The 55889-nt window shown below is 41.9% G+C and carries 52 protein-coding genes and 2 pseudogenes; 32 read left to right on the top strand and 22 right to left on the bottom strand.

Translation table 11 applies throughout. From position 1 onward, the window contains the following. The 13 genes and pseudogenes from V7L12_RS09225 to V7L12_RS09165 all read left to right on the top strand — a co-directional run. Positions 1-718 (top strand): annotated as a pseudogene (locus V7L12_RS09225) (hypothetical protein); the annotation flags it as partial. Between the two features lie 355 nt (positions 719-1073). Beyond that, positions 1074-1322 carry a type II toxin-antitoxin system Phd/YefM family antitoxin gene (locus V7L12_RS09220; protein WP_104905005.1) on the top strand — a complete coding sequence of 83 codons (249 nt, stop codon included), beginning with the start codon at positions 1074-1076 and terminating at the stop codon, positions 1320-1322. A 2-nt stretch (positions 1323-1324) separates the two neighbouring features. Beyond that, positions 1325-1711 (top strand): type II toxin-antitoxin system VapC family toxin, encoded by a 387-nt coding sequence (locus V7L12_RS09215; RefSeq protein WP_335084049.1) that lies wholly within the window; start codon positions 1325-1327, stop codon positions 1709-1711. 118 nt (positions 1712-1829) lie between these two features. Next, positions 1830-2135 carry a hypothetical protein gene (locus V7L12_RS09210; RefSeq protein ID WP_335084048.1) on the top strand — a complete coding sequence of 102 codons (306 nt, stop codon included), beginning with the start codon at positions 1830-1832 and terminating at the stop codon, positions 2133-2135. Between the two features lie 85 nt (positions 2136-2220). Next, the gene (locus V7L12_RS09205) at positions 2221-2616 is read left to right on the top strand and encodes a hypothetical protein (RefSeq protein ID WP_335084047.1); all 396 of its coding nucleotides are present in this window, start codon (positions 2221-2223) and stop codon (positions 2614-2616) included. Between the two features lie 131 nt (positions 2617-2747). Further along, positions 2748-3806, top strand: coding sequence for a BMP family protein (locus tag V7L12_RS09200; RefSeq protein WP_335084046.1), 1059 nt, complete (start codon positions 2748-2750; stop codon positions 3804-3806). A 168-nt stretch (positions 3807-3974) separates the two neighbouring features. Next, positions 3975-5447: an ABC transporter ATP-binding protein gene (locus tag V7L12_RS09195; RefSeq protein ID WP_335084045.1), complete on the top strand. Its 1473-nt coding sequence runs from the start codon at positions 3975-3977 to the stop codon at positions 5445-5447. A gap of 58 nt (positions 5448-5505) precedes the next feature. After that, complete coding sequence (locus tag V7L12_RS09190) at positions 5506-5688, top strand: hypothetical protein (RefSeq protein WP_335084043.1); 183 nt, start codon at positions 5506-5508, stop codon at positions 5686-5688. Positions 5689-5805: 117 nt separating this feature from the next. Next, positions 5806-6828, top strand: coding sequence for an ABC transporter permease (locus V7L12_RS09185; protein WP_335084041.1), 1023 nt, complete (start codon positions 5806-5808; stop codon positions 6826-6828). Between the two features lie 81 nt (positions 6829-6909). Continuing rightward, entirely contained in the window at positions 6910-7848 is a 939-nt protein-coding gene (locus tag V7L12_RS09180) for an ABC transporter permease (protein WP_335084039.1), read from the top strand. Positions 7849-8079: 231 nt separating this feature from the next. Next, on the top strand, positions 8080-8838 hold the full coding sequence (locus V7L12_RS09175; RefSeq protein WP_335084037.1) for an ATP-binding cassette domain-containing protein: 759 nt from the start codon (positions 8080-8082) through the stop codon (positions 8836-8838). After that, positions 8835-9467, top strand: coding sequence for an ABC transporter permease (locus V7L12_RS09170; RefSeq protein ID WP_335084035.1), 633 nt, complete (start codon positions 8835-8837; stop codon positions 9465-9467). Before V7L12_RS09175 ends, V7L12_RS09170 begins: the two co-directional genes overlap by 4 nt. Next, a complete protein-coding gene (locus V7L12_RS09165; protein ID WP_335084033.1) occupies positions 9467-10369 on the top strand; it encodes a glycine betaine ABC transporter substrate-binding protein in 903 nt (300 codons plus the stop codon). The genes V7L12_RS09170 and V7L12_RS09165 overlap by 1 nt, the downstream gene beginning before the upstream one ends. A 280-nt stretch (positions 10370-10649) precedes the next feature. On the opposite strand, the gene V7L12_RS09160 is transcribed toward V7L12_RS09165, so the two are convergent. Both V7L12_RS09160 and V7L12_RS09155 read right to left on the bottom strand, forming a co-directional pair. Further along, positions 10650-11279, bottom strand: coding sequence for a Uma2 family endonuclease (locus V7L12_RS09160; RefSeq protein ID WP_335084032.1), 630 nt, complete (start codon positions 11277-11279; stop codon positions 10650-10652). Positions 11280-11399: 120 nt separating this feature from the next. After that, complete coding sequence (locus tag V7L12_RS09155) at positions 11400-15722, bottom strand: beta strand repeat-containing protein (protein WP_335084030.1); 4323 nt, start codon at positions 15720-15722, stop codon at positions 11400-11402. A gap of 635 nt (positions 15723-16357) precedes the next feature. Here V7L12_RS09155 and ggt point away from each other — a divergent pair. Then, positions 16358-18145: a gamma-glutamyltransferase gene (ggt, locus tag V7L12_RS09150; protein ID WP_335084028.1), complete on the top strand. Its 1788-nt coding sequence runs from the start codon at positions 16358-16360 to the stop codon at positions 18143-18145. A gap of 40 nt (positions 18146-18185) precedes the next feature. Here ggt and V7L12_RS09145 read toward each other — a convergent pair whose 3' ends face one another. Both V7L12_RS09145 and V7L12_RS09140 read right to left on the bottom strand, forming a co-directional pair. Then, a complete protein-coding gene (locus V7L12_RS09145; RefSeq protein ID WP_334823320.1) occupies positions 18186-18449 on the bottom strand; it encodes a hypothetical protein in 264 nt (87 codons plus the stop codon). Positions 18450-18949: 500 nt separating this feature from the next. Continuing rightward, positions 18950-19543 (bottom strand): DUF1802 family protein, encoded by a 594-nt coding sequence (locus V7L12_RS09140; RefSeq protein ID WP_442947879.1) that lies wholly within the window; start codon positions 19541-19543, stop codon positions 18950-18952. An 85-nt stretch (positions 19544-19628) separates the two neighbouring features. On the opposite strand from V7L12_RS09140, the pseudogene V7L12_RS09135 reads away from it, so the two are divergent. From V7L12_RS09135 to V7L12_RS09125, 3 genes and pseudogenes are all read left to right on the top strand, one after another. Next, positions 19629-20636, top strand: a pseudogene (locus tag V7L12_RS09135) (aldo/keto reductase). 623 nt (positions 20637-21259) lie between these two features. After that, positions 21260-21472 (top strand): hypothetical protein, encoded by a 213-nt coding sequence (locus tag V7L12_RS09130; protein WP_335084026.1) that lies wholly within the window; start codon positions 21260-21262, stop codon positions 21470-21472. A gap of 143 nt (positions 21473-21615) precedes the next feature. After that, a complete protein-coding gene (locus tag V7L12_RS09125) occupies positions 21616-21978 on the top strand; it encodes a hypothetical protein (RefSeq protein ID WP_335084024.1) in 363 nt (120 codons plus the stop codon). A 60-nt stretch (positions 21979-22038) separates the two neighbouring features. On the opposite strand, the gene V7L12_RS09120 is transcribed toward V7L12_RS09125, so the two are convergent. Then, positions 22039-22971, bottom strand: coding sequence for an alpha/beta fold hydrolase (locus tag V7L12_RS09120; protein ID WP_335084022.1), 933 nt, complete (start codon positions 22969-22971; stop codon positions 22039-22041). A gap of 95 nt (positions 22972-23066) precedes the next feature. On the opposite strand from V7L12_RS09120, the gene V7L12_RS09115 reads away from it, so the two are divergent. Then, positions 23067-23948: a shikimate dehydrogenase gene (locus V7L12_RS09115; RefSeq protein WP_335084020.1), complete on the top strand. Its 882-nt coding sequence runs from the start codon at positions 23067-23069 to the stop codon at positions 23946-23948. Between the two features lie 151 nt (positions 23949-24099). Here the strand turns inward: V7L12_RS09115 and V7L12_RS09110 are convergent, their stop codons facing one another. Together V7L12_RS09110 and V7L12_RS09105 are read right to left on the bottom strand one after the other, a co-directional pair. Next, entirely contained in the window at positions 24100-25482 is a 1383-nt protein-coding gene (locus V7L12_RS09110) for an aminopeptidase P family protein (protein WP_335084018.1), read from the bottom strand. A gap of 47 nt (positions 25483-25529) precedes the next feature. Continuing rightward, entirely contained in the window at positions 25530-25781 is a 252-nt protein-coding gene (locus tag V7L12_RS09105; RefSeq protein WP_335084016.1) for a hypothetical protein, read from the bottom strand. Between the two features lie 341 nt (positions 25782-26122). Here V7L12_RS09105 and V7L12_RS09100 point away from each other — a divergent pair, with 341 nt between their 5' ends. Beyond that, positions 26123-26929: a PhzF family phenazine biosynthesis protein gene (locus V7L12_RS09100; RefSeq protein WP_335084014.1), complete on the top strand. Its 807-nt coding sequence runs from the start codon at positions 26123-26125 to the stop codon at positions 26927-26929. A gap of 2 nt (positions 26930-26931) precedes the next feature. On the opposite strand, the gene V7L12_RS09095 is transcribed toward V7L12_RS09100, so the two are convergent. Beyond that, positions 26932-27396, bottom strand: a complete 465-nt coding sequence (locus V7L12_RS09095; RefSeq protein WP_335084012.1) for a DUF29 domain-containing protein — start codon at positions 27394-27396, stop codon at positions 26932-26934. Between the two features lie 196 nt (positions 27397-27592). On the opposite strand from V7L12_RS09095, the gene V7L12_RS09090 reads away from it, so the two are divergent. The 3 genes from V7L12_RS09090 to V7L12_RS09080 all read left to right on the top strand — a co-directional run bounded on the left by V7L12_RS09090 (position 27593) and on the right by V7L12_RS09080 (position 29304). Next, positions 27593-28336: a class I SAM-dependent methyltransferase gene (locus tag V7L12_RS09090; RefSeq protein ID WP_335084010.1), complete on the top strand. Its 744-nt coding sequence runs from the start codon at positions 27593-27595 to the stop codon at positions 28334-28336. A gap of 187 nt (positions 28337-28523) precedes the next feature. Beyond that, on the top strand, positions 28524-28751 hold the full coding sequence (locus V7L12_RS09085; protein ID WP_335084009.1) for a hypothetical protein: 228 nt from the start codon (positions 28524-28526) through the stop codon (positions 28749-28751). A 103-nt stretch (positions 28752-28854) separates the two neighbouring features. Further along, on the top strand, positions 28855-29304 hold the full coding sequence (locus V7L12_RS09080; protein WP_335084052.1) for a DUF4332 domain-containing protein: 450 nt from the start codon (positions 28855-28857) through the stop codon (positions 29302-29304). 106 nt (positions 29305-29410) lie between these two features. Here V7L12_RS09080 and V7L12_RS09075 read toward each other — a convergent pair whose 3' ends face one another. Continuing rightward, on the bottom strand, positions 29411-30025 hold the full coding sequence (locus tag V7L12_RS09075) for a TetR/AcrR family transcriptional regulator (RefSeq protein WP_335084007.1): 615 nt from the start codon (positions 30023-30025) through the stop codon (positions 29411-29413). A gap of 151 nt (positions 30026-30176) precedes the next feature. Between V7L12_RS09075 and V7L12_RS09070 the strand changes: the two genes are divergently transcribed. The 4 genes from V7L12_RS09070 (at position 30177) to V7L12_RS09055 (ending at position 35985) form a co-directional block, all read left to right on the top strand. Then, positions 30177-31940: a M16 family metallopeptidase gene (locus V7L12_RS09070; protein ID WP_335084005.1), complete on the top strand. Its 1764-nt coding sequence runs from the start codon at positions 30177-30179 to the stop codon at positions 31938-31940. A 26-nt stretch (positions 31941-31966) separates the two neighbouring features. Further along, complete coding sequence (locus V7L12_RS09065) at positions 31967-33484, top strand: M16 family metallopeptidase (RefSeq protein WP_335084003.1); 1518 nt, start codon at positions 31967-31969, stop codon at positions 33482-33484. 385 nt (positions 33485-33869) lie between these two features. Further along, the gene (locus tag V7L12_RS09060; protein WP_335084051.1) at positions 33870-34517 is read left to right on the top strand and encodes a Uma2 family endonuclease; all 648 of its coding nucleotides are present in this window, start codon (positions 33870-33872) and stop codon (positions 34515-34517) included. Positions 34518-34782: 265 nt separating this feature from the next. Further along, a complete protein-coding gene (locus V7L12_RS09055; RefSeq protein ID WP_335084001.1) occupies positions 34783-35985 on the top strand; it encodes an alpha/beta hydrolase in 1203 nt (400 codons plus the stop codon). A 45-nt stretch (positions 35986-36030) separates the two neighbouring features. Here the strand turns inward: V7L12_RS09055 and V7L12_RS09050 are convergent, their stop codons facing one another. Next, complete coding sequence (locus V7L12_RS09050; protein ID WP_335083999.1) at positions 36031-36666, bottom strand: hypothetical protein; 636 nt, start codon at positions 36664-36666, stop codon at positions 36031-36033. Positions 36667-36807: 141 nt separating this feature from the next. On the opposite strand from V7L12_RS09050, the gene V7L12_RS09045 reads away from it, so the two are divergent. Further along, entirely contained in the window at positions 36808-37239 is a 432-nt protein-coding gene (locus V7L12_RS09045; protein WP_334823348.1) for a biotin carboxylase, read from the top strand. A 373-nt stretch (positions 37240-37612) separates the two neighbouring features. Here the strand turns inward: V7L12_RS09045 and V7L12_RS09040 are convergent, their stop codons facing one another. From V7L12_RS09040 to upp, 3 genes are all read right to left on the bottom strand, one after another. Beyond that, on the bottom strand, positions 37613-37864 hold the full coding sequence (locus V7L12_RS09040; RefSeq protein WP_334823350.1) for a YggT family protein: 252 nt from the start codon (positions 37862-37864) through the stop codon (positions 37613-37615). A 127-nt stretch (positions 37865-37991) separates the two neighbouring features. Then, entirely contained in the window at positions 37992-38345 is a 354-nt protein-coding gene (locus tag V7L12_RS09035) for a hypothetical protein (RefSeq protein WP_335083997.1), read from the bottom strand. Positions 38346-38419: 74 nt separating this feature from the next. After that, positions 38420-39070, bottom strand: coding sequence for a uracil phosphoribosyltransferase (upp, locus tag V7L12_RS09030; RefSeq protein ID WP_334925926.1), 651 nt, complete (start codon positions 39068-39070; stop codon positions 38420-38422). A 288-nt stretch (positions 39071-39358) separates the two neighbouring features. On the opposite strand from upp, the gene crtH reads away from it, so the two are divergent. Next, on the top strand, positions 39359-40861 hold the full coding sequence (crtH, locus tag V7L12_RS09025; protein ID WP_335083995.1) for a carotenoid isomerase: 1503 nt from the start codon (positions 39359-39361) through the stop codon (positions 40859-40861). Here crtH and V7L12_RS09020 read toward each other — a convergent pair whose 3' ends face one another. Together V7L12_RS09020 and V7L12_RS09015 are read right to left on the bottom strand one after the other, a co-directional pair. After that, positions 40862-41251 (bottom strand): hypothetical protein, encoded by a 390-nt coding sequence (locus V7L12_RS09020; RefSeq protein ID WP_335083993.1) that lies wholly within the window; start codon positions 41249-41251, stop codon positions 40862-40864. 64 nt (positions 41252-41315) lie between these two features. Beyond that, positions 41316-41558 (bottom strand): hypothetical protein, encoded by a 243-nt coding sequence (locus V7L12_RS09015; protein ID WP_335083991.1) that lies wholly within the window; start codon positions 41556-41558, stop codon positions 41316-41318. 288 nt (positions 41559-41846) lie between these two features. Between V7L12_RS09015 and V7L12_RS09010 the strand changes: the two genes are divergently transcribed. Further along, positions 41847-43229 (top strand): serine hydrolase, encoded by a 1383-nt coding sequence (locus tag V7L12_RS09010; protein WP_335083989.1) that lies wholly within the window; start codon positions 41847-41849, stop codon positions 43227-43229. A gap of 228 nt (positions 43230-43457) precedes the next feature. On the opposite strand, the gene purT is transcribed toward V7L12_RS09010, so the two are convergent. The 4 genes from purT to V7L12_RS08990 form a co-directional block, all read right to left on the bottom strand. Then, positions 43458-44621: a formate-dependent phosphoribosylglycinamide formyltransferase gene (gene purT / locus V7L12_RS09005; protein ID WP_335083987.1), complete on the bottom strand. Its 1164-nt coding sequence runs from the start codon at positions 44619-44621 to the stop codon at positions 43458-43460. 57 nt (positions 44622-44678) lie between these two features. Then, on the bottom strand, positions 44679-45161 hold the full coding sequence (locus tag V7L12_RS09000; protein ID WP_335083985.1) for a pentapeptide repeat-containing protein: 483 nt from the start codon (positions 45159-45161) through the stop codon (positions 44679-44681). A 152-nt stretch (positions 45162-45313) separates the two neighbouring features. Further along, on the bottom strand, positions 45314-47083 hold the full coding sequence (locus V7L12_RS08995; protein WP_335083983.1) for an ABC transporter permease subunit: 1770 nt from the start codon (positions 47081-47083) through the stop codon (positions 45314-45316). Between the two features lie 44 nt (positions 47084-47127). After that, on the bottom strand, positions 47128-48078 hold the full coding sequence (locus tag V7L12_RS08990) for an ABC transporter ATP-binding protein (protein ID WP_335084050.1): 951 nt from the start codon (positions 48076-48078) through the stop codon (positions 47128-47130). Between the two features lie 987 nt (positions 48079-49065). Between V7L12_RS08990 and V7L12_RS08985 the strand changes: the two genes are divergently transcribed. Together V7L12_RS08985 and V7L12_RS08980 are read left to right on the top strand one after the other, a co-directional pair. After that, the gene (locus V7L12_RS08985; RefSeq protein WP_335083981.1) at positions 49066-50271 is read left to right on the top strand and encodes a PEP-CTERM sorting domain-containing protein; all 1206 of its coding nucleotides are present in this window, start codon (positions 49066-49068) and stop codon (positions 50269-50271) included. Positions 50272-50844: 573 nt separating this feature from the next. Beyond that, positions 50845-52107 (top strand): APC family permease, encoded by a 1263-nt coding sequence (locus V7L12_RS08980; RefSeq protein ID WP_335083979.1) that lies wholly within the window; start codon positions 50845-50847, stop codon positions 52105-52107. A 166-nt stretch (positions 52108-52273) separates the two neighbouring features. On the opposite strand, the gene V7L12_RS08975 is transcribed toward V7L12_RS08980, so the two are convergent. After that, a complete protein-coding gene (locus tag V7L12_RS08975; RefSeq protein WP_335083977.1) occupies positions 52274-53554 on the bottom strand; it encodes a sensor histidine kinase in 1281 nt (426 codons plus the stop codon). A 152-nt stretch (positions 53555-53706) separates the two neighbouring features. After that, positions 53707-54387: a two-component system response regulator RppA gene (gene rppA / locus V7L12_RS08970; RefSeq protein WP_335083974.1), complete on the bottom strand. Its 681-nt coding sequence runs from the start codon at positions 54385-54387 to the stop codon at positions 53707-53709. A gap of 140 nt (positions 54388-54527) precedes the next feature. Between rppA and V7L12_RS08965 the strand changes: the two genes are divergently transcribed. Continuing rightward, the gene (locus V7L12_RS08965) at positions 54528-54914 is read left to right on the top strand and encodes a hypothetical protein (protein WP_335083972.1); all 387 of its coding nucleotides are present in this window, start codon (positions 54528-54530) and stop codon (positions 54912-54914) included. 294 nt (positions 54915-55208) lie between these two features. Here the strand turns inward: V7L12_RS08965 and V7L12_RS08960 are convergent, their stop codons facing one another. Beyond that, entirely contained in the window at positions 55209-55451 is a 243-nt protein-coding gene (locus V7L12_RS08960) for a hypothetical protein (protein WP_335083970.1), read from the bottom strand. Positions 55452-55889 lie beyond the last annotated feature (438 nt).

Here is a 55889-nt window from a genome sequence, read left to right as displayed (position 1 = left end):
CAGGGCGATTCAGGATGAGGATTCTCGTGCCAATGCCTTGAGTGCCTTAGCTGACAAACTGCCAGATATATTGCCAGAAGCCCTTGCTGCTGCCAGGGCGATTCAGTCTGAGTATTATCGTGCCAATACCTTGAGTGCCTTAGCTGACAAACTGCCACCAGAGTTGTTGCCAGAAGCCCTTGCTGCTGCCAGGGCGATTCAGGATGAGGATTCTCGTGCCAATGCCTTAAGTGCCTTAGCTGACAAACTGCCAGATATATTGCCAGAAGCCCTTGCTGCTGCCAGGGCGATTCAGGATGAGCGTTATCGTGCCAATGCCTTGAGTGCCTTAGCTGACAAACTGCCAGATATATTGCCAGAAGCCCTTGCTGCTGCCAGGGCGATTCAGTCTGAGTATTCTCGTGTCAATGCCTTGAGTACCTTAGCTGACAAACTGCCAGATATATTGCCAGAAGCCCTTGCTGCTGCCAGGGCGATTCAATCTGAGCGTTATCGTGTCAATGCCTTGAGTATCTTAGCTGACAAACTGCCACAAATGCCATCTACGGAACTTTTCCCCCTTTGGCAAGATACACTTCATGAGCTATCCCTTCGCACTCGCCGTGATTTGCTACAAAATATTGAAGCATTGTTTCCAGTTATCTTTGCATTAGGTGGGGAAGCAGCAACGGCAGAACTTGCCCTTGCAATTGTAGATGTGGCGCGATGGTGGAAATAATTTGTAATGGGCTTCGCCCCGCTACGCTAACGTAATTCGTAATTTGTAATTCGTAATTTAAGAGAGTTAGATTTAATTTGCATCTGTAGCGTGATTTTGGTCAATTGGTATAAAGGGATGCAGGATCTACAGTTTTAAACGAAGTGTGATCGCCTTTTACAGCTACTCAACCCAATTCTCTAACAACAGCGCTGAATGCCAGGTATCGAATTTACAAACTCTCTCTGGTGTCCATGAGTTGGCGATCGCAATTAGTCATAAAATCATCACCAGAAATTGTCTAGACTGTCGATGAGCGATCGCCCATGCATTCGGTGTTATCGTAAAGAATATTAGGAATTAATTACCAAGGCAGATGACTATTACTGTCAACGTTGCCCAAGCAACTGCCAAATTTAGTGAACTTCTGAGTCAGGTATTGCTTGGTGAAGAAGTCGTGATTGCTGAACAGGGGATTCCAGTTGCACGTCTAGTCGCCTTTACGAATATCAGTTCTCCTCGCATTCCAGGTTTAGATAAAGGTAAAGTGTTTATTGCACCAGATTTCAACGAGCCTTTACCAGAAGAAATCTTGAGTGATTTTGAAAGTTCTAACCTCGTTTAGTAATGAGAGCTTTACTGGATACCCATGCATTCATTTGGTGGGTAACAAATGACCCTCAGTTATCTGCTAATGCTCGTAATGTAATTGCTGATTCAGATAACATCCTATTTTTGAGCGTGGTAAGTGCATGGGAAATTGTCATCAAAAATAAATTAGGGAAACTGAATTTACCTGAACCTGTAGAAGAGTATATTCCAAGTCGTCTGGCGATCAATCGCTTTGAAAGTTTACCTATTCAAATGAGCCATGTTTTGCAAGTTGCTAGTTTACCAAGTATCCACCGAGATCCATTTGATCGGATTTTGATTGCCCAAAGCCAAGTAGAGAATTTGCCAATTGTGACAATTGATCAGAAAATTACACAATATCTTGTTCAAACGATATGGTGATCGCGATCGCCCTTCGACAACACGCTACTAACTATCTCTCATAAACTGCGTAGTTTACCGCCGTAGGCATCGCTTACAAAAGTTTTGCCTACGCACCAATATCCATCAACAAGCCGCTTTGCATCTACGCACTCCCCAACTTACGGGAGCAGCTACAGGACTTACGGGAGCAGCTACAGGACTTATGGGAGCAGTTACAGGACTTATGGGAGCAGCTACAGGACTTACGGGAGCAGCTACAGGACTTACGGGAGCAGCTACAGGACTTATGGGAGCAGCTACAGAACTTATGGGAGCAGCTACAGGACTTATGGGAGTAGCTACAGGACTTATGGGAGTAGCTACAGGACTTATAGGAGCTTATAAATACCAAAACCTAGTAATTAATTTACGAAAAATTACTGTTATCAATCAAAAATTTTAGTAAAAAAAATTGCGAATTTTACTGAACCGGAACGGAGTTTAATTGAGGCAAGCTAGCTCTAGCAGCATCTTAAAGGAGTAATTTTATGTCTCGTAAAAAACGCACATCTCGCATTTTAGAAAAAGCTCAGTTAAGATCCGCCGGACTCAAATCAATTGTTCCAAGCATCAAATTCGATGAAGATTATAGTCTAGAAAAATTAGTTGAGTCAATCGAGCAGTTACGTAATAAAATTGATGTTTATAATACTGCTCTGTCTGTAGTTGACTCTTCTAAAACTGAAATTGAAGAGATGGAAAAAAACTTGAGTCAGCTTTCTGAGAAAATGCTGATGGTGGTTGGTATCAAGTACGGCAAAGACAGCCGCGAATATGAGATGGCGGGTGGTGTTCGCTATAGCGATCGCATCCGCAAAATCAGGTCGAGTCGCTTGAAAAATGTTGCAGAACAAGCATCTGATGAAAATGCTAAAACTGCATAAAATGCAAGATAAGGTAAAAGACGGCGATTTATCGCGTCTTTGAGAAATCCGGGAGAAATTGTTTCCAAAATACCACCTACGACTTTAGAGTGTTGAAATAACTCAAATAGTTATCTATCTGAAGGCGAGGTATGACAACAAACTTTAGTCGGCGTGAATTTATCTTGCTTGGTTCAGCAGGGTTTGGTACTAGTTTACTGCTGCAAGCTTGCAGTCAGAAGCCGACGACACCAACAGCGACAACAACGGGTGGTACTCAAGGATTTAAAATAGCGATCGCTCTCCCTGGAATAATTACCGATAAAGGCTGGAATCAATCTGGTTATGAAGGCATCAATCTAGCAAAACAAAAGCTAGGTGCAGAAACCGCCTATGTAGAAAAAGTAGCACAAGCAGATCAAACAGAAGTATTAACAGATTTTGCTCGTAAAGGCTACAATCTCATCTTCGCGCATGGCGGACAATTTGATGCTGCAATAGAACAAGTTGCCTCACAGTTTCCCAATACATTTTTTGTGGGAGTAAATGGTAATCTCAAGGCTGAGAATATTGCTTCTTTACGAATAGATCACCTACAAGCTAGTTATTTGTGTGGCATTATCGCTGCTTATATCACTAAATCTAATAAATTAGCTTATATTGCTGGAGAGAAGTTTCCTGCAACCGAAGGAGAACTGCGGGGATTTGAATTAGGAGCAAAGTCTGTTAAACCAAATATCCAAATTACTTCTACTTTTACAGGTGATTGGAATGATGTTGCCAAAGCCAAGGAAGCGACTCTAGCATTAATTTCTTCTGGGGCTGATGTCATCTATCAATGGTTAGATAATGCCTCAGCCACAGTCTTACAAACAGCAAGTGAAAAAGGAGTATATGCTTTTGGCAACACTAAGGATCAATTAGATGTTGCACCAAAAGCTGTCTTAACCAGCGCTGTCAAACGCTTAGATTTAGCCATAGCTTACATAGCAGAATTAGCCAAACAAAAAGAAATCAAAGGACAAATATATACAATTGGGCTAGAAAGAACAGAGATATTATTTTTAGGTAAATTTGGGGCAATCATACCGGAAGCAGTTAAGCAAAAGGTATTGAATGCAAACCAAGCAATTGTTAGTAAAAAAATCGTTTTTGAAGACTGTAAAGAGGCTGGTAAGGATACGCGCTGCGTGAAGAAAGCAATAACATAGGTTTAACATACAAATATCTTAAAAACTTTCGTAGTCAAATTACCCCCCTTAATCCCCCCTTATAAAGGGGGGAAATAAGAAATCTTGTTCCCTCCCCTTTCTAAGGGGAGGGTTAGGGTGGGGTAAAACTGACGCGAATCTTCACTACGAGCTATCAGTTTAGTGAATATGAACTATTTGCGCTTAAACAATATTACCAAACGCTTTGGGTCTTTTATTGCTAACGACAATATCAATCTCTCTGTTGCATCTGGAACTATTCATGGAATACTAGGCGAAAATGGTGCAGGGAAGAGTACTTTAATGAATATTATTAGTGGACTCTATCAACCTGATGCTGGTAAGATTTATCTTCAAGAGCAACCAATAACAATTACCTCATCAAATGAGGCAATTAAATTAGGCATTGGCATGATTCACCAACACTTCATGCTTGTACCAAAATTGACTGTTACAGAAAATATAATCTTAGGGACGGAGAAAACTTTGCGGCTCAATCTAAAATATAAACAGCAAGAAATTGCTGCTTTATCCCAAGCTTATGGATTAGAAATTGACCCCACTGCCAAAGTTGAAAATTTATCTGTTGGGGCACAACAACGGGTAGAAATTCTCAAAGTTCTCTACCGTCGAGCAAAGTTGTTGATTCTTGATGAACCTACAGCAGTTTTGACACCGCCAGAAGTAGAATCATTAATTGCTATCTTGCGCCAATTGGCAGCCGCAGGCAACACAATCATTTTTATCAGTCATAAATTAGAAGAGGTAATGAATCTCTGTGATTCAGTAACAGTTTTGCGTCAGGGAAAGGTAGTAGCAACAACATCAACTTCAGCGGCGACACCTCAGCAGTTAGCAACATTGATGGTAGGGCGGGAAGTAACTTTACAGTTAAATAAAACTCCTACATTACCAGGAGAAATCATTCTGTCGGTGCAAAATTTACAAGTTGCTGATCAAAGAAATATTCTTGCTGTAAATAACGTATCTTTTGAACTGCGGGCGGGAGAAATTTTAGGAATTGCTGGTGTCGATGGCAATGGACAACGAGAATTAGCTGATGCCATCGCTCTTTTACGGACTATTAAGCAGGGTAAAATTGAGTTTACGCCCAAGCATTCCTCAGTGGGCTACATCCCAGAAGATAGGCAGACAATGGGATTGGTGTTGCAATTTAGCATCGCCCAAAACTTGATTTTAAAGGTTTTTAAATATCTGCCATTTTGTCGCCGTTTTTTGTTACAACAAGAAGCGATCGCTAATCGTGCCCAAGCTGCAATACAAGAGTTTGACATTCGGGCGAATGGGATTGATATCAAGGTAAGTCAGCTTTCGGGAGGAAATCAACAAAAAGTGGTGTTAGCGCGAGAATTAGCACAAGCACCAGCTTTAATTATCGCCATGCAACCCACAAGAGGGTTAGATGTAGGGGCGACAGTAGCCGTCCAGTCTCGAATATTAACAGAACGCGATCGCAGTGCCGGAATTTTGTATATTTCTACTGAGTTAGAAGAAGTGATGGCAATGAGCGATCGCATTGCCGTAATCTACAGAGGTGAGTTTGTGGCTATTTTAGATGCAGCCACGGCGAAGGTGGAAGATATTGGTTTGTTGATGGCTGGGGGAACACCCAGAGAGTAAAATGCCCCTTTATAAGGGGGGATAAATGGGGGTCTATTCGACTTATGCAAGAGGTCTAATGACTGAAAAAGAGATGAAAAAGTTACATTGTAAAATTGATGCTGGAGTCAAAGCAGCAATTGCAGCAGCAATAGAACGACATCGTCAGCTTGGTCAATCGATTAGTATTATGCGAGAAGGAAAGGTTGTAACTTTAACGCCTGATGAAATTACAGCGATTCAGAATCAGCAGAACAGTTAGAACAAAATTTAAAACTAAAAATGATGTTTATAAATTGTTCAATTTGATTCAGCTTTGAGGAGTTAATTAATTGCATCTGAAATCATATCTCCAAACCTAACGATCGCAACTAATCGCATGAAATTCCTGTTACCAATCCTATCACCGCTCATTGCGATCGCCTCCGCTCTCATCGTCGGTGCTATCCTCATGCTAATTGCTGGGGCAAATCCCATCACTGCATACAGCATTTTATTTCAAGAATCTCTCTCTACCTACTTTGGATTTGGTAACACCCTCACCAAAATGACACCGCTATTGTTCACTAGCTTAGGCGTGTTAGTAGCGTTGCGGGCTGGGCAATTTAATATCGGTGGGGAAGGACAAATTTATCTGGGTGCGTTGGGAAGTACTTTAATTGGGTTATACGTGCAAGGATTACCTGCGGTGATTCATATTTCCTTAGCACTTTTAGCAGGATTTTTCTTTGGTGCAGTTTGGGGTTGGATTCCTGGTTATCTCAAAGCAATACGCGGAGTAAATGAGGTAATTACTACATTGTTGCTCAACTATATCGCCGTGAATTTAGTTAGCTACCTCGTACAAAATCCATTAATGGCAACAGGTGCGCCTAGTCCTTATTCGCCATTGATTGCCAAAACATCCCACTTGCCGATTATATTACCACAAAGCCTCGCTCATGCTGGTATTTTATTCAGTTTAATTGCCGCAGGTATTTTATGGGTATTGTTAGTGCGATCGCCTCTAGGTTATCAAATTACGGCAGTGGGATTTAACCCGATTGCCGCCCGTTATGCCCACATATCTGTTGAACGTACCATTATGCTGGTAATGGCTGCTGCGGGTGGTTTAGCTGGGTTAGCTGGAAGTTGTGAGGTGATGGGGTTGAAATATCGGCTATTTGAACAAGTTTCACCAGGTTACGGATTTGATGCCATTGCGATCGCTTTTTTAAGTCGTGGTAGTGTTATCGGTGTAGTATTGACTTCTTTGTTTTTTGCAGCGCTTCGCAGTGGTGCGAATGTGATGCAGCGTAGTGCAGGTGTGCCGGTAACTGTAGTTTACGCGATTCAGGGGTTTATGGTGTTGTTTATTGCTATCAGTTTCGCAGTCGAAAGAGAGATAAGAGTCAAAACCTAAAGAAGCGCCAAAATTTAACCCAGAAAACTCTGCGAAACTTTGCGCTTTCCTTTGCGAACCTCTGCGTTAAAAAATAACTCTATGAATAATCTCAACTTCTTCTGTGATTACTTAATAGCTACCTTACGTCTAGCCGTCCCCTTAGCATTTGCAGCCCTTGGAGGATTGTACTCGGAACGATCGGGGGTGTTAAATATTGCCTTAGAAGGAATGTTGCTTACAGGTGCTTTTACTAGCGCTGTGGCTACTTTCTACACTGGTAATCCCTGGCTTGGTATCCTTGCATCCATGATTGCAGGGGGATTAGTCGGACTACTCCATGCTGTTTTGTGTGTAACTTTGCGTGTCGATCAATTGGTATCTGGGCTAGCAATTAATCTTGTCGCAGCTGGATTAACATCGTTTTTGTCTCGATTAGTATTTAGTGGCAGTAGTACACAGCAGTTACCTGGAATCGGGGCAATTATTATTCCTGGTTTAGCCAATATTCCCCTGATCGGGCCGCTACTATTTCAGTCAGATTTTTTAGTATATTTATTATTTATCTTAGTTATTTTAACTACATATATTTTATTTAAAACTAGTTTTGGATTGACATTGCGGGCAGTGGGAGAATCTCCGAAAGCTGCTGACACGGCTGGAATTTCCGTACCATTTGTCCGTTATATCACTGTGGTGATTAGTGGCTGTCTTGCGAGTTTAGGAGGTGCTTATTTAACATTGGTACAGGTAAGATTTTTTGCCGAAGGGATGAGTGCTGGTAAAGGATTTATTGCGATCGCAGCATTAATTTTTGGCAGATGGCACCCTGTAAGTAGTGCTTTAGCTTGTTTGCTGTTTGGGGCTACAGAAGCTTTACAACTGCGAATTCAGGCATTAGGGGCAAATATCCCTTACCAATTTTTAGTCATGCTACCTTATGCGATCGCTTTATTAGCATTAGTGGGCAAGTTGGGGAAATCTACACCCCCGAAAGCTTTAGGTACTCCCTACTTAGGAGAAAATCGCCACTCAGACTAATTTAACGTGAGTGGTGTTCGCAATAGCAGAATAGGGATAGCTGTACATACGTATCAATTTAAGCTTAAACGCTTCGTTTTACCCCACCCTAACCCTCCCCTTGTAAAGGGGAGGGAACTAGATTTCTTTTTCCCCCCTTTCCAAGGGGGGATTAAGGGGGGTAATTCAACTTGTAGCACGCTAGCAAAATCAGCAGATAATACAATAGCTAGCATCCCCCAAAAGCTACTCATGCCGCAAAATAACCAAACCGCCGTCGAATTCCGCGATGTCACTTTTAGCCGCAACCATCGCCCATTGGTGTCAAATCTCAATTTCACCATCTGCCAAGGAGAAGCACTAGTATTACTTGGGCGCAGTGGTAGCGGCAAAACCACGACAATGAAGTTAATTAATCGCCTATTTACACCTACACAAGGCGAAGTTTTATTTGATAGCATTCCCACAACTGAATGGGATGAAATTAAACTGCGGCGAAAAATTGGTTACGTCATTCAAGAAATTGGTTTATTTCCCCATTTTACTGTCGAACGCAATGTCGGTTTAGTCCCATCTTTAGAAGGTTGGCAACCGAAACAAATTAAAATGCGGGTTTATGAATTATTGCAATTGGTAGGCTTAGAACCAGCACAATTCGCCACACGTTATCCGCACGAACTTTCAGGAGGACAAAGGCAAAGAGTCGGTGTAGCCAGGGCTTTAGCAGCAGATCCGCCAGTGTTGTTGATGGATGAACCCTTTGGCGCACTCGATCCAATTACGCGGCTAGAATTGCAACAAGAGTTTCGGCATTTGCAGCAAGAGTTAGGCAAAACAGTTGTTTTCGTCACCCACGATATTCAAGAAGCTTTAGTTTTGGCATCGAGAATTGGTTTAATGTCTGGCGGAGAATTGGTAGTATTGGGGACGAGAGATGAATTTATGCGATCGCAACACCCAGAAAGCCTCGCCTTTCTGCAATGTCTGCGTTCCCTGCAAGATACTTTATGAAAAATTTCTTCCTGGTTAAGTATGCCCCAGAAATTCTTCAGCATACTCTCGAACATCTATTTTTAGTAGGCATCGCTATCGGAATTGCCATACTTGTAGGCATTCCATTAGGTATTTTAATTACACGTAAAACTTATCTCCGCCAACCAATTCTCGGCATAGCGAATATTTTCCAAACTATTCCTAGTTTGGCACTGTTTGGCTTACTGATTCCTGTTCCCATAATTGGCGGAATTGGTGCAGTACCAGCAATTGTTGCCCTAACTGTATATTCCTTGCTGCCGATAATTCGTAACACTTACACAGGTATTACTAGCGTCGATCCAGCAATTCGAGAAGCTGGGAGAGGCATGGGGATGACAGATAGACAATTATTATTACAAGTTGAGATTCCCTTAGCAATGGGAGTAATTTTGGCAGGAGTGCGAGTAGCAACAGTAATTGCCATAGGTATTGCAACTATTGCCGCAGCAATTGGGGCTGGTGGTTTGGGAGTATTTATTTTTCGCGGTATATCAGTAGTGAACGATCAGTTAATTTTAGCTGGTGCAGTTCCGGCGGCGGTAATTGCATTACTGGCTGACTTTGCAATTGGCTGGATGGAAAATAAATTAAAAATTAAAAATTAATGAAAAGATTTTTCACGCTTTGTTTGTTAAGTTTTGCCTTGTTATTGGTAATCACTGGCTGTACGCCGAATTTAAATAGTAATAACGGTGGTAATATTATTGTTGCTTCCAAAGATTTTACGGAACAAGATATTTTAGGTGAACTATTAGCACAGCAAATTGAAGCGACAACTAATTTAAAAGTAGCTCGTCGCCCCCGTCTAGGTGGTTCTTTTGTTTGTCATAGTGCTATTACTGCTGGTAAAATCGACGCATATATTGAGTACACAGGCACATCTTTTACTGCAATTTTAAAGCAAAAAGCAGTTAACGATCCTAAAGAAGTTTATGAGAAGTTAAAACAAGCATACTCCCAGCAATTCAATTTGGAAGTAATGCCAAGCTTGGGTTTTGAAAATACTTTTGCAATGATTGTCCGGGGTGAAGATGCCAGACGCTACAATATTCAAACTCTCTCTCAAGCTACTCAATATACACCGCAGTGGCGTGGCGGTTTCGGCTATGAGTTTTTAGAACGGGAAGATGGTTTTCCCGGATTAGCGAAAACTTACGATTTACGTTTTGTCAAATCTCCGCAAATCATGGACTTGGGTTTAATATATCGCGCTTTGATTCAAAAACAAGTGGATATGGTAGCGGGTAATTCCACTGACGGACAGATTTCTCGCTTAGGTTTAGTTGTACTCAAGGATGATAAACATTATTTTCCACCTTACGAAACTGTACCAATTGTCCGACAAGAAATATTAAAAAAATATCCCGAATTAAGAACAGCGATCGCTTCCCTCGCTGGAAAGATTTCGGCAGATGAAATGCGACAGTTAAACTATTTAGTTGAAGGGGAATTACGTGATGTTAAAGATGTTGTCCAGGAGTTTCGCAAATCGAAAGGATTAAAATAATTCGTAATTCGTAATTCGTAATTAAGGATAGGCTTTACCCCACCCTAACCCTCCCCTTATAAAGGGGAGGGAACTAGATTTCCTCTTTCCCCTCTTTATAAGGGGGGTAATTCGACTTGTGTATACACGGTAGCCTTAGCAAGGGGGAACTACAGGGGTCTTGTTATGTGCATCTTCATACAGAATTGGTATAAGTAAGTTCCTAGTAAGGACTTTAGTCCTTATCCTCTAAGCACTAAAGTGTTTACTACAAATCCTCAAAAGTCGCTTAAACATTGTACTACTGCTGTTCGCGCAAAAAGTTCTTTAACCACCTAATGACTTCGCTTGTTGTTTGCTCATTGGCCATTTGAAGACATTGCTGCACAATTTCTCTGACGTTAGGAAAGTAGCTGCTTTCTGTAAGCACATAATTTTCTCCCTGCAATCGATAAATTAATAACCGATTACTCTTTAATATCCAAACTTCTGGCACTCTATAAGGCAAGTAATCATTAATGTCAGTGTAGCTTGTCACATCTATTTCAATAGCTAAATCTGGTGGTGGATCTGACTCCCAATCAATTCTTTTTTTGCCTACTACTGCTCTGCAATTTTCAATGTAAAAGCAAAAGTCTGGTTCAATACCGCTAATTTCTGACAAGCTCATGGTAATGGGCGTAAATGATTCGTATGCACGGTTTAAACAATCCAGCAAAACCTTAGCAATATCTGCCAGTAAACTCGCATCTCTTCCATGCTCTGGGAGCGGTGCCATCAGCAAAATTTCTCCTCTGCGATATTTAATCCGAGGTGAGGAGCGATCGCCTAGTTGCTGACTCAATACTTGATAGTCTTTCCAATCTCCCAAAAGCTTCAACACCGCGCCAGGTGGTAACTCAATTCTTTCTGGTGTAATTACGGTATCCATAATTAGCTCACATTTTAGATATTGGCGTAGACGCGTTCGCGCAGCGTCTGTCTGCGACACGCTGCGCGAACGTAGAGAAGCGGCTTGTCGCCAGACATCGCATTACATCAAGGATAACGATTAAACAACCACAAAATTGTTGTTTGTTAGTGACAACCCAGGAAATAATCCGGCAAATTGTACCTGAGTAAATGCGCCTGCACTACCATCCTGATCAAAGAACAATGCACCTGTAGTAGAGTTATAAATAAATCGCTCTTTGCTAGTGGTTGCAGATTCTCCAAGTGTAAACTGACTTGCTTGAAGTACACCTGCTGATAAACCGCCACCAAAACCAGCAGCCGACACCTGAATGAGTTCATTCGGTTCATTAATGCTACCGAAGTCACGTATCAGATCGAGACCTTCATCGAAACTATTGAAAACAAAGGTATCAGTACCACCTTCCCCATAGAGCCAATCATTACCCTTGCCACCGATGATGATCGCATCGCCATTACCACCTGTGAGGGTATCATCACCATTGCCACCTTCAAGGGTGTTATTACCACTGGCACCAGAGGCTATCAGGGAATCATTACCATCGCCCCCATCTAATAAATTATTGCCTGTTGAACTGTTAACATTCAATGTATCGTTACCAACACCACCGTTGAGGGTGTTATTATCACTGAAAAAAGGGGTATAGAGAAAATCATTACCATCGCCCCCATCTAATAGATTATCGTCTGCTGAACTCTCAACATACAATATATCGTTACCAGCACCACCGTTGAGGGTGTTATTGCCAAGGGAGCTACTTCTAACGTAATTTCCGAATTCGTCGTAAAAGGAACTCAAGGCCTGTAAAAAATCATTGCCATCGCCTCCATTGAGGAGGTGATTTCCTATTGAAAAACTAATATCCAATAAATCTTCACCAGCGCCGCCATCTATTGTATCGTTACCATTGCCTGAGCGGAGCGTATCATTACCATTGCTTCCCACAAGATAATCATCGTAGTCTGTACCTGTGATATTTAATTGTTCGATATTCTTGTAGCTAAACACTGTTGTGTCCGCCGTCGTCGAAATTGCTCCAATGTTAGTAGTAGGATTGAAAGTCGAAGTAATTCCGGTGGTAGCACTGCTATAACTCAAAGACAAGGTGTCGTTACCTGTTCCCCCGTCTACTGTTTGAGTTACTAACGTAGATAGGGAGTAGAAATTTAAGGAATCATCGCCATTGCCACCATTGAGGGTGTTATTGCCGATGCCACTATTGAGAGTATCATTGCCATCGCCACCGTTGAGAGTATCATTGCCATCACCACCCCTCAAAATGTCATTGCCACTTAAGCCTTCAATAATGTCATCACCCCCTTGACCATTGATCACATCATTTGAATTGTCAAATCCACTAACATTGTTGTCTAGGTCGTTTAAGAAGGTGACTGTGTTTTTTTTAAACACAGTGCTTTGGGTGGAGTTGGCATCGAAGACATCAAAGCTGTCGGTGATGGTAGTTTGCCCATAAAACAGAATATTGCCCAAATCTACGGTGGCTCCAGTAGATTTGGTAAGGTTATCCAGGTTTTCTAGGGCAAAGTTTTCCAGGATGAATCTGGTATCACCATACCCTTGAAACCTGATTGACAAACTTGTGCCATTCTGGGTGAGAAGCAAATTCTTGGCAGTGAAGCCACTATTGTCCTGGAATATCACAGTATCAACTTCGGCTATGACTGCTGCTGTGGGGTTTGTTCCTTTACCTACTCCAGTAAAATCGGCGATTGTATAAGTGCCACCTTTCCCATAGAGCCAATCATTACCCTTGCCACCGATGAGGATCGCATCGCCATCGCCATCGCCACCTCTGAGGGTATCATCACCGTTGCCACCTTCGAGGGTGTTATTACCTGAGGTAAGAGAGGCTATCAGGGAATCATTACCATCGCCCCCATATAATAGATTATTGCCTGTTGAACCGAAAATATCTAATGTATCATCACCATTGCCACCTTTGAGGGTGTTATCACCAGAGGTAGTGGAATAAATGGCAGAAAGAAAATCATTACCATCGCCCCCATCTAATAGATTATCGTCTGCTGAACCGGAAATATCCAATGTATCGTTACCAGCACCACCGTTGAGGGTGTTATCGCCAGAGGTTCTACGCTCAACGTAATTTCCGAATTCGTCGTAAAAGGAACTCAAGGCCCGTAAAGAATCATTGCCATCGCCTCCATTGAGGAGGTGATTTCCTATTGAAAAACTAATATCCAATAAATCTTCACCAGCGCCGCCATCTATTGTATCGTTACCATTGCCTGAGCGGAGCGTATCATTACCATTGCTTCCCACAAGATAATCATCGTAGTCTGTACCTGTGATATTTAATTGTTCGATATTCTTGTAGCTAAACACTGTTGTGTCCGCCGTCGTCGAAATTGCTCCAATGTTAGTAGTAGGATTGAAAGTCGAAGTAATTCCGGTGGTAGCACTGCTATAACTCAAAGACAAGGTGTCGTTACCTGTTCCCCCGTCTACTGTTTGAGTTACTAACGTAGATAGGGAGTAGAAATTTAAGGAATCATCGCCATTGCCACCATTGAGGGTGTTATTGCCGATGCCACTATTGAGAGTATCATTGCCATCGCCACCGTTGAGAGTATCATTGCCATCACCACCCCTCAAAATGTCATTGCCACTTAAGCCTTCAATAATGTCATCACCCCCTTGACCATTGATCACATCATTTGAATTGTCAAATCCACTAACATTGTTGTCTAGGTCGTTTAAGAAGGTGACTGTGTTTTTTTTAAACACAGTGCTTTGGGTGGAGTTGGCATCGAAGACATCAAAGCTGTCGGTGATGGTAGTTTGCCCATAAAACAGAATATTGCCCAAATCTACGGTGGCTCCAGTAGATTTGGTAAGGTTATCCAGGTTTTCTAGGGCAAAGTTTTCCAGGATGAATCTGGTATCACCATACCCTTGAAACCTGATTGACAAACTTGTGCCATTCTGGGTGAGAAGCAAATTGTCGGCAGTGAAGCCACTATTGTCCTGGAATATCAGAGTATCAACTTCGGCTATGACTGCTGCTGTGGGGTTTGTTCCTTTACCTACTCCAGTAAAATCGGCGATTGTATAAGTGCCAGTATTAATCGTGTCGGTGATTCTGCCACTATTAGTCGTGTCGTTGCTTAAGCCTTTGTAAACAAATTTATCCTTACCACCGCCGCCTGTGAGGCTATCTTTACCACCACCGCCTGTAAGGCTATCATCGCCATTACCACCGTTGAGGGTGTTATTACCAGTGGCCCCAGAGGCTGTTAGAGTATCATTGCCATCGCCCCCAGAGAGGAGGTTTTTGCCAGATGAGCGAGAGTTGTAGCTGGAGTCAAAATATCGGTAAATAAAGCCAGAGATATCTAGAAAATCATTGCCATCTCCTCCAAAAAGCAGGTTATCGCCATTTGAGCCACTAGCGCTCAAGGTATCATCACCAGCACCACCGTTGAGGATGTTATCGCCATCTGAGCGAGAGTTAAACGCTCCGTACTCCTCACCTCTTTGATTCCCAGAGATGGAGAGAGAATCATTGCCGTCACCTCCATCTAAGAGGTTATCCCCGAATGAACCGCTAGCATTTAAAGTATCGTCACCAGCACCACCGTTGAGGGTATTGTTGCCTAAAGAGCGATCGTCGTAGTCTGGTGCGTAGGAGTAGTATTTGTCGCTGCCAGAGATATCTAGAAAATCATTGCCATCGCCACCGTTAAGCAGATTATTGCTTGAGGGGGAGTCAGCATAAAAGGTATCGTCACCAACACCACCGTTGAGGGTATTATTGCCCGCACCACCCCTCAATATGTCATTGCCACTTAAACCTTCAATAATGTCATCACCCCCTTGACCATTGATGACATCATTTGAATTGTCAAATCCACTAACATTGTTAGATAGGTCGTTTAGGAAGGTGACTGTGTTTTTTTTAAAGACAGTGCTTTGGGTGGAATTGGCATCGAAGACATCAAAGCTGTCGGTGATGGTAGTTTGCCCATAAAACAGAATATTGCCTAAGTCTACAGTGGCCCCAGTGGATTTGCTGAGGTTATCAAGGTTGGACAGAGCAAAGTTTTCCAGGATAAATCCGGTATTGCCAAACCCTTGAAAGCTGATTGACAAACTTGTACCATTCTGGGTGAGGAGCAAGTTTTGGGCAGTGAAGCCACTATAGCTCTGGAAACTTAGAGTATCCACTTCGGCAATGACTGCTGCTGTTGGGTTTGTTCCTTTACCTACTCCACCGAAATCGGTGATCGTATTAATGTAGTTTAAGCCGCCGTAAAAAAATATATCGTTGCCACCGCCACCAGTTAGGGTGTCGTAGTTATCGTAGTAATCGGAAGTGCCCTTTAGGGTGTCGTTACCGCTGGTTCCAATGATAATTGCCATAAATTTTTCCTGATTGAATCGATTTTTGGAGTAACTTCAGTTGTCAATAATCGAGTTAGTGCTATTTGATGGCACAAATAATCTGCCAAAAGTTGAGGCTTTCGGCATACTTTATTCACTCTTTAGATAGATAGACTCGCCAACTGTTCATTAAAGATTTCCTCTTTAATTAGCTTGCAAACATTACTTATCCCAGTATTGAGGACTATCTAAGTCTTAAGCACTGTACAAAATTTAGTTGGTTTGTCAACGCATAAGTCTTACTAATTTCAAAATAGGGAACACTTGAGACAGCATAAAACAGGAAATCTTTATGCATTCGTTGTCGGCGTAGCTTGCCGCACTTCGACAAAGCTACTTCGGCTGCGCTCAGTACAAGTCAGTGACCACCGTAGACATCGCCCTGGAATTTCTATCTGGAAAATAGGAAACATCGAAAATAACCCAACAATAACTAAATATCGAATATTTACTTAGATGTCTATCTTTTCAAAGAATCTTTGCATATTCTTCATATTTGTAACCGTTCAAGCGGGGGTAGGAGAGCGATGCCTACGGCGGCAAGCTAGGCAAACAATGGTAATCAAAATCTGATAAATTAAGTACACCGAGATGCTAAATATGTATAAGATTTTATGAAAAATGGTATAAAAAAGCTTGCTGTTGCTAAACCCAAGCGAGTTGCGATCGCAATCTTTTCTTTCAGCGTCTTACTTTACAGTCAAGTTGCATCAGCTGCTTTAACTTTACCCCTACGCAGCAAAAAGGGGATGGTGGTTTCAGCCCATCCCCTAGCAAGTGAAGCAGGAATTTCAATGTTACGCAAAGGGGGTAATGCAGTGGATGCAGCTGTAGCCACAACCTTTGCACTTTCTGTAGTTGAGCCTTTTTCGGCGGGAATCGGCGGCGGCGGATTTTTGCTGATGCACTCTGAGAAAACTGGCGACATGAAAGCGTTAGATTTCCGCGAACGCGCACCCCTGAAAGCTACAAGAAATATGTATCTAGATGCAAAAGGAAAGGTGCGTCCGAATGCAAGTATTAATGGTTATTTGGCAGTAGCGACACCAGGAACGGTAGCAGGACTTTATGAAGTGCATCGTCGCTATGGTAAGCTTTCTTGGCAAGAGGTAATGAAACCTGCGATCGCACTCGCTAAAGATGGCTTTATTCTTGGCAATGTGCTAACCCAGAGGCTCAACCAGCGCCAGCAACCAATTCTCAATAATCCAGCAGCGCGGGAAATTTTCACTCACAACGGCGAGTTTTATCAACCAGGGGAGAAACTGGTGCAGCGTGATTTGGCACGCACCTTAACAGCAATTGCCGAAAATCCCCAAAGTTTTTACACAGGAAGTATTGCTCGTGCGATCGCTTCTGATATGGTAAAAAATGGTGGTTTAATTACTCTCGAAGACCTGAAGGCCTATAAACCAATCTGGCGCACTCCCGTTTGTGGCAACTTCCGCAAAGCTAAAATTTGCTCAATGCCACCACCATCATCAGGAGGCGTTCACCTATTGCAGATTTTAAATATTATCGGTGACACTGATTTAAAATCTTTAGGATGGCATCATCCAGACGCGATACATTTAATGGTAGAAGCAATGAAGATTGCTTACAGCGATCGCTCAAAATATTTAGGCGATCCTGATTTTGTCAAAGTCCCTGTACAAGAACTGCTCAGTCCAGCTTACGCCAAAAAACGCCGTCAAGAAATTAATATGCAAATGGCTCGACCCTCCACCAAAGTCAAGCCAGTAGATTTAAATTCAAAATGTCTGCGTCTTCCCTCATCTCCCCCTATTTCCCCTGCCTCATCCCCTTGTCTTCCGCATGAATCTCTCCAAACCACTCATCTGACTGTTGTGGATGAAGAACGCAACGCCGTGAGTCTGACTTTCACGATTAACCTCAGTTTTGGTGCTGGTGTGGTGACACCGGGAACTGGAATTGTTCTTAACAACGAGATGGATGATTTTGCCGCTGCGCCAGGAGTGCCTAATGCTTTTGGTTTAGTTGGTAACGATGCGAACAGTATTGCACCCCGCAAAACTCCCCTATCCAGCATGACTCCCACAATTGTCACAGAAAATGGTCATTTTCGGATGGCAGCAGGCGCACCTGGTGGTAGCACCATCATCACCCAGGTTTTGCAAGTAATCCTGAATGTGCTGGAATACAACATGGATGTTGGTGCGGCTGTTTCTGTTCCACGCATACATCATCAATGGCTACCAGATGAGTTGCGCGTTGAATCTTGGGGCTTGGATGCTCTGACTTTGCAAGACTTACGCCGTCGGGGGCACAAAATTAAGGAAACTACTCCTTGGGGTAATGGTAACGCGATCGCTGTTACATCTGATGGAACTTTAGAAGGAGCCGCCGATCCTCGCGGTGAAGGTTCCCCCAGAGGTTTGTGAGAAAGAGGCGAGGAAGCCAAGAATAACCAATGACAAATGACTATTGATTTTGGATTGTTGACTCTGCGTAACTGCTGCTGCCAAACTCGTTTGCTCGTGAGCTAGGTACTAGTGTCCAACCTGCTTTCAAAAGTTTTTGATAAGTTGCCCAGCCTTTTGAACCACCTGGTATTTGATAATCTGGGACTGCAAAATGTCCAAAAGCTGTGTAGGGACGCCAGGGTTGATTGGGTTCTGTCTGCAAATACAAAATTTTCTCTCCGTCGCCACCAGACTTAGATAACCAGCACATTTGTCGATGCATTGCAAACTCCTTTGCTTTTAGTTAATGATTCATAGTAACTGACTTTTGTCAAGCTAATTATCACCTTTGGGGATAATTTTTTGCCTAATACTTTAGACAAAATGTAATTAAGTTCTATCCACTGCGGGATAATAGCTTAACAACTCATAGCCTGGAAGACAGCTGCTAACGGGACATAAAGATAAACAGCTTTGCCTCACCTTGTCTATTGGGTGAGATTTTTCTCATGTTATCCGCGTTTTTTGCGATTGTGTGTAACAATCACTACTGTTTTGACTGAGGCTGGGAATCAGACTATTTGTTTTTCTGCTTACATATATAAGCAGTTATAAAGTTCTGTTGATTAAACACTCTGAGCAAACAATATAAAATCTATTTTGATGTTGGTTGTATACAATCGTCCGTTTGATGACGAGAAACAATTTCGTATTTATCTATAAGCTAAATTTAAATCCCCGACTTCTTTAAAAAGTCGGGGATTTGGGCAACAAGTTGGGTTATTAGAAGGATGGAGCATACAACTTATCGCTGACAATCTGGCGAATTGTCTCTACTAGTTGGGTGTATGCAAAGTTAGATAAAACTGGTTGTGCTGTTTGCAACTGAATTTGTTGATCTAAATCAATCCATGACTTGCAGCCAGCGTATTTGGCGTAATAGGGAATTTCTTGCTCTTGCGGTAGTTTATATGTCCGCAGGAGGAGAATATAAAGGGGCTGACGTGCTTTCCATTTGAGGCGATCGCTAATAAAATGCTCGTTCCAAATATGGAAAGGAAGTAAGGTGTTGACAATAGACTCGTCACTCACTGGCAAAATATCTGTAATTTCAGCCCAACTGCCAATGCGAACAGTTTCAGGATGCCAGCCTGATGTTACTGGATAGACATTATTGGCATACTCAGCTTTCAGCATGAAAGCTTGTTGATGTTCATAAGTAGGGTAAAGCAAAATTTGCTTGTGGGCAACTTGGAAATGTCCATGTCGTTCGTGGATACCGCCTTTGCGGAGCAACATAATTGTTTTACCATCTTCCAAGGCATTTATGGCCACTGCCCATTCTTTGAGCGCATGAAAAGTTGTAGTCAATTCCATTGGTATCTACTGTAACTCTGATTTAATTTAAAGCTAAGACTGATAAAGTATGAACCTGTCCAAGGCAATGAATTAGGAAGTAGTTATGGAAAAGCGATGTCTACGACGGGCTTCGCCTACGCTAGGTACAAGTGAAGTCAAAATCACACCCATTCTGATGGGAACTTGGCAAGCTGGTAAAAGAATGTGGGTGGGAATTGAGGATGCTGACTCGATTAAAGCAATTCGAGCAGCATTTGAGGCTGGTATCACCACAATTGATACTGCTGAAGCTTATGGTGAAGGACACTCTGAGCAAATTGTCGCTGAAGCTTTATCTGATGTACGAACTCACGTAGAATATGCCACGAAAGTTTTCGCTAACCATCTCAAGTATGAACAAGTGATTAAAGCTTGCGATCGTTCCTTAACTAACCTGAAAACTGATTACATCGATCTTTACCAAATACATTGGCCCTCCGGCGCTTTCAATAGTGAAATAGTACCTATCGAAGAAACTATGAGCGCTCTTAACCTGCTTAAAGAGCAAGGTAAAATTCGAGCCATTGGTGTTTCCAATTTTTCCCACGCCCAGTTAGCAGAAGCAGCAAGTTATGGACGTATTGATAGTTTACAACCACCCTATTCTTTATTCTGGAGACAGGTAGAACAAGATGCATTGCCCTATTGTATCGAAAACAATATTTCTATTCTTGCTTATTCGCCTTTAGCGCAGGGGTTGTTAACAGGAAGATTTGCTCTCGGTCATAAATTTGACCCAACAGATAACCGTGCTAAAAATAAACTGTTTCAAGGCGAAAACTTTGAACGTGCCCAACAAGCCCTAGAAAAACTGCGTCCTATAGCCCTTCTTCATAATTGTACCCTTGCTCAGTTAGCTTTAGCCTGGTTAATTGCTCAACCTCAAACAAATGCGTAGACGCGTCATAGCGGCTTGTCGCCAGACATCGCCGGAGGACGTTATCCCGAACAAGCACGAGACAATGCATTAGCCGCCCAAATCAAGCTTTCTACCGCCGAATTGGCAGAAATTGATGCCATTGGCCGTATTGTCACTGACCATCTGGATGACAATCAGATTATGTGGGATTGATGACAATGCAGTTTGGTTACTATGCTTAATCTATCCAAGATCCCTTTAACTTTCTTCAAAAGAGAGTCGGGGATCAAATTTATGGCTCTAGATTGCAAAATCTAACAAAACGTCAACTTTAGTAAATCAAGGGTTGCAACTCACAAATTAAGTGATAATTTAGGTAGTAGGACACCAAACAAAATAAAACCAAACAAAAAGGGTTAATGACTTAGTGTCCCCTTGTCATCAGCCCAAGCAGATTTCAGCATATCAAATGTAATAGAAGTGGCAAAAAGCCTAATGTAGAGGGCAAAACCAAATCCTAAAGCGGAAAAACGCAAGAATGCTGAGTTTGTTAGTTTTTCAGTCCACCCTAGTTATTAACCTTCAGTTAGTTAATTAGTTTAAAATTTGAAACCTGTAAACTCGATAAAACCTGGTCAACCTCGACCAGGTTTTTGGTATTTTATTGTAATATGATTTTCTCAGTACAGCAGGGAGTGCCAGTGGGGCTTTGTTGGGTTGCACTTTACTTAACCCAACCTACAATTTTTCTTAATCCAAGCGTATTGGATGGACTCTAGCTAATTTTCCAGCAGGGAATAAAATAGGACAGCAACATATCCTGCTAGGAGAATTTGATGAGAAATTATCGCTTTTTAAATAAAATTACTACAGTTATAATTGTAGCTGCCCTTTCTTTTTCCTGTAAGTCTTCTGTTACTAGAAATGCAGAACAGGCAAAAGCAACTGATAAATCGAAGCCAAAATTAAATCTTATCTATGGCGATTTAATTATTAAAGAACAATCAGATTATCTAATGATTACTGTTAGTTTTGCAGAGCAAAATTAAGATAAAAGAATTGATTATTCCTTTCACGTTCTTATGAAAATGAAAGGAATAATCAATTATATAACATCATCTTTTATCAAAAGCAAGGTAGTGAAGCTCATCTTTTATTAAATAAAAAAGCCATTATCACCTCCTTCGATTTATTGGAGGTAAAAGCGGCAGATAAGCCCACTACAAAAGTTTGGTTATATAAAATCATTGACCAAGATACAAATATAGATAAAAAACTTAACAGCGAAGATGGTACTATTGGCTATCTTTCTGATTTATCAGGTAAAAACCTCCAGCAAATTACCCCAAATAATACTCGAATAATCAGTTGGGTTGTTGTTCCAAGTGAAAATGCAATTTTTATAAAAATTATTAAAGACTCAGATAATGATAAAAAGTTTACAAAAGAAGATAAAACAAATTTTGTGAAGGTTAACCTTGATAAAATCGGTATGGGAATTGAGATTATTAGTGACCAAATAGAGCAAGAACTTAAATCCTACGTTTTTCAATAAGCTTATTCGTAGTAAGCGGCTTCCGCTGCTTACTACAAATCTTTAATTATTCACGCCCATTTACTTAGACAATACCCAATTGCGTAAAAGTTGATTTACTCCATCGGGTACTTCATCATGGGGACAATGACCTGCTATTAAGAAATGCTCTGTGAGTTGAGGACAATATTGACGAAACTTTTGAGAACGTTCTCTAGGATTCATCCACGGATCGGCTTCTCCCCATAACATCAATAAAGAACAAGTTAATTGCTTTAGTAATACATCAACTTTTTCCCCTTGAGGACTGCTAAAAACTGAAACAAATACATCCAATGCACCCGGATCAAAAGCAGGACGATAAATTTCTTCTACCAATTGGTCTGTAACTGCACTTTTATCAAGGTATACCTTTTCTAAAGTTTGGCGAATTACCCAACGTTGTCGTACATATTGAAATAACACAAACTGAGCTAAAGGTTGTTGAAAAATCCATTTAACTGAGTCACCCAGAAGTTTCTCTAAAGAAGAGGGTTGTTTGGGTGGCTGAATTTCGCTTTGCAAAGCTTCCGGTTCAGATGTCAGCTGGCTTTCACTAAAAGGCCCGGCACTATTGAGCAACACTAATCCAGCCGCGCTGTCGGGACGTTGTGACGCAACACACAAGCAAGCATAACCACCAAGAGAATTACCTGCTAATACTGCTTTTTGACCAATCACTTCACTGATAAAATCATGAAGTTGGTCGCGCCACAAGTCGCCACTATACTGCAATTTTGGTTTTGCTGATCGCCCGAATCCCAAAAGGTCGATCGCAAATACTTCAAAATCTTGACACAATCCTGTGATATTCTTGCGCCAGTGGTCTGTGGAAGCACCAAATCCATGTACCAAAAGTAAGGGTGGACGTTGCGTTTGTTTCTCTCCCGCACGCACGTAGTAAACATTGTGTCCGCGCCACTGCCAATATTTACCAGGAATTGGAGTTGTAGAGGAGGCTGTAGTTGCCTGCATGATTTAAAGAAATGTTAAGGAGCTTTTAATAATTGTAGGCTAGCTGAAGAAGCAGGGGAGCAGCGAGATGACAAGTGACAAGTGACAAATGACAAATGACAAAATTAATTACAGGTAAAACTAAACTACTAGGAGTCATTGGACATCCGGTGGAGCATTCGCTGTCGCCAGTGATGCATAATGCAGCGCTCGCACAATTAGGATTAGATTATATTTATCTACCTTTTCCGATTGAACCACAGAATTTAGAGGTGGCGATCGCAGGTTTAGCTGCTGTTGGGGTTGTCGGCTTTAATGTGACAATACCTCATAAACAAGCAATCATCCCCCTACTCTCAGAAATTACACCCCTGGCTCAAACTATCGGAGCTGTGAATACTGTTAGCCGCCAAAATAACCAATGGGTAGGCACAAATACAGATATAGAAGGATTTATCGTCCCTTTGCAGACAACGTATAAACAAGATTGGAGTCAAAAAGTAGCGGTAATTTTAGGCAATGGTGGTGCAGCCAGAGCAGTTGTAGCAGGTTGTACTCAGTTAGGTTTTGCCCAAATTCATGTTGTTGGGCGCAATATGCAGAAATTAGAAGAATTCCGCAATAGTTGGAGCAATTCTCCCCTAGCAGATAAATTCCAGGTTCATCAATGGGAGGAATTGCCAAAGCTCATTCCCCAAGCAAATCTGCTGGTAAATACAACCCCGATTGGGATGTATCCCAAAGTTGATGAATCGCCTTTGAGTGTAGAAGAAATAGCGAATTTACCAACGGGTGCGATCGCTTACGATTTAATATATATTCCTCAACCAACACAATTTCTCCAGCAGGCACAAAAACAAGGCGCAATTGCGATCGATGGATTAGAAATGCTAGTTCAACAAGGGGTAGCAGCATTAAAAATCTGGTTGCAGCCGGAAAATTTGCCTGTAGAAGTGATGCGCCAAGCGTTACAAAATCACCTGGGTTTAGAGGAATGATAAAACTTATTACCCCCCTTAATCCCCCCGATGCATTGGGGGGAAATCACATATCCGGTTCCCTGCCCGATGCATTGGGGGGAAATCACATATCCAGTTCCCTCCCCAATGCATCGGGCAGGGTTAGGGTGGGGTAAAATTTAGCGTAAACTCAGCCATTAATTAGATTTTCTATAGTATCGGCATCATTCGGCAATGCGGCTGTTAAAACTTCGCTACCTTCTGTAGTAACTAAAACATCATCTTCAATGCGGATTCCACGCACATCGGCAAATTCCGATAAACGCTGCCAATTCACCACATTCTGATATTTTGAACGGACATTAGCATCATTTAAAATTGCTGGTACTTGATAAAAACCAGGCTCAATTGTGACTAACATTCCTGGACGCAGGGGACGATTTAAACGGAGATAGCTTAAGCCAAAGCGATCGCTCCTTTCACGTCCCTCTTCATACCCTGCTAAATCGCCCAAATCTTCCATATCATGCACATCTAAACCCAGTAGATGGCCGATACCATGAGGAAAAAACAGCGCGTGGGCATCGATTTCTACTAAATCTTCGGGATTTCCTTGTAAAATACCTAACTCTACTAAACCTTCAGCTATGACCGTAGCCGCTAGCAAATGAATATCCCCATACTCTACACCAGGCTGGATTTTGGCAATGCAAGCATCATGGGCTGCCAACACAACATTATAAATATCTCTTTGCGTAGATGAAAACTTACCCGAAACTGGCCATGTGCGAGTCACATCACCTGCCCAACCCGTCTGGGTTTCACCGCCAACATCGGCAAGCAGTAAGTCACCTGGTTGTAAACTATGGTGATACTGCTCGTTATGCAAAACTTCACCGTGAACAGTGACAATGCTGTTGTAAGAGGTAGTCATATTGTGGGCAATAATTACCCCTTCCATCGCTGCACGAACTTCTGCTTCTAGTTTGGCTTGGGGTGTTGCTGCCATCCCAGCTTTGTGAGCTTTTACGGTGACAGCCGCAGCTTTTCGCAACTCGGTTAATGCACCATCATCGTGGGTGAGGCGAAGAGAAACGATCGCCTTAGCTAACTCCAAGTCAATTCCTTGGGGAGGACTTTGTGGTAAAACCCATCTATTTAATAGCTGCGATTGCTGCGTCCAAGTAGCTGCATCTTGTACTGCAAGGGTGGCGGCATCTTCTAGCCAAGACTCTAATTCTGCCATTGGTCGAGCTACATCTGCCCCAATATTCTCGGCTATTTCTTCGCGCGTTGGCATTTCTCCATGCCAAAGGGCGCTGTTGGGTGACGGATCGTCGATGAATAGTTCTAGCTTGCCCGCTTCTAGACGAATTGCCGCCTTTGGTAATGGCAATCCGGCGAAATAGAGGAAATGACTGTTAGCACGAAAGGGAAAGGTATTGGCGGGAAAGTTGCGCGAATTGTTGCTACCTGACCACAGAATTGCTGGAAAATCAATGAGGTTGGCTAGTTGTTGCCGTCGGTGGCGTAAAGTATCGCTAAGGGAAGTAGAAGTTTGTTGGATAAGCATAAATGTAAACTCCAAGAACAGGATAAAGGTGATAGTTATGCCTTTATTTAGTCGTTATCGTCTTTATCGTCATCTTTTTTATCATTTTTGCGATCGCCATCTTTATCGTCGTCATCTTTGTCGTTCTGGTTAGGCTGCTGGTTAGGTTGTAGGACTGGTTTTTCTTGCTCAATTGGAGCAGGTGGCTGTGGTACTTCAACAGCACAGCTAACTAATCCTCCAGAAATTAGCGCTAAGTTGACAGCAGCAAAGATGCTTTTGAAGATTTTTATCCTCACGTTTTCATTTTGCTTTAACATTGACTTTAGTTTTTGAAGATTGTATTCCTAATTTATAAGGTACTGTATATAGCGGTTCTCATTTGGATTACAGCAGTTTTCATGTATTTGAACCACATCTGTTGTAGGGGCGCAAGGTCTTGCGCCCCTACCTCTGTGCGCCCAAATCATATCGTGTCCGTATAATTAAGTAGACCTCTTGCATAAATCCAAAATAAGAACCCCACCCCGCCAAAGCTACGCTTTGTCTCCCCTCCTCGCTTGCGGGGAGGGGTTGGGGGTGGGGTGTTAGGGACTTTTGCAAGAGGTCTAGTAAGTCGGCGTGAAAATTTGTCGTTGCGTTAACTTTCAAGGTGAATCTAATGGGACAAATCATTACTCAGGTTGATGCTTTTACCAATACACCTTTCGCAGGTAATCCTGCTGCCGTCTGTGTTTTGCCTACTCCTCAAGACGAGCGCTGGATGCAAAACGTAGCGCAGGAGATGAATTTATCTGAAACAGCTTTTTTAGTCAGACAGGATGATGGCTTTAATCTGCGTTGGTTTACGCCGATGGTGGAAGTGCCGCTTTGTGGTCACGCAACTTTAGCTAGTGCCCATGTACTTTGGTCAGAGGGACATTTATCACCTGATGAAGTTGCACGTTTTTATACCAAGAGTGGAGTACTAATTGCTAAGTTGCAAGGTGAGTGGATTGAGTTAGATTTTCCTGTGAATCACTCACAAGTAACAGTCGCTCCTCCAGAACTCAAGCAAGCTTTGGGTGTACCCTACAAATCTGTCTTGCAGAATTCACTAGGTTATCTAGTGGAACTGGAATCTGAAGATTTGGTGCGGCAAATACAGCCCAATTTTCAACTACTCAAAACCTTACCGATTTCTGATGTCATTGTCACCAGCCTCACTGACTCTGATTCTCAATATGATTTCGTCTCTCGCTTCTTTGCACCGGGATTAGGTATTAATGAAGACCCAGTTACAGGAGCGGCTCATTGCTGTCTTGCTTCCTTCTGGCGCGATCGCTTGCACAAAAATGAGTTCTTAGCTTATCAAGCATCCAGTCGCGGTGGCGTGGTGAAGGTGTATTATGACGGGAGCGATCGCGTCTTTCTCGCCGGACAAGCGGTAACTGTGTTGCAAGGTGAGTTATTTACCGCATCAACCTAATATTACAAATCAATAATATCCGGCAAAAACTCACCATCAAGAACTTGGGCAATGGAATAAGGACATTCCACTGGAAACGTATTTATTGGTAGTTCAGTTTCATTACTAGCAGCTTTCAATCCCCGATGATAGCACTGGGCTAAAACTTCTTCTGGATAAGATTTAAGGCTGGGACTCTCTTGCAGTAAATCTGCAATTTTGTGGCGCTGCTGATCAATCGTATTTCGCCAACAGCCACTCCGCAAACTAGACTGATGTTGCCACTTGAGCAAATGCTGTAATAATACTTCCAAGCAGCTTTTCAACTCTCGTCGTTCTGACCATCCCAAGCTTTCAATCTCCTCAATCACAGCATCCCAGTCTACTTGTCCAAATTGTCCAGCCCGAATGAGTTGTACAGTTTTTTCTGTCCATGCTGCAAAGTCTGTTTCATACAACTGGGCTGCGCTTTTCGGAATCTGGGTCATGAGCTTCTGCAATCTACCGTATACTAGCTAAATTGGAGATACTTTACGCCCATTTTAACGTCAAGAAAGCGATCGCATCTTTTTAGCCATACAAGCCGTAACGCGCTTATCTTGAAGTGTTGATGCTGAGGTGGCAGGCGTAGAATTTAACTTTTCAGACATCCTTTAATAAAAAACTTGCAAGTGAGGTGAAAAAATGGCAGCCGTGTTTGATAACATAGCTCTCCAGTTTCAAAAACTTAATAAATTGCCTTATCGCTTGTATGGTGAGGCATATACATACTTAAATTTAATCGGAGATGTTGCCGGGAAATCAATCCTCGATCTAGCTTGTGGAGAAGGATTTTTCACACGATTGCTCAAACAGAATGGTGCTGCACGTTTGGTTGGTGTGGATATTTCCTCAGAAATGATCAAATTGGCAAGACTTGAAGAAGCTTCTGTTCCACTTGAAATTGAATATATCATCGCTGATGTCATGGAAATTGGTTCTATTGGCAGCTTCGATCTTGTGGTAGTCTCCTACTTGCTGAATTGCGCTTCAACTAAAGAGCAACTACTCGAAATGTGTCAGGCCATAGCAATTCATCTGAAACCTGGTGGTCGATTCGTCAGTTTGAACAATAATTTAGAACTGCTTCCAGAGTTTTATCATAAACATGAGAAATATGGCATTGCTAGGAGATGTGCCCAGTCGCTGCAAGAAGGTACTCCCATCACCTTAACATTGAGCATTCCTGATGAAGGTGAGTCTATCAGTATTGATAACTACTACCTTAGCCAAGCGACTTATGAATGGGCCTTGATGAGTGCTGGTTTTAAAGAGATCCGCTGGCACTATCCAACAGTCTGTCCCAAAGGCATACAGAAATTTGGCTTTGAGTTCTGGCAGGATTACATTGACTATCCCGATATGATAGGCATTACCTGTCTAAAATAGCTGTCTATGCAGTTGGTTATATCATGTCTGCCAAATCACTCATAATAAAAGAACCCCACCCCCAACCCCTCCCCGCTTGCGGGGAGGGGAGCTAAAGCGCAGCTTTTGCGGGGTGGGGTTCCAGTTATTATGGGTGATTTGGCGGACATCATATTAGGGGCTGTTAGGGAGTTTTGCAAGATATCTAATGTTTGTCAGGCGAAACAATTGCATTGTCACGGGAAACAATCGCATTGTCACGGGAAACAATCGCATTGTCAGGCGAAACAATCGCATTGTCAGGCGAAACAATCGCATTGTCACGGGAAACAATCGCATTGTCACAGGAAACAATCGTATTGTCACAGGAAACAATCGTATTGTCAGGCGAAACAATCGCATTGTCAGGCGAAACAATCGCATTGCAGAAGATTGAGTTAAAATTGCACGTCAATACAAACACTAAACCGCAAGAGCAGACTTTTAAAGGAGAAGCAACTGTCACAATATTTAAACAAGCCTATATTTTAATTTCAAAAATGTCTGCTAAACACAAAGATAGTAGAAGTCCTATCCAATCTCGTGATTGGCCAATTGAGCAATTACCTGGACTGAGCCACGAAGAACAATCTCAACTCCAAAATTGTGGAATTACTAGCACAGTAGCCCTAGTCAAACAAGGTAAAACTCTAGAGTCAAGACTGGTGTTAGCAAATAAACTACAGATTCATCTTCAATATGTAAATAAATGGATGGCTTTAGCTGACTTGGCGCGTATTCCCAGTGTCGGAACACAATATTGTGGTTTATTGCTTCATGCAGGTATTGGTTCTGTAGTGCAGTTAGCTCAAACTCCCACTCACAGATTGCACCAACAAATTATGCGCTTGCAGGTAGCAACAATGCAACGCCGAGATTTGTGTCCAGCAATTGAGCTAGTACAACAATGGAGTCAGCAAGCGAAAATAGTGCTGAGTGGTGAGTGCTGAGTGCTGAGTGGGGGAGGATAATTAATAACAAATGACAAATGACCAATGACCAATGACCAATGACAAATGACAAATGACCAATGACAAATGACAAATGACCAATCCCCTACTCTTTAGCTAAAACACCATTAAGGAAGATATCAGCAAGTCCTTCGGCCATTTCCTGCATTTGTTGGGGAGAGGCGTCAGGTTCTATGAGGGTGTTGTTAGAAAAACCTGCGATCGCAAACATTCCTAAGAAAACTTTTGCAACTAGCTTGGCGTCTGTTTGACGATAAATACCTTTATCCATCGCTGTTTGAAAGAATGCTTCACCGACATCAGTCATTTTAGTAATCACTTCTAATTGAATGCGATCGCGCAAATCGGGGTGAAATTGCACCTCCATAAAACAAACGCGCATCAAATCAGCATTTTTTTGGAAATTCCACATCCGGCGGCGCATCACCTGAGCGACGGCTTTATAGCTACCCATTTCACTTAATTCTGTGAGCAAATCGGTGAGAATCTCTACCCAGCCACTCGTGGCTACTTCTACCAAAATTGCTTTTTTATTCGGAAAATGACGAAATAGAGTGCCTTCTGCTACACCTGCTGCCTGTGCTAAGTCGCGGGTGGTAGTACCGTCAAATCCCTGAGAAGCAAACAACCGTTGCGCTGCCTGTAAAATCCTGGTGCGCGTCTGAGCCTCTGAGGGCGGGGAAGAATTAAAAACTCGCATAACAGTTATGGTTAGATATCCGTAACAAGACTTGTAGCATTATTGTCTAATGTCAAGTGCAAAGAGCCACTGAAAGCTTAATACAAGATTAACGTTCTTTTGCTGAGTATCCTGTTATTTAGGTAATGTAACTTTATCTTAATTTTCGCTTATGAACCAGAGCAGTCGGTCAATTTTGGATTTTATACTTCCTCGTGAGCGCGGCTCGACTGAGCGATCGCAGAATATCTTAGTCGAACGATTGGGGACTTTCCTGCGGAACGCTACGCGAACGACTTCTCTACGAGACGCTACGCGAACGCTCAGTCGAACGATTTTGGATTGCTCAAATCGAGTATCTCTCATATTACGGCGGTTATTTGTCACTTTGTTGACTTTAATTATCTTCTCGTGGGGATTGCTGCCAGAAGTCGCTCTAGCTCAAACTCAGACAGCACCTCCTCCTCAAGAAACTAAAACTCAAACCCCGCCAGTTCAAAGTTCAATCCAACCTTATCTCGATCGAGTTATTAAGCAATTAACGGAGTTTCGCCTCGACAATGGTTTGAAATTCATTGTCTTGGAACGACATCAAGCGCCCGTGGTTTCTTTTCTTACTTATGCAAATGTTGGTGGTGTGGATGAGCCAGATGGTAAAACTGGTGTAGCTCACTTTCTGGAACATTTGGCGTTTAAAGGTACAACGCGTATTGGTACACAAGACTACAAAAAAGAAAAACCGCTACTAGATACCTTAGAGCAGTTGAATACTCAAATTAAAACAGCGAAAGCCGATGGCAAAAAAGCTGATGTTGTTCGGTTACAAACTCAGTTTGAGCAAGTGGAATCGCAAGCAGGTAAGCTAGTCAAGCAAAATGAATTGGGGCAAATTGTCGAACAAGCGGGAGGCGTGGGTTTAAATGCCAACACTTCAACCGAAGCCACTCGTTATTTTTACAGCTTTCCTGCCAATAAGCTAGAACTTTGGATGTCGTTGGAGTCGGAGCGATTTCTCGATCCGGTAATTCGTCGTGAGTTTTATAAAGAGAAAAATGTAATTTTAGAAGAACGACGGATGCGGGTGGAGAATTCACCCATTGGACAGATGGTGGAAAAGTTTATCGATGTTGCTTACAAAGCCCATCCCTACAGGCGTCCAGTGATTGGTTATGACGAAGATATTCGCAATCTGACACCAGAAGATGTCCAAAAGTTTTTTGATACTCACTACGTACCAAGTAATTTAGCGATCGCCATAGTCGGAGATGTCAATCCGACTCAGGTGAAAAAATTGGCGCAAACTTATTTTGGCCGCTTTCAAGCTAAAACCAAAGCTGTTGAACAAATCCCGGTGGAACCGCCACAACAACAAACACAGGAAGTTACTTTACAGCTACCTTCTCAACCTTGGTATTTAGAAGGTTATCACCGTCCGGCGATTACTCATCCAGATAATGCAGTCTATGAAATTATTGGCAGTTTATTAAGCGATGGGCGCACGTCGCGGCTATATAAATCTTTGGTAGAAAAGCAGCGTTTGGCGCTAAATGCTCAAGGTTACAGTGGATTTCCTGGAGACAAGTACCCAAACTTGATATTTTTCTATGCTCTGACAGCTCCTGGTCATACAGTTGATGAGTTGGCGGTGGCTTTACGTCAAGAAATTGACAAATTAAAAACTGAGCCTGTAGCGGCGGCTGATTTGCAACGGGTGAAAACCCAAGCACGGGCGGGTTTGTTACGTACTCTCGATTCCAATATGGGCATGGCTCAACAATTATTGGAATATGAGGTGAAAACTGGCTCTTGGCGGAATTTGTTTAAGCAGTTGGATGACATTTCAGCCGTGACGACGGCTGATATTGTGCGCGTGGCAAAGGAGACTTTTACGCCGAAAAACCGCACGATTGGGAAGCTGTTGTCGAAAGAAGCATGAAAAACGAACCGCAAAGGAAAAGAGATATGCAGAAGTATAAGGTGAAAGGTAAAAGGCAGATAGCGTTGAAAATTCAAAATAGAAAGGGGTTGATTTATGCTTTGGTTGCTGTTTTTGCGTGCTTACTTTTAACTTGTAATTTTTCTCTGGCGGCGACGGCTGAAGCGAAACATTACACACAATTGCAGCTACCACAGCTACCTGAGATTAAGTTACCCAAGTATGAGCGGTTTGTGCTGCAAAATGGCTTGGTTGTGTATTTAATGGAAGATCACGAGTTACCGTTGGTGAATGGTACGGCATTTGTACGGACAGGGAATCGCTTGGAACCAATGGAGAAAGTTGGGTTGGCTGGTTTTACAGGCGGGGTAATGCGAACTGGAGGAACTAAGAACCATTCGCCTGATGAACTCAACGAGATATTAGAACAACGGGCGGCATCTGTGGAAGTTGGTATTGGTGAAGCTTCTGGTAGTGCTAGCTTTGACGCACTCAGTGAAGATTTAGAAACAGTGTTTGGGCTGTTTGCTGAGGTACTGCGATCGCCTGTATTTGCTCAAGAAAAGCTAGACTTGGCTAAGACACAAGCCAAAGGTGGCATTGCCCGTCGTAACGATAATCCAGATGGGATTGCTAGTCGAGAATTTAAGAAATTGCTCTATGGGAAAGATAGCCCTTATGCTCGCACGATAGAGTATGCAACGGTGGATAAGGTTGAGCGTGAGGATTTGCTCAAGTTTTATCAGCAATATTTCCACCCCAATAATATAATTTTGGGAATTGTGGGTGATTTTGATGCTAAAAAAATGCGATCGCTCATTCAAGCTAAGTTTGGCAATTGGCAGCGTAACCCAGGTATTGCTAAACCCACATTACCAAAGGTTTCGCCAGCTAATACAGGTGGAGTCTTTTTTGTCAATCAGCCACAACTGACGCAAAGTAGTGTGCTTATCGGGCATTTGGGTGGACGTTTCGACAATCCCGATTATGCAGCGCTGGATGTGTTGAATGGAGTGTTAAATGGATTTGGTGGACGCTTATTTAATGAATTGCGATCGCGTCAAGGTTTAGCTTACTCTGTCTACGGCCAGTGGAGTCCCCGCTACGATTATCCTGGCATATTTATCGCTGGTGGAGAAACGCGATCGGATGCTACTGTCCAGTTTGTCAAAGCTTTACAAGCTGAAATCAAGCGCACCCAAACTCAAAGAGTGACAGCAAAAGAACTGGCTTATGCCAAAGAGTCTACACTCAACTCCTTTGTGTTCAACTTTCAAGACCCCAGCCAAACCTTATCACGGTTGATGCGATACGAATATTACGGCTATCCTGCTGATTTTCTCTTTCGCTATCAAAAAGCCGTCGCCGCCACCACAGCAGCCGATGTGCAACGGGTAGCACGAGAATATCTCAAGCCAGAAAAGATTGTGACTCTAGTAGTGGGGAATCAAACCGCCATTCAACCGCCATTGACACAGTTAGCTAAACAGGTGACACCAATAGATGTAACGATTCCTGGTTCGCAGCCACAGGCGAAGAATTAATAGCGTAGATGGGTAGAGACTCAATATCCAAATAAAATTGCAAGGCTCGTATCCCTGACTTCTCTAAGAATTCGGGGATCTTGTTGTTCAAATAATTTTCTTCATTATCGGGAAATGACAGAGGACAAATTGGAGTAACAAGTAGAAACTAAATCAGGAACCAAAACCTCTGGCAACTCCAGAGGTTTTTTCTTTACTTTATTAATCTTTTTCGGAGCGATCGCTCCAGCATACACTTCTATAAAGGGCTTCTTCAAGCAAGCGATGTCTAACGACGAGCTGCGGCGTATCTGAGAATCTAGCGATGAAGCAGCAAAAATTGTCGCAGCGAATTATTTAACTAGAGTAAGCTAAATTTAGGTTTCAACTACTGGGAGTGGAGATGATGTTGTTGGAATTAAAGCGCATCCATGTTCCACCAGGACAAAGAGTGCTACTACGAGATGTAACCTGGCAGGAATTGGAAACAATTCTAGAAGATTTAGGGGAACACCGGGCAGCACGAATTGCTTATGATAAGGGAATACTGGAGATTATGGCACCACTGCCAGAACATGAATATGACAAAGAAATTATTGGTGATTTAGTCAAAGCTTTTTTGGAAGAATTAGATATTGAGTTTAGATGCCTTGGTTCTACCACTTTCAAAAACCAAGCAATGGCTCAAAGTATAGAACCCGATCAGTGTTTCTATATAAAAAATGAATTCAAGATTCGCGGCAAGAAGCGGCTAGATTTAGCAGTAGACCCTCCTCCAGATTTAGCTCTAGAAATTGATATTACTTCTCGTACTCATCTTAATATTTATGAAGCCCTAAAAGTGCCTGAACTTTGGCGTTTTGATCGAGGAAAGCTCCAAATTAATGTTTTGCAAGACAGACATTATGTAAAATCTCAACAAAGCCTAAATTTTCCTCTATTCTCACTAATTGAAGCAATTCCCCAATATCTGGAGCAAAGTACAACAGCAGGTAAAAATGCAACGCTCAAAGCTTTTCGTCTTTGGGTACAAAAACAGATACAAGAGCAATAACTTATGCTGTCACCAGAATTCACAACATACAGCGGATTTCAAGTTAGTGAAGTACATAAGCTAAGTCTCCCATTTAGGTAGAAAGCAATACATTTAAGATAAACCCAAAACCCAGATGTAGAGACGCGATTTATCGCGTCTTGAAAGACCAATCATCTATACTTCTGACTCCTGAATTCTGAATTATGCTGTATAACTATTGCCAACCTTAGCATTAGTGGATAAATTGTACTTCTTTGAAGTCATTACTACCGCATTTTAATCTATGTTTGTTAAACCCAAAATACTTTTATCATCGCTTGCATTATTACTCAGTTTTGCAAGTCTATTTCTTAGTGCTTGGATTATTCTTCCGGCTCCAAATATGTTTTTACTCACGCTAGCAGTAGGAGCGCCAGAAGTCAGTCCTTGGTTATTATTATTAAACTTGCTCTTTTTATTGCTGTCTTTATTCTATATCCGTCGCCGTCAGCTACAACGCTTAGTTTGCATTTTTAGTTTAATCGGATTGCTAATTTGTGGATGGGTGCTAGTGAATATCGCACCAACTCAAATGCAGATGGCTAAAGCGATGAAACAAGGGTTGGGAGAAAATTATCTAGAACAAATTCCAGTCCAAGTAAGGGCTAATATGCAAATCTATCCCTTTGACTTAGTTAATTTCTTTCGGGGTATTGCATTAGGTAAAACACGTCATCAAAAAGATATTCTCTTTGCTTCTCCTGAAGGAGTGCCTTTAAAAATGGAAGTTTACCAACCCCCAGAGGTAGGGAAATATCCAGCAGTGGTAGTAATTTATGGTGGAGCTTGGCAATATGGCAATACTCATGCCAATAGCGAGTTTAATCAATATATTGCTAATCATGGATATACGGTATTTGCGATCGACTATCGACACGCACCTAAATATCAGTTTCCATCTCAGTTAGATGATGTGCGTACAGCCCTGAATTTTATTCGCAAACATGCAGCTAAATATGAAGCCGATTCAGAACGTATGGTACTTTTAGGACGTTCTGCTGGGGCACATTTAGCAATGTTAGCGGCTTATCAATCCGATGCACTACCCATTCGTGCTGTGGTGAACTATTACGGGCCTGTTAACTTAACTGAAGGATACAAAACACCACCAAATCCCGATCCTATAAATTCTCGTGCTGTTTTAAAAGCATTTCTTGGCGGTTCTTTAGAAGAATTGCCTAATCAGTATAAAATTGCTTCACCGATAAATTACCTAACGCACCCTTTACCGCCAACTTTATTAATTTACGGCAGTCGTGACCATTTGGTGGAAGCGCGATTTGGTAAACAGATGTATGAAAGGTTATATGATACTGGCAACACTGCGGTTTTTCTAGAAATTCCTTGGGCAGAACATGCTTTTGATGCTGTTTTCAACGGTGTGAGCAATCAATTAGCGTTGTATTACACTGAGAGGTTTTTGGCTTGGGCGTTGTTCAGGCAATGATTTTATTCGCAGACTCATTCACAATTATTAAAAACTCAGCACTCCTTACTCCTTTTGAGGCCAGCGCCAATTGTAGCGATTCCATTCATACATTCCTTGAATTTCATACTCAGCGCCGTTAAAGAAGCGGACGACGCAATTAGTAGAGGAATCATCGCGTAGGCGTAGCCCGTCGTAGACATCGCTAATTTCCTTGACCTTAATCACCATACAGGGAAACCATTCCCGCTTACAAGGCCCATCCTCCTGCACCCATTCCCATAGTGCATTGGAAACTTCAATGCGATCGCCTACTCTTAACTTTAGTGCATCCTCAAAATAAGAATACTTATCAAAATGATGTGACTCAACCCGATTCAGCCACTGTAAACCATAGCGTTGGCGAATAAATTGTACCGTTCCAGAGTCGTTTTCCAGTAACCAGTCATTGAGTAATTGCACTTTCCAAGTGCGATCGCGTTGTTCTTCCTCCTTAACAAATTGTAAAAATACTTCTAACTCCTCTGGGGTAAGTTCGTCTAAGGGATTAGTAATATTTGACATCCCAGAGGTAGAATTTCCCTGAATTTGCTCGACCATTTGCAGTAATATCTGTTTCTGCGTGTCAGTGAGAGGACAGCTTGCGGCATCACAACTATTAAAGGCTGCAAGCATAGCTGTTTCAATCTCATCTGGAGTCATAAGTTAATAGCAATTGAGGGTTTATTTCCCTAATTATTACAAAAGTTAAATTCAAGTCTCCAATCACCCTGTAGTTAAATTCAAGGTAAGCTGAGGTTGTAAGTTAAATATTGTTTACTATATTAAGTCACGGGGTCTTTTATGCGGTTGCGTTCACTCACGGTCGTTTTTATTTGCTGTCTCATCACCTTTCTATCGTGGGTGATTATTCCCCCAGCTGTAGCCCTGACACAGATTAAACTATTTGATGTCTCTTATAAAGATTGTCCATCAGAACTAGCACAAGGGGCTGTTATCAGTAGTGGTAGCGCGGCAGCCAATTGTTTTATTGTCATTGGCAAAGCAGAAAATGGCACTAATAAAACAGTCTATGACGCAGATATTTTTGGACGCATTTATGATGCCAATAATGACTCGGTGATGCAAAACCGCACTCGCTTAGGCTCTATTACCGAGGTGCCACCAGGCATTAGCGATTTTGAATTGAGGATTTCTGTACCGGCAAATCAGCCCACTCCGTTGAAGCTGAAGCAATTCAAGGCTGCCGGCTTTAGCGGTCAAGTGCGTAGGTAATAAATTTTAACTTTTCCTGCTATAAGTCCCGCACTTTATCCAAAAATTCTGTGTTGGGATCAATAGCAAGCCATCATAACGTAAAGGACAAATAAGTTCAAATAAAATACTAGGGAATTCTTGAAACTTGAAATACAGCAGAATACAGAATACAGAATTCAGGACTAAAACACGCTTTATACCTGGCTTTGAGACTTAGCTTGTGTACCTCACCAACTTGAAATCTGCTGTATATCGTAGAATATAGCGTCAGTTTTCAATTAGGGACTTCCATAATTATCTTTATTAGCCTTGAAATTGCATAAGTCTGAGCTGGTTAGCCCAGACCTAAAAATCATTAGTTGAATATGGAGCAAACTGCAAATTCTGTCTATCAGATGGATTGCAGTCCACCACCTACTATTTGAAGCAGTATGATAGCTAACATTGCAGAAAAATCGATACCGCCCAAAGGGGGAATGATGGAGCGGAACAGATTCAGATAAGGATCGGTTATCTGGCTCAAAGTGGTAAATGGTTGGTTGTACCAGTTGATTGTCGGGAACCAGGTCAATAGAACCCGAATAATTAGCAAAACAGTATAAATCTGGATGAAAGAAGCCAGGGTGTTGATCAGAAGGTACATGGATTTTTTGGTTTCCTAATAAGTGTCAAACGCGGTCTTATCTTTTAATTTTAATTTAGTCCATGTCATGGTGTATGCGGATTCCCGATTTACCACACTTGACACTTTCACCACGCCTGAACAAACTTCAGGAGTCTTTAGTGAGGGAGCGGTCATTGGCTGCTTGGGGTGAACCGCCATTAACATTTCCCAGTTGCTTTCGCACTTCATCAATTGTGGCATTTAGCTGGGCAATTTTATCTTCTAGCGATCGCCTGGCCGTTTCTATGCCGATGCTTTCACTTTCTGAAGCTTTCATCTGACGCCGCTTTGCTGCTATTTTCTTAGCTTCGGCTTGGCTATCTGTCAGTTCTGTCTCCTCTTCTATTAGCAATTCTGGATCGCGCCGAGAAGCAATCAGTGCCCCGATAACACCACCAAATACGCCACCAACAAACGCCCCTGCTACAAAACCACTGCCAAAACCATCTCGCTGACTCATATCTTTACCGCCTTCACAAACCTTGCAACTTTTACAGTAGTTATGCTATTTTCCTGCCCTAGCTGCATACTAGCTTAAGTCCCAAAGATGCGATCGCCTGCATCTCCCAATCCCGGTACAATATATCCCTTGCTGTCCAGTTTTTCGTCAATAGTAGCGGTGTAAATTATTAAACCTGGATAAGCTTCACTCAATTTTTGCAAAGCTGGTGGAGCCGCCACTACACAAACAATCCGTGTTAGGGCTGGATCGGCACCCCGTTGTGTCAATTCTGCCATTGCTGCCATAATTGACCCTCCTGTTGCCAACATTGGATCGGTAATTAACACTCGTGTTTGGGGGTCAAATTTTTCTGGTAACTTGTTCAGATAACAATGAGGTTGCAGTGTCTCTTCATCTCGCGCCAAGCCAAGGTGGTAAATCGATGCTAAAGGCAGTAAAGTCTGCGCTCCCTCTAGTAATCCTAGCCCAGCCCGCAGAATCGGCACTACTGCCATAGGCACTTGCGGATCAATCACCGTTGCTGGACAGGTATCTAAGGGACTCTGTACTGCTGTTTCTTGAGTCGGCAACCAGTCTCGTGCAGCTTCATAAGTCAGCCATCTTCCCAACTCAGTCATGGCACTGCGGAACAATACTGAAGGCGTGCCTGCATCACGGGCAACTGCTAGCCAGTGCTTGATCAGGGGATGGGGTGGAACATAAACGCGCAATTGTAGCGTCATAGCCAGAAATAGGCGCCTTTTTATTGTATAACAACTGAAACACCATAATACTCTTTCCTGCATCCGGCTGACAGCTTAAAATTAACAATCTCAAATTTATTGATAAATTTTTTCATTAGTAGTTGACATTAATTCTCAATCAAGGCTATATTCTTATACAGTGTTCTCCTCTCTTTTAAGGATCGGCAGACGGGATTAGTCAGCAGTAGCAGGCTCGTCCCTCTTTTTTTTTTTGATTAGGGCATTGGGCATTGGGGATGGGGGAGAATAACTAATGACTAATGACTAATGACTAAAATGCAAGATATTGATGCGATCGTGATTGGGTCTGGGATTGGCGGATTAGTAACAGCGACCCAGTTAGCGGCCAAGGGAGCGAAAGTGCTGGTACTGGAACGTTATTTGATTCCAGGTGGTAGCGCTGGTTATTTTGAACGCCAAGGCTATCGATTCGATGTTGGCGCATCAATGATTTTTGGACTGGGACAGAACGGTACTACCAACTTACTCACCCGTGCATTATCAGCGGTAAATGTTAGCCAAGAAGCGATCGCAGATCCGGTACAGATTCACTATCATCTACCCCAAGGTTTAGACCTGAAGGTTGACCGGGTTTATGAAAAATTTTTGCAAAATCTTACTGCTCATTTTCGCCATGAAGAACAAGGGATTCGTCGCTTTTATGACGAATGCCAAAAAGTATTCAAGTGTCTCAACAGCATGGATTTGCTGTCACTGGAAGAACCTCGGTATTTACTGCGCATATTTTTCCAGCATCCTTTAGTGTGTCTCGGTTTAGCTAAGTATCTGCCCCAAAATGCCGGGGATGTGGCGCGGCGTTATATCAAAGACCCGCAATTATTGAAATTTATCGATATGGAATGTTATTGCTGGTCGGTGGTTCCATCAGACATGACACCGATGATTAATGCTGGAATGGTCTTTTCTGACAGGCATTATGGCGGAGTTAACTATCCTAAAGGCGGAGTCGGACAAATTGCCCAAAAACTGGTGGAAGGTCTAGAAAAGGCTGGAGGTCAGATTCAGTACCAAGCTAGAGTTACGAAAATTCTCACAGAACAGGGAAAAGCGGTAGGTGTGCAACTGGCGAATGGTAAAGTATATTGGGGTAAACGCATAGTTTCTAATGCTACACGCTGGGATACATTTACACAATTACTACCAGCAGAAGAAATGCTACATAATGAGAAAAAGTGGCAACAAACCTATCAAAAATCTCCCAGCTTCTTGAGTTTGCACATCGGGGTAAAGGAGTCAGTTTTACCTGCGGGGACAGAGTGTCACCATATTTTGCTGGAAGATTGGGAAAAGATGACAGCAGCAGAAGGCACACTGTTTGTTTCGATTCCTACATTGCTTGACCCAGATTTAGCACCAAATGGATATCACATCATTCATGCCTTCACGCCTCACTGGATTGATGATTGGCAAGAACTTTCTCCCAGTGAGTACGAAGCGAAGAAAGAAGAGGCGGCTTGGCGAATTATTGACCGCCTAGAGAAGATTTTTCCCGGTTTAGATGCCGGATTGGATTATTTAGAAGTGGGGACACCGCGCACCCATCGCCGCTTTTTGGGTCGTGAAGATGGCACTTATGGGCCAATTCCCCGACGTAAGTTGTGGGGGTTATTGAATATGCCCTTTAATCGCACAGCTATTTCAGGACTTTATTGTGTAGGGGATAGTACCTTTCCCGGTCAAGGGTTGAATGCAGTTGCTTTTTCTGGATTTGCTTGCGCCCACCGCATTGCCGTAGATTTAGGATTTTAATTACAGAAACAGCTTACGCAAAAAACCTAGTAAACGGATAGCCAAATCTATGTTTACCTGAGTTTTATGCGTAGTCTCAATTTCCTCTAATATTTTCTGCATCTGTGCCAGATTTTTTTGATTGATGCCGATGATACTAACATTTATAATTGCTGCTCTTACCCGATCGAGAGTAAGTTTGCATTCGCTAACTGCTCTCTCCAACTTATTTACTTTTTCCCAGTTTTTTTGACGTTGTGCGTTGATAAGTTCAAAATTAAGCTGAAAGAGAATATCTTGTAATTTTTCTTCTGTATTATTGAGTTTTTCTAAATCAAATTGATTGCTAGTAATTTCTTTAAGCTGAAAAATTATTTCTGCAAAAATATCTAAAATATTATTGGTGGACATTATCTATATATTCAGTTAATTTTTGAACGTTACTCATGACTCATGACTAGTTGTACCTTAAAAATCATTGGCATAATTGAGAGTTTGGTGGTTGCACCTGTCTGTTTCTGAGAGATATTTCTTTCATAAATTCTTTTAAAACTTCATCTTTGTTAACTTCTCTTTCAAGAGTGTAAATATTCCTAAGTGTTGAATTGTAATTGTTACCAGTTAAACTAGTAGCTACCCCAACAATCTGAGTAACTCTAGTAGCAATAACTTCAAAATTAAGATACTGATAGTACAGGCTACTATACAAAATTTCCATAAGCTGAATTTCTGGATATGGGAAACCCTCATAGACATACTTAGCTGTGTCCAGATAAAGTTATTACTTATTTACACCATGAGATAATTCAGTATAAAAATGATCAAAAAGCTAATTGCGTCTGAATTAAATCTTTTTGCCCAATAAGCTGGAATTTTTAGTAAGCGTAGAGTATTACGGAATACTTATATACTGATTAAATTAAATACTTGTTTTAACAGATGCTTTTGCGTGTAAACGCATAATTTACAAAACTTTTTATAATTGTGCTTTAATGGTGGGCGGCTTTTGTTCGTTTCAGAGTCTTCCTCACCCACAAAGCGATCGCTGATGCTACTCACACACAAAGAAAACATTGTAAAATTTAGCTGGCTTCTACCCAGCTTCTTAAGCTTGATCCTGTTTGGCTCCACTGTAAAGGCTAATGCTGCGATCGCCAATTGGCATTTTGATAGCAATCGCAATCATCTGGATTTCACCACAGATGAGAATGTTCAACCGAAGGTACAACTACTTACCAACCCTACTCGTCTGGTAATTGATTTGTCTGGAGTTACATTAGGATATCCACAGACTAGTCAAAGAGTGGGGTTAATAATTAAAGACATTCGCATCGAGCAGTTTAATACAGAGACTACCCGTATGGTAGTTACTTTAGCACCCGGTTATACCTTTGATTTAGCACAGGTGCAACTGCAAGAGGAATCTCCCAATCATTGGTCTGTGCAGTTACCCAAACCAATACAATTGACTGCAACCCAGCCGCAATATCTAGAGATAACTCCGAGTATTTCTCCAAGAGTGAATGATAATAGCACTCTCTTTGCTGGCGTGGTTCCGATGCATTCACCGATGAAAGCGCTGGAACCTCAAATTAAAGCCTTGATGAGTCGCTACAGTTTTCTGAAAACAGGAATGTTTTTCCTGGATTTGGATACTGGAGATTATTTGGATGTTAGAGGCGATCGCATTTTCCCCGCTGCTAGTACAATCAAACTACCAATACTCATCGCCTTTTTCCAGGATTTAGATGCTGGTAAAGTCACCCTTCAAGAAAACCTGACTATGCGGCGTGACTTAGTTACCAATGGTTCTGGGAGTATGCAATATGAGCGAGTTGGGAAGAAGTACACAGCTTTGGAAACCATCACTAAGATGATTACTATTAGTGATAATACTGCCACCAACATGATTATTGATCGCTTAGGTGGAGCAGCGAAACTAAATCAGCGCTTCCGTAGTTGGGGACTGAAAGACACAGTAATTCGCCATCTTTTAGCTGACTTGAGAGGAACCAATACCACAAGTTCTCAAGATATGGCGCGGGTGCTGGCTTTAGTTGTAAACAATAAACTAGTTTCTCCACAGAGTCGGGAGCAAGCCTTGGGTATTCTGCGTCACACCACAATTCACACACTGCTTCCCGCAGGTTTAGGGAAAGGTGCAGTCATCGCTAACAAAACCGGAGATATCGGCTTTCTCATCGGCGATGCGGGATTTGTTACTATGCCCAATGGTAAGCGCTATTTGGCCGCTATCTTCGTCACCCGTCCCTACAAGGACAGCAGGGGGAGAGACTTTATTCGTCAAGTTTCCCAACTTGTTTACAATTACCTGAATCAAGAGAACCCTGTTGCTGCGGTTAATTCGCCTAACAGTGTTACGAGATAGCAGTAGGGCGCACAGCTAGCTGTGCATAGGTGTCAAGTTAACGTGAAAGCCCTATAATCACCTGATATTAAGTCCACTCGCTTACCATCACTATCCGCGTCACCCCACCCCGGTTTTGTCTAAAGCCAAAACCGCCCCTCCCCTTGGCAAGGGGTGGGGTAAAGCGTATGTGGGACAAGGGTTTGAGCTTAAGTTTACACCAATGACAGCTGTGCGTCCCTACAGTAATTAGATAATTATGATTTTACTTGCTGCTCTAGTAGCCTTTTCCCTAGCCTCTTGGACATTCACACCCTTGGCCAAAGCTACGCCCATTCGCCGATATGGATGAGCATTAGGTTTACCAAATAATCTAATATCTACATCTTTTTCTGACAAAGCATCGGCTACACCACTAAAACTAATAGAATCAGATTTTTCTGAGGCTAAAATTACCGCACTAGCTGATGCTCCTAGCTGTTCTATATGAGGAATTGGCAAGTCTAAAATAGCTCTTAAATGTAGTTCAAATTCATTGAGATTTTGTGAGATTAATGTCACCATTCCCGTATCGTGGGGTCTAGGAGAAAGCTCTGAAAAAATCACTTCATCTTTAGTAATGAAAAATTCAACACCAAAAATTCCGGCTCCTCCCAAAGCATCAGTTACTTTTATAGCTATTTCTTGTGATTTTAATATTTTATCTTCAGAAATTTCTGCGGGTTGCCACGATTCTTGATAATCGCCTCTTTCTTGGCGATGACCAATAGGAGAGCAGAAAAGTGTCGGTGCATTCCACTGTTTAATTGTCAGTAAAGTTATCTCAATTTCAAAGTTAATAAATTCTTCGACAATCACCTTTTGACTGTCTCCTCTAGAATTAGCGATCGCATAATTCCAAGCATTCTCAACCTCAATCTTATCCTGCACTACAGATTGACCTTTCCCTGATGATGACATCACAGGTTTAACAACATTAGAAAAGCCAATTTTATCAGAAACTGCAATTAATTCTTCTAGAGTTGTTGCATAACCATATTTAGCTGTTCTGATGCCCAATTCTTGATGTGCCAGTTCCCGAATTCTATCGCGGTTCATTGTATAGTTAGTAGCAGCCGCAGTCGGAATAACTGTAATCCCTCGCTGTTCAAATTCGAGCAATTTTTCTGTTCGGATTGCTTCAATTTCTGGTATGATAATATCTGGCTGGTATTTTGTCACTACAGCTTCTAAATCATCAGCACTGAGCATAGAAATAACTTCATAAGCATCAGCAACCTGCATTGCCGGAGCATTGGCGTAGCGGTCAACAGCAATCACATAATTACCAAGACGTTGAGCAGCGATCGCAAATTCCTTACCTAGTTCTCCTGAACCCAGCAGCATCAATTTTTGGGGCAACTTAATACTCATTAACTTATCCAAGTCAATCTCAATTCAATAATTTTTTGTGTTTTAATTACCGTATTCTCAATAATTAAATATAGCTTTTCGTAGTTGTAAATCTTGACGTTGTAGCTGAGTTAAACCAGTACCTACGCCAAGCTGACACTTATCTACTAGAGTCTCTAACCAAATAGTCTCGTTCAGAGTTGCACCTCGTAAATCTGCATTTATCAAATTGGCTTTCGTCAAATTTACAAACAATAGGTCTGCATTGACTAAACTGCTACCTTGTAGATTTGCTCCTGACAAATTTCCTCGGATAAAGTTTACTCCATCTAAAACTAAACCAGATAAATCTGCTCCGATAAGATTAGGAAACTTTAGCTGACTTGGATATTTTAAAAACCGCATAATACAGATGGTATTTGCTTCATTTAGTCGTATTTTAGTTAAAAACTCATAACGAGCTATGCCCAGTTGCTTAAGAGTTTGTAAACGTTGTAGGGGACTTTGTTCTAAAAACTGGATGGCTGTGTAGCGTAGGTCTTGAGTAGGGATATTTAACATGATTCTCAGATTGTTGTGATACTACGATTAAAAATTTAATAGCCGATGCAGGCAAATAATAGATAATATAGCAGTCTTAAACCATTCATGAAAAACAAGAACCCCGACTTATTTGAGAAATCGGGGTTCTAACTTTATTGATAACTACTTACCTAACGTCCTGCCAATAATGCTTTTGTAGCAGATTCGCCTGCTAACCTCACCTGCCTTGTCAACTGGAAGTTCAACAACGCTAGAACACTCAAATCAGCTAAGAGTGCCATAAAAACTGTTGTTACCCCAGCGGATTCTATAGCTGCCCAAGGAAAAGTTGTAAACATCCATACAGTAGAATGTTTCCATGACGAGATACCAATAAATTCTAGAATCATCGGAGGTAAAAACATTACAGCACCTAAAGTCCCAATTGCCCAAAAAGAACGCTTAGGAGTTTTCCGCAAAAGTATCAATTGGAAGATGGTAGCGTAAATCATCATTAAGCTGATAGACAAAGCTATAGTTAAAAGTACTTTAAACCTGTCAATCTCGTTAACAATCTCAGTTCGACCGTTGTTTGCATCAACAACAGATGTAAGTACAAGCCAAACTAACCAAGGAATAGCAGCAATTGTCAAATTAATAGCGATCGCCACAAGTGCAGGGCTTTTTTCGGCCCAAATTAGATCCTGCCAAACACTCTTATGGTTAGAAACTCCCTGATGTCGATATCTTGCCCAATCTTGTACATCTTGACGGTGAGGGGAAAGAACCGCAATTAAACTTAAAATCAACACCAAGTTGTACATTGCCAACAAAACGAAATTTACCGCAACCTGTTCATCCCATGTGTGATTATTATTACCATTTTGGAGGGCAAATCCCCATATCATCAACTGGCAAAAAGTTACTAGTAAATAACTTTGCTTCTTGCTAATTATTGAGGCTTGAGGATTACGAAAGCAACGTTTAAGAGCTTGCAAAATACCGTAACTGCACAATCCAAAGTTTAATAAATGGAAGCCAACAACACTAACAAAAATTGTCCCTAATGGTAAGTAGAAAAACTGCAACTTTTTCAGTGGAGAACCCTTGTATAAATGGAACAAGTTAGGAAAGAGATAATTTGTTGCATCCCAAGGAGCAAACAGCCTCAACCAAGTCGTTGAATTATACCAAGCGCCTGAATTATCAGATGCTACTATCTGAAACGTTATCAACAAGAAAAGGAAAACTGCACCACTACCTAACCAAGGTTGAAAACCGCTAAACCAACGACTAATTAAGCCAAAGAGGAGTGCAGCACTGTAGAAGAAAATACAGCTAGCACCAAGAATCGCGTAATAACTTAAAATGTAACTAAAGACAATTTTGGCAGAATGCCCAGCCCACAAATGTAAAGGAACTGCTGCTAAGACTACGAGATAAATTAAACTCGGAACTCCTAGTAACTTGCCAGTCAATATACTTGTTTCTGACTGGGGACTAAGACGGATAAAATTCAGCGTACCGCGAGTTTCTTCTTTGGCTAAATCATTGATTAGCAAATAAGTTCCTGCAATTAAGAGTGTAAATACAAAAATTACACTGAAAGAGAGGAATATATATTCCCAATGGTTTCGCCACCACAACTGCCAATTAATTTCATTTTTGGGACAAAAATTATTTGATAGGAAATTATTGAATTCAGCAATTATAGATTGATCTGATTGCTGGTAAAGCCGGTTTTGTTGCTGTTCATATACTTGACGCAGATTACAGTATGTGGCAGTTAGCGAATATCTATCACCAGGAAATTCGCGTAACTGATATAAAAAAGCTACTAATTGCACCAGTAGAGATGTTGCAACTGCGATCGCTACATTAAAAAATTTCAGCCGTCCTTTGAGTTCCCGGAATAATTGCGGATTCCAATCGCCGATTTTGTCTATTAAATTGAGCATCATAGCAAAAAAATCTCCAAAAATGGGGAGTGATATTTATTGACGAATCAAGATGCTTGTTTGTGACCTAATTTTAAGAAAATACTTTCTAAGTCTTCTTGGGTGCAGTGAAAATCAGTCAGGGGAATGCCCGCTTTGATGAGCGATCGCAACAACTCAGCACTATCTTCCTCTTTGCCCGAAAAATTTACCCGCACGCTGTTTTTTCCTGGAATTACCTCCCACTCTTCTACTAAAGGATGATGTTTTAGTTCCCTTAAAAGTGCCTCTAGGTTCCCCAGAGTTGATATCACAATTTGTTGATGGGCAAGACGTTGATAAAGTTGCTGTAGGGAAGTACTTTCTACCAAGAAGCCAAGTTCCATAATTCCCACAGAAGTACACAGTTCCGCTAAATCACTGAGAACATGAGAGGAAATGATGACAGTCATCCCAGCTTCTTGCAAAGCCTTAATGATTTCACGAAAGTGCATCCTGGCGATGGGGTCAAGCCCAGAAACAGGCTCATCTAGTAGTAGTAAAATCGGTTCGTGGATAATGGTTCGCGCTAAACTTAAGCGCTGTTTCATCCCCCGCGACAGCGTAGAAATCTGGCTGTTGCGTTTATTACCAAGTTGGATGAGTTCTAAAACTTCATGTAGGCGTTGAGTGCGGCGCGGTTCTCGCAAGCGATAGAGACGCGCAAAATAATCTAGGTAATCCCAGACTGTCAAATCCTCATATAGCGGGTAGTCATCGGGTAAGTAGCCTAGACGACGCTTGAGCTTGGGGTTACTCTTGTCACGAAGTAGGCGATCGCCATTAATATAAATCTCACCCGTAGTTGGTTCCTCAGCAGTCGCCAACATGCGGATGAGAGTTGTTTTACCCGCGCCATTCGGCCCAATCAGTCCATATACTTCCCCCGGCTGAATTTCTAAATCAACATCATTGACAGCAACGTGCCTGTCAAATTGCTTAGTTAGTCCACGGGTGCAAATTGCTAATTCTTTTACCATCGCGGCTGGAGTGCGGCTTGTGATTAACACTTAACTTAACCTCTTTCTACAATTTGTGTGAGGCTGGTTTCGGAAATTGAAACTGCTTTACGTAAAGTTGCTTTGAGCAATACTTTAGACAATTTTTAGTTGAGGGAATCAGCAAGGAAGCTATCGAACCATTAAAGTGCTGATTAGAACAAACAAGCACCTTAATGGTTCGATAGCTGTATGGAAATTGTATAAAGCTTACTGACAAAAATGGGGATTTTCCACAAACTTCAGATAAAAGGGTTGACGACACTGTTTGCCACTATTCTGATTGCTCGTGGCAAGGTAAACAATACCCAACTTGAGTCGCTACAGCGAATGAACAGAGAAAAGTTATCGCTGACAGTTTAACAAACAGTTTGACTTCGCTCAGTTCAACGCGGAAGTAATCAAAGTAGCAACATCTCTTCATCACCCGATGATCGCCGTGATGGATTGCTCACTCATTACCAAAAGCGGGAAAAAGAACTTTGGACTCGACCAGTTTTATAAGAGGAGCGTCCTCATATGTGGAATCACCACCCCAAAATCAATGACGCATTGGTTGTGTTGAGATAGCAATCTTTTAACAGCATAAACTTCCAATGGCTGACAATACTGATAAACTCTCCAGAAACCCTCAATTTATCGCTTATGCTTTGCTAATTCCTCGTCATAGCGGATCTCAAAGTAGTATTCCCACCGTTACTCATCCGTCAAGCTTTATTTTACTAAGTGTTCTAAGTGATTTATAGCAAAATTACATATAGATTTTTTTAAATAATTTCTAACCAGTGTTAATACTGTTAACAAAAATCTTAACCCTGTTAACTCTTCATGAAATTGAAGGAAACTAGCCGTCATTTCACCAATTTAAATTTAATTAATAAAACTAGTAAATTCGCTACTTACAAGTGCTACTCAGACTACTTAGGATGAGAAGCGAAACAAACATCAAGATTTTACCTGGAGTTATCAATGAATAAGCAACTTTCTACTAACGCTTTATTTATTGTCATTAGCTTGCTTGGAGTATCTTCTGCTATCACACCTGCTTCAGCTAGCTTGACAAGTGCAATAACAGCAGTCACAAAAACTGAAGTTCCTAAAACAGTACAAAGTGTAACCACAACCAGTAATACTGCTGAAGTCGGAAAAGGCGTTAAAGCTACTGTCCAAGAGACAACTAATACCACCGTTGGACAATTGGCTGGAGTTGCAACTGATTCTAAAACAACTGCACAAGTAAAAGACCCAAGTCAAGTTAAATTACCATCCTTGGATAACCCAACACAGATCGTCCAAACCACTGGTCAAGCTGCGGTTGGAATTAAAGCCGATCAACAAAGTACTCAAGCTAATGCAAAAGCCGACCTGGGAGTACAAATCGCTGATTTGGCCACAGTCGGTATCTGTTTAGACGCTAATGCAACATTAGGAATTGCTAATAAAAATAGCTCGGCTAATTGTTCCAAAGCCGTTGAAACTCCACCTGTTGGCATTGAAACTTTAGCTGCTGCCTTTGAAACTTTACAAAGTGTAACCACAACTACTAATACTGCTACTGCTGAAGTCGGAAAAGGCGTTAAAGCTACTGTCCAAGAGACAACTAATACCACCGTTGGGCAATTGGCTGGAGTTGCAACTGATTCTAAAACAACTGCACAAATAAAAGACCCAAGTCAAGTTAAATTACCATCCTTGGATAACCCAACACAGATCGTCCAAACCACTGGTCAAGCTGCGGTTGGAATTAAAGCCGATCAACAAAGTACTCAAGCTGATGCAAAAGCCGACCTGGGAGTACAAATCGCTGATTTGGCCACAGTCGGTATCTGTTTAGACGCTAGTGCAACATTAGGAATTGTCAATAAAGGTAGCTCGGTTAATTGTTCCAAAGCCGTTAAAACTCCACCTGTTGGCGTTGAAACTCCACCTGTTGCGGTTAAAACTCCACCTATTGTGGTTGAAACTCCACCTGTTGCAGTTGAAATTCCACCTGTTGCGGTTAAAACTCCACCTGTTGCAGTTGAAATTCCACCTGTTGAGGTTGAAAAGTTCTATGTTGCTATAAAAATTCCATCTGTTGGTGTTAAACCTCACTCTGTTCCCGAACCTACAACTCTCGGAGGACTTGCTTTGTTGGGGGTTTACTTTATTTCCCGCCGTCGTCGAGTCTCTTAATTTAGAACTCTTGAGTACAGTTACTCTCCTGAAGATTTTTGACAGTGTTTTGCCAAATACTTGACTTAGAGCATACCTTTTGACATTGCACGCTCATTCAATCAGCGTTAGCGAAGCTTAACGAAGTTATCGCCCAACTCACAGGTCGCAAAATTTTTCTTTCACCAGTCCAATATTGCTTGTCACCTTTAGCACCCAATTTCAATTACTGTACTGTATATGCAGCCCTTTATCCAAAATCCTTTATCAGTAAGTCTTTTGAGACTTAACAGGAAAAGTCAGCTGGTGTATAGTCTCCACTGCCAATACGGTTCGGATAACTTTTTTAACCGAACCGTATAGTCTCCACTCCCAATCTCAAATCGCTGCATAAATCTCGCCATGCCAGCCAGCAGGGCCAAATTCTTTATTTAAGGCTTCTATAGCCTTTTCTATGTTGGTGAAGTCTAGCTAGACTTTATATATAAACCCTTTCAACTTTGAACTGCTATATTCTCAACCGTTTAATTTCAGCTTGATTATATGCCTGCTAGTCAACGACTATAAGACTATCTATTCCTAAAGAGGTTACAGGTGTCAAGCAAAAAAATCGGTTTTTGGTCTGTGTGGGCATTGGGTGTAGGCGGCATTGTCGGTGGACTTTTTCCAGCGCTGGGAGTTGTAATTCAAATAGCTCATACAGGCGCACCACTAGCATTTGCGATCGCCGGGACAATAGCTTTGATAACTACTTATGCTTATGCAAAACTTTCAGTAGCTCATCCATGCCGAGGCGGGACAGTAACCTTTTTAAACCAGGCTTTTGGTTCAGGGCTGTTTAGTGGGACACTGAATCTTCTACTATGGTTTAGCTATGTAGTCATGCTTTCTTTTTACTTACAGGCTTTTGGTAGTTATGGAGTTAGCCTGTTCACAGAGTCTACTCAACCTATTTGGAAGCATTTACTGATTAGCTTGGCAATTTTAGGGACAACTGGATTAAATCTACTAACTGCCAATCATATTGGTAAATCTCAAATCTGGATTGTCAGCTTCAAACTGGGGATTTTGATCCTGTTCATTACTATGGGAAGTAGTCATATCGACATTTCCCGTCTAGAACCAGTCTCAGTATCGTCGCTACAGTCAATTTTCGCAGGAGCAATGGTAATCTTCTTGTCTTATGAAGGCTTTGAGCTAATCGCCAATGCAGCAGAGGATCTTGTCAATCCCAAGCATACTTTGCCACGAGTTTATTACTCTGTAATCGGGTTCGTTATTTTGCTTTACGTTTTAATAGGACTGGTTACATTGGGAGCAGAACCGATAGAACAGATTTTGGCAGCAAAAGACTATGCTTTGGCTGAAGTTGCTAAACCAATTATGGGGCAATTTGGATCTGTTTTGATTACTATTGCTGCTCTTTTCTCAACTATCTCGGCTAGTAACGCCACACTCTACGGTTCAGCTCGTTTTAGCTCTATTATTGCTAAATCTAGGGGGTTTGACTCTGGCAGCCAAATAAATGGCATAGATCAATCTTCAATTGGCTTATTTATTACTAGTGGTATCACTCTCATAATCGCCAATTTCTTTGATATAAGTCGGATATCAACGATGGGTAGTGCTGGGTTTCTCCTAATATTTGCTGCGGTTAATTTAGCTAATGCTCGTATGTATCGTTATACAAAAAGCAAGCAATGGATTTCAATTCTAGGTACTGGAATATGTTTGGTGGCACTAGGGATGTTAATTTGGTTTGCTTTGCAAACAGATCCACAAACTGTCTGGGTTTTAGTGTTCATGGTAGGAGTAGCCATAGGCATCGAAGTAATCTACTACCTGTCAAAAAACTGACAGCTACACCTTTGAAGAAGCTTTGCTCAACTGTAGGATGTATTTGTAATAGTCCACGTTTGGATTAATTTAATTTGAATTTGCTAACAGCGCCTTCTCTGTTAGCGGATTGCTACACATAGCTCTTTACTTTAGATTCTCATTATGATCATCTTTTAAAGGTGATTTAGGAATGGCTCATCAGTGGTAACTTTATCTGGAACGTCGAGCCTTTACCTTCATTGCTCATCACATGAATGTGACCACCGTGAGCCTGGACAATTTGTTGAGCGATCGCTAATCCCAACCCAAATCCGCCGCTTTCTCTGGCACGTTCTGTGTCAACCCGGTAAAAGCGATCAAAAATGTAAGGTAAATCTGCCTCTGGAATTCCAATTCCAGTATCGATGACCTGAATTACTGCCCGATCTGGATGAGGTTCTAAGCGTAACCAGACAGTTCCACCAGACGGAGTGTAATTGCAAGCGTTGTTGAGTAAGTTTTCCACAGCTAGCCGCAGCAAATCGGGGTCAGCCCACAACTCAATGGGTTGTTCTGGTAAATGGCTGATCAACTTGATCGACGCTTTTGCAGCAACAGTATTGTAATAAATAACTAAATTCTCTAGCAAGCTATTGAGATTAACCTTTTTGAGAGATTCGGGAGTTAATTTTCCCTGATGCCGAGCCAACAGTAATAAGTTATTGACCAAGGTACTCATCGACTTGGCGCTATCGATGATGTTCTCCACTGAGGGATGGATTTGAGGATGGTCTGCTGCCATTAGTAACCCAACTTGGGCATTGGTCAAAATTGCAGAAAGGGGCGATCGCAACTCATGAGAAGCATCTGATGTGAAGCGTTGCAGTTGATTATAGGCTAGCTGAACAGGCTGCATAGCTATGCCACTGAGTACCCAACCTGTAAGTCCAATTAACCCCAGTGCGACAGGCACAGCCAGCGTCAATATTAACTGAAATTCTCTGAGCTCGTTTTGAGTTTCTGTCAGTGGGATAGCAACTTGCAGATAACCGATGACCGAATTTCCGCCTTGAACAGGTAGCGTGACTTGACGAAGCCAAAGCGTCTTACCTGTAAACTGGTCAACAGACTTAATCGTGAGAAACTCAGATGCTATTTCTAACTGCTCTGGAGGTGGAGTACCAAAAAACCGCTTGAGTTTGCCATTGGGGTCATACCAGCGAATATACACCAGTTCAATATCAGCGGGGTGAGAACCACTACCCAATAGCGGTATATTGCTCAGATCGACTTGTTTTTGTCCTTGATACAGCCGATACTGCGAACTGGCTGCCATTAGCTCTGCTCTTTTATAAAGTAGTTGATCTAATGCTTTGAGCTTGTCTTTTACCTCAAGATTGTAAATGACTCCAGCAAAGAGAATGAGAATGCACCCCATTGAAAGGGTAAACCAACGAGCTAAGTTACGACGACTGCGGTTAAACACAACTCATGCTAATTCGTAATTCGTAATATTTCGGCTCCCTTCGACTGCGCTCAGGGCAAGTCGCTCAATACAAGTTCGTAATTCGTAATTACAAGACTTTTCAAGTAATTGAACTACACTACTCCCTACCTCGTCTCAGCCATTATCAAATTTCAAGATGGTTTTGGAGGGTTGAGACGATAGCCCATGCCGTAAACAGTTTCAATCCAATCGGCTGCTGCTAATGTTTGCAAACGTTGGCGAAGTTTACGAACTAAAACGGTGATTGCATTGCTTTCTGGCTCACTACCCCACTCCCATACGGCTTGCTCAATTTGGTTACGAGTCAAAACTTGCTTAGGATGACGCATGAAGTACTCTAGCAACTGAAATTCCTGGCTGGAAAGGGATACGATCGCCCCTTGTCGCTCCAAAATTAGTGTATCGAGATGAAGTTGCAGGTCTGCCAACCAGAGGGTGTCTCCTTGCCAGAGAGGCGATCGCCTCCTCAATGCCCGCACCCGTGCCATGAACTCCACGATATCAATCGGTTTGACTAGGTAATCATCAGCTCCGGCATCTAATCCTATGACTTTATCGGGTGTGGTATCTTTTGCCGTGATCATTAATACAGGAGCTGTTTTTCCCGCCGCCCGATACTGTTGACACAAACTTACTCCACTAATCCGAGGTAACATCCAATCCAAAATCAGCAGATCATATTCTTTTTCAGCCAAAAGCCATTGAGCGGTTTCACCATCCTTGACACCATCAACGCTGTGTCCAGCCTGAGAGAGAACCATTTGTAACGGCATTAATTGTTTTGGATCATCCTCTACCAGTAAGATTTTCATCACCTTTATACACTTGTGCTTGTTTAGAATAATCCATTGAAGCAATCTCAACGTCTTTCATCAGTCAGATTTCAGAGGATTGTCTACCTCATTAGGATATACATGAAGTGTGACCTAGCAAAATCAGAAGCAGGTGTAGTGTGTGGCGTATTAGTAAACGTTGGCTGCAAGGGCTGGGATTAGAGTTTTGGTTGCCTCTACCACTGGTAGCAGTTGTGTTTTGGCTTGGCTGTAATTTCCTAGCTGCTCAAGAGTTAAGCCGACCCTACTCCACGAAGAAAAAACTTCAGTCAGATACTCAACTTGAAGCACGGGTATCAGTCAATGTGTTGCTCATTAACGCCGCCGTCAACCGAACTAAAAGAATTACCCAGGTAGAAGTGGAAACAGCAGACCCCATCTTGAAGCGACTGGAATTAGAACTTCCAACAATAGAATTCAGCCAAATAGAAGCGACAATTGCCCAAGAACTAGGTCTACCCCGTGAGGATGTTAGAAAGTTAGTACGCTATGAAGTTGTGGAATAACATTGATCGGATTTCAGTTAGGAAAAAAAGTAACAAAGCCTACGTGTCAACAACTGTAAAATTCCCTACAAGCTGGCTTTTCGTAAACTAATGCTGCTCAGTCTCCTTGCGAAGTTAAGGCGGCGATCATAATTAGAGGAGATTAAACCAATACTGCCTAACACTGTTGCTCGGTTGCTGATCTTACCCTTGGTATTGCTCTCGCAAGATATAGTCCGAAAGTTTGGCAGATGAAAAACATCTTTAAGTCTTTTTAGAACCTTTTGCCTTTGATCTAACTGCTTTATTGCGCTACTAAGCAGCTAGACTAAGTGTCCCATTAATTTGATTTAATCGTCCAAGCCATAAATCCTTATAAAACTCCATCTCTTGTGGAGTGAAAAGGAATTCATTACAGGAACCGTTGCCGATTAAATAAATCAAAGCAGCTTGTTCAACATGATATAGTGCTTCAATTGGAATGTAATAAGCAGCCAATTTAATAATTTTGTCTTGAATCCAATTCAGAGAAAGTTTAGGTTTAAGAGATATTTTCAAATCACTAATAGTTAAGCTATCTCGATATAAACCTACTTGCTCAAATTTTCCAAAATATTGATAATTAAAGGTTACAATGTACTGTTCTGAATAAAGACAAGCACCGAAATTTGGTAGTAATTTGTTGAGAGCCTCAATCTAATTTTTATAAGAGTTACTAACTGCCTTTATTTCTCCATCTGTAAGGTAAGAGTGAAGATACGAATGAACAGTGATTCCGGTCTTAATTGCTTCATCACGAATACGCTTAGACTCTCTGATACCGACTCTATCTTCCCATTTGCGAAGAGCCTCTATAGTTCTATCATCTTGTGTCCGTTTAAGAATATTACTAACGCTATAGAAAACGTAAGGATTCAGGTGGCAGAGTATTGACAAGGGGGACACTTGAGGGGGAGTATCACAAATATGAACCAAAACCTGCCTCAAGATATAGAC

The sequence above is a fragment of the Nostoc sp. genome (assembly GCF_036918245.1).
Lineage (GTDB): Bacteria > Cyanobacteriota > Cyanobacteriia > Cyanobacteriales > Nostocaceae > Nostoc.
Note: the sequence above shows the minus strand (reverse complement) of the source record. Positions and strands in the feature narration are given on the sequence as shown.

What these genes read in the sequence shown, in the direction of transcription:
- V7L12_RS08985 (WP_335083981.1), top strand. Translation starts at nt 49,066, where the DNA reads ATGAATAAGCAACTTTCTACTAACGCTTTATTTATTGTCATTAGCTTG.
- V7L12_RS09100 (WP_335084014.1), top strand. Translation starts at nt 26,123, where the DNA reads ATGGGACAAATCATTACTCAGGTTGATGCTTTTACCAATACACCTTTC.
- V7L12_RS09165 (WP_335084033.1), top strand. Translation starts at nt 9,467, where the DNA reads ATGAAAAGATTTTTCACGCTTTGTTTGTTAAGTTTTGCCTTGTTATTG.
- V7L12_RS08990 (WP_335084050.1), bottom strand. Translation starts at nt 48,078, where the DNA reads ATGGTAAAAGAATTAGCAATTTGCACCCGTGGACTAACTAAGCAATTT.
- V7L12_RS09095 (WP_335084012.1), bottom strand. Translation starts at nt 27,396, where the DNA reads ATGACCCAGATTCCGAAAAGCGCAGCCCAGTTGTATGAAACAGACTTT.
- V7L12_RS09035 (WP_335083997.1), bottom strand. Translation starts at nt 38,345, where the DNA reads ATGAGTCAGCGAGATGGTTTTGGCAGTGGTTTTGTAGCAGGGGCGTTT.
- V7L12_RS09190 (WP_335084043.1), top strand. Translation starts at nt 5,506, where the DNA reads ATGACTGAAAAAGAGATGAAAAAGTTACATTGTAAAATTGATGCTGGA.
- V7L12_RS09090 (WP_335084010.1), top strand. Translation starts at nt 27,593, where the DNA reads ATGGCAGCCGTGTTTGATAACATAGCTCTCCAGTTTCAAAAACTTAAT.
- V7L12_RS09000 (WP_335083985.1), bottom strand. Translation starts at nt 45,161, where the DNA reads ATGTTAAATATCCCTACTCAAGACCTACGCTACACAGCCATCCAGTTT.
- V7L12_RS09105 (WP_335084016.1), bottom strand. Translation starts at nt 25,781, where the DNA reads ATGTTAAAGCAAAATGAAAACGTGAGGATAAAAATCTTCAAAAGCATC.
- V7L12_RS09060 (WP_335084051.1), top strand. Translation starts at nt 33,870, where the DNA reads ATGTTGTTGGAATTAAAGCGCATCCATGTTCCACCAGGACAAAGAGTG.
- V7L12_RS09055 (WP_335084001.1), top strand. Translation starts at nt 34,783, where the DNA reads ATGTTTGTTAAACCCAAAATACTTTTATCATCGCTTGCATTATTACTC.
- V7L12_RS09045 (WP_334823348.1), top strand. Translation starts at nt 36,808, where the DNA reads ATGCGGTTGCGTTCACTCACGGTCGTTTTTATTTGCTGTCTCATCACC.
- V7L12_RS09185 (WP_335084041.1), top strand. Translation starts at nt 5,806, where the DNA reads ATGAAATTCCTGTTACCAATCCTATCACCGCTCATTGCGATCGCCTCC.
- V7L12_RS09220 (WP_104905005.1), top strand. Translation starts at nt 1,074, where the DNA reads ATGACTATTACTGTCAACGTTGCCCAAGCAACTGCCAAATTTAGTGAA.
- V7L12_RS09200 (WP_335084046.1), top strand. Translation starts at nt 2,748, where the DNA reads ATGACAACAAACTTTAGTCGGCGTGAATTTATCTTGCTTGGTTCAGCA.
- V7L12_RS09080 (WP_335084052.1), top strand. Translation starts at nt 28,855, where the DNA reads ATGTCTGCTAAACACAAAGATAGTAGAAGTCCTATCCAATCTCGTGAT.
- upp (WP_334925926.1), bottom strand. Translation starts at nt 39,070, where the DNA reads ATGACGCTACAATTGCGCGTTTATGTTCCACCCCATCCCCTGATCAAG.
- V7L12_RS09145 (WP_334823320.1), bottom strand. Translation starts at nt 18,449, where the DNA reads ATGCATCGACAAATGTGCTGGTTATCTAAGTCTGGTGGCGACGGAGAG.
- V7L12_RS08995 (WP_335083983.1), bottom strand. Translation starts at nt 47,083, where the DNA reads ATGATGCTCAATTTAATAGACAAAATCGGCGATTGGAATCCGCAATTA.
- V7L12_RS09130 (WP_335084026.1), top strand. Translation starts at nt 21,260, where the DNA reads ATGAGAAATTATCGCTTTTTAAATAAAATTACTACAGTTATAATTGTA.
- V7L12_RS09020 (WP_335083993.1), bottom strand. Translation starts at nt 41,251, where the DNA reads ATGTCCACCAATAATATTTTAGATATTTTTGCAGAAATAATTTTTCAG.
- purT (WP_335083987.1), bottom strand. Translation starts at nt 44,621, where the DNA reads ATGAGTATTAAGTTGCCCCAAAAATTGATGCTGCTGGGTTCAGGAGAA.
- V7L12_RS09040 (WP_334823350.1), bottom strand. Translation starts at nt 37,864, where the DNA reads ATGTACCTTCTGATCAACACCCTGGCTTCTTTCATCCAGATTTATACT.
- V7L12_RS09155 (WP_335084030.1), bottom strand. Translation starts at nt 15,722, where the DNA reads ATGGCAATTATCATTGGAACCAGCGGTAACGACACCCTAAAGGGCACT.
- rppA (WP_335083974.1), bottom strand. Translation starts at nt 54,387, where the DNA reads ATGAAAATCTTACTGGTAGAGGATGATCCAAAACAATTAATGCCGTTA.
- V7L12_RS09075 (WP_335084007.1), bottom strand. Translation starts at nt 30,025, where the DNA reads ATGCGAGTTTTTAATTCTTCCCCGCCCTCAGAGGCTCAGACGCGCACC.
- V7L12_RS09115 (WP_335084020.1), top strand. Translation starts at nt 23,067, where the DNA reads ATGACAAAATTAATTACAGGTAAAACTAAACTACTAGGAGTCATTGGA.
- V7L12_RS09085 (WP_335084009.1), top strand. Translation starts at nt 28,524, where the DNA reads ATGTTTGTCAGGCGAAACAATTGCATTGTCACGGGAAACAATCGCATT.
- V7L12_RS09160 (WP_335084032.1), bottom strand. Translation starts at nt 11,279, where the DNA reads ATGGATACCGTAATTACACCAGAAAGAATTGAGTTACCACCTGGCGCG.
- V7L12_RS09140 (WP_442947879.1), bottom strand. Translation starts at nt 19,543, where the DNA reads ATGGAATTGACTACAACTTTTCATGCGCTCAAAGAATGGGCAGTGGCC.
- V7L12_RS09120 (WP_335084022.1), bottom strand. Translation starts at nt 22,971, where the DNA reads ATGCAGGCAACTACAGCCTCCTCTACAACTCCAATTCCTGGTAAATAT.
- V7L12_RS09050 (WP_335083999.1), bottom strand. Translation starts at nt 36,666, where the DNA reads ATGACTCCAGATGAGATTGAAACAGCTATGCTTGCAGCCTTTAATAGT.
- V7L12_RS09215 (WP_335084049.1), top strand. Translation starts at nt 1,325, where the DNA reads ATGAGAGCTTTACTGGATACCCATGCATTCATTTGGTGGGTAACAAAT.
- V7L12_RS09070 (WP_335084005.1), top strand. Translation starts at nt 30,177, where the DNA reads ATGAACCAGAGCAGTCGGTCAATTTTGGATTTTATACTTCCTCGTGAG.
- V7L12_RS09195 (WP_335084045.1), top strand. Translation starts at nt 3,975, where the DNA reads ATGAACTATTTGCGCTTAAACAATATTACCAAACGCTTTGGGTCTTTT.
- V7L12_RS09180 (WP_335084039.1), top strand. Translation starts at nt 6,910, where the DNA reads ATGAATAATCTCAACTTCTTCTGTGATTACTTAATAGCTACCTTACGT.
- crtH (WP_335083995.1), top strand. Translation starts at nt 39,359, where the DNA reads ATGACTAAAATGCAAGATATTGATGCGATCGTGATTGGGTCTGGGATT.
- V7L12_RS09205 (WP_335084047.1), top strand. Translation starts at nt 2,221, where the DNA reads ATGTCTCGTAAAAAACGCACATCTCGCATTTTAGAAAAAGCTCAGTTA.
- ggt (WP_335084028.1), top strand. Translation starts at nt 16,358, where the DNA reads ATGAAAAATGGTATAAAAAAGCTTGCTGTTGCTAAACCCAAGCGAGTT.
- V7L12_RS09015 (WP_335083991.1), bottom strand. Translation starts at nt 41,558, where the DNA reads ATGGAAATTTTGTATAGTAGCCTGTACTATCAGTATCTTAATTTTGAA.
- V7L12_RS09065 (WP_335084003.1), top strand. Translation starts at nt 31,967, where the DNA reads ATGCAGAAGTATAAGGTGAAAGGTAAAAGGCAGATAGCGTTGAAAATT.
- V7L12_RS09170 (WP_335084035.1), top strand. Translation starts at nt 8,835, where the DNA reads ATGAAAAATTTCTTCCTGGTTAAGTATGCCCCAGAAATTCTTCAGCAT.
- V7L12_RS09110 (WP_335084018.1), bottom strand. Translation starts at nt 25,482, where the DNA reads ATGCTTATCCAACAAACTTCTACTTCCCTTAGCGATACTTTACGCCAC.
- V7L12_RS09175 (WP_335084037.1), top strand. Translation starts at nt 8,080, where the DNA reads ATGCCGCAAAATAACCAAACCGCCGTCGAATTCCGCGATGTCACTTTT.